This window comes from Lacisediminihabitans profunda (genome assembly GCF_008040105.1).
Taxonomy (GTDB): domain Bacteria; phylum Actinomycetota; class Actinomycetes; order Actinomycetales; family Microbacteriaceae; genus Lacisediminihabitans; species Lacisediminihabitans profunda.
On sequence record NZ_VRMG01000015.1, the window covers coordinates 57672 to 114136 of the forward strand.

Annotated in this window: 54 protein-coding genes and 1 riboswitch (2 of these 55 cut by a window edge); of the genes, 26 read left to right on the forward strand and 28 right to left on the reverse strand. The window is 68.4% G+C overall.

Annotated features, from left to right (window positions below; genetic code table 11):
• Positions 1-1035 carry the 5' portion of a 5-(carboxyamino)imidazole ribonucleotide synthase gene (locus tag FVP33_RS17440; RefSeq protein ID WP_147784971.1) on the reverse strand. 120 nt of this gene lie to the left of the window's left edge, so the window shows 1035 of its 1155 coding nt (coding positions 1-1035); its start codon is at positions 1033-1035; its stop codon lies off the left edge, out of view.
• Between the two features lie 76 nt (positions 1036-1111).
• On the opposite strand from FVP33_RS17440, the gene FVP33_RS17445 reads away from it, so the two are divergent.
• Positions 1112-1636 (forward strand): GtrA family protein, encoded by a 525-nt coding sequence (locus FVP33_RS17445; protein ID WP_147784972.1) that lies wholly within the window; start codon positions 1112-1114, stop codon positions 1634-1636.
• On the opposite strand, the gene FVP33_RS17450 is transcribed toward FVP33_RS17445, so the two are convergent.
• Positions 1633-2169 (reverse strand): PH domain-containing protein, encoded by a 537-nt coding sequence (locus FVP33_RS17450; RefSeq protein ID WP_147784973.1) that lies wholly within the window; start codon positions 2167-2169, stop codon positions 1633-1635. The two genes, FVP33_RS17445 and FVP33_RS17450, sit on opposite strands and share 4 nt — an antisense overlap.
• Before the next feature lie 3 nt (positions 2170-2172).
• Complete coding sequence (locus FVP33_RS17455; protein ID WP_147784974.1) at positions 2173-2982, reverse strand: biotin--[acetyl-CoA-carboxylase] ligase; 810 nt, start codon at positions 2980-2982, stop codon at positions 2173-2175.
• A gap of 108 nt (positions 2983-3090) precedes the next feature.
• Between FVP33_RS17455 and FVP33_RS17460 the strand changes: the two genes are divergently transcribed.
• A complete protein-coding gene (locus FVP33_RS17460; protein WP_187270803.1) occupies positions 3091-4662 on the forward strand; it encodes an acyl-CoA carboxylase subunit beta in 1572 nt (523 codons plus the stop codon).
• Positions 4659-4895, forward strand: coding sequence for an acyl-CoA carboxylase subunit epsilon (locus tag FVP33_RS17465; protein ID WP_147784976.1), 237 nt, complete (start codon positions 4659-4661; stop codon positions 4893-4895). Before FVP33_RS17460 ends, FVP33_RS17465 begins: the two co-directional genes overlap by 4 nt.
• 607 nt (positions 4896-5502) lie before the next feature.
• Here the strand turns inward: FVP33_RS17465 and FVP33_RS17470 are convergent.
• From FVP33_RS17470 to FVP33_RS17485, 4 genes are all read right to left on the reverse strand, one after another.
• Positions 5503-6558, reverse strand: coding sequence for a hypothetical protein (locus FVP33_RS17470; protein WP_147784977.1), 1056 nt, complete (start codon positions 6556-6558; stop codon positions 5503-5505).
• On the reverse strand, positions 6555-7727 hold the full coding sequence (locus FVP33_RS17475; protein ID WP_147784978.1) for a sensor histidine kinase: 1173 nt from the start codon (positions 7725-7727) through the stop codon (positions 6555-6557). The genes FVP33_RS17470 and FVP33_RS17475 overlap by 4 nt, the downstream gene beginning before the upstream one ends.
• Before the next feature lie 88 nt (positions 7728-7815).
• Complete coding sequence (locus FVP33_RS17480; RefSeq protein WP_147784979.1) at positions 7816-8517, reverse strand: response regulator transcription factor; 702 nt, start codon at positions 8515-8517, stop codon at positions 7816-7818.
• Between the two features lie 149 nt (positions 8518-8666).
• Positions 8667-9911 (reverse strand): class I SAM-dependent RNA methyltransferase, encoded by a 1245-nt coding sequence (locus tag FVP33_RS17485; protein ID WP_147784980.1) that lies wholly within the window; start codon positions 9909-9911, stop codon positions 8667-8669.
• A 65-nt stretch (positions 9912-9976) separates the two neighbouring features.
• Here FVP33_RS17485 and FVP33_RS17490 point away from each other — a divergent pair, with 65 nt between their 5' ends.
• Both FVP33_RS17490 and FVP33_RS17495 read left to right on the forward strand, forming a co-directional pair.
• Entirely contained in the window at positions 9977-10603 is a 627-nt protein-coding gene (locus tag FVP33_RS17490; RefSeq protein ID WP_147785108.1) for a Maf family protein, read from the forward strand.
• A 117-nt stretch (positions 10604-10720) separates the two neighbouring features.
• Positions 10721-12478 carry an acetyl/propionyl/methylcrotonyl-CoA carboxylase subunit alpha gene (locus tag FVP33_RS17495; RefSeq protein WP_147784981.1) on the forward strand — a complete coding sequence of 586 codons (1758 nt, stop codon included), beginning with the start codon at positions 10721-10723 and terminating at the stop codon, positions 12476-12478.
• Positions 12479-12506: 28 nt separating this feature from the next.
• Here the strand turns inward: FVP33_RS17495 and FVP33_RS17500 are convergent, their stop codons facing one another.
• The 4 genes from FVP33_RS17500 to FVP33_RS17515 are packed head-to-tail and all read right to left on the reverse strand — an operon-like array spanning position 12507 to position 17098.
• Positions 12507-13748, reverse strand: a complete 1242-nt coding sequence (locus FVP33_RS17500) for a kynureninase (RefSeq protein WP_147784982.1) — start codon at positions 13746-13748, stop codon at positions 12507-12509.
• Entirely contained in the window at positions 13745-14779 is a 1035-nt protein-coding gene (locus tag FVP33_RS17505; RefSeq protein ID WP_187270788.1) for an amidohydrolase family protein, read from the reverse strand. The genes FVP33_RS17500 and FVP33_RS17505 overlap by 4 nt, the downstream gene beginning before the upstream one ends.
• Positions 14776-15630 (reverse strand): tryptophan 2,3-dioxygenase, encoded by an 855-nt coding sequence (gene kynA / locus FVP33_RS17510; protein ID WP_147784984.1) that lies wholly within the window; start codon positions 15628-15630, stop codon positions 14776-14778. The genes FVP33_RS17505 and kynA overlap by 4 nt, the downstream gene beginning before the upstream one ends.
• A 31-nt stretch (positions 15631-15661) precedes the next feature.
• The gene (locus FVP33_RS17515; protein ID WP_147784985.1) at positions 15662-17098 is read right to left on the reverse strand and encodes an NAD(P)H-quinone dehydrogenase; all 1437 of its coding nucleotides are present in this window, start codon (positions 17096-17098) and stop codon (positions 15662-15664) included.
• A 71-nt stretch (positions 17099-17169) separates the two neighbouring features.
• Here FVP33_RS17515 and FVP33_RS17520 point away from each other — a divergent pair, with 71 nt between their 5' ends.
• Complete coding sequence (locus tag FVP33_RS17520; RefSeq protein ID WP_147784986.1) at positions 17170-18003, forward strand: purine-nucleoside phosphorylase; 834 nt, start codon at positions 17170-17172, stop codon at positions 18001-18003.
• A complete protein-coding gene (locus tag FVP33_RS17525; RefSeq protein ID WP_147784987.1) occupies positions 18000-19664 on the forward strand; it encodes a phospho-sugar mutase in 1665 nt (554 codons plus the stop codon). Before FVP33_RS17520 ends, FVP33_RS17525 begins: the two co-directional genes overlap by 4 nt.
• A gap of 373 nt (positions 19665-20037) precedes the next feature.
• Here FVP33_RS17525 and FVP33_RS17530 read toward each other — a convergent pair whose 3' ends face one another.
• Genes FVP33_RS17530 through FVP33_RS17540 form a run of 3 tightly spaced genes read right to left on the reverse strand, consistent with a single transcriptional unit; the run spans position 20038 to position 21874 of the window.
• Positions 20038-20310, reverse strand: a complete 273-nt coding sequence (locus tag FVP33_RS17530; RefSeq protein WP_147784988.1) for a PTS sugar transporter subunit IIB — start codon at positions 20308-20310, stop codon at positions 20038-20040.
• The gene (locus tag FVP33_RS17535) at positions 20307-20753 is read right to left on the reverse strand and encodes a PTS sugar transporter subunit IIA (RefSeq protein ID WP_147784989.1); all 447 of its coding nucleotides are present in this window, start codon (positions 20751-20753) and stop codon (positions 20307-20309) included. The genes FVP33_RS17530 and FVP33_RS17535 overlap by 4 nt, the downstream gene beginning before the upstream one ends.
• A 2-nt stretch (positions 20754-20755) precedes the next feature.
• A complete protein-coding gene (locus tag FVP33_RS17540) occupies positions 20756-21874 on the reverse strand; it encodes an adenosine deaminase (protein ID WP_147784990.1) in 1119 nt (372 codons plus the stop codon).
• A gap of 42 nt (positions 21875-21916) precedes the next feature.
• Here FVP33_RS17540 and uriH point away from each other — a divergent pair, with 42 nt between their 5' ends.
• Entirely contained in the window at positions 21917-22861 is a 945-nt protein-coding gene (gene uriH, locus FVP33_RS17545; RefSeq protein ID WP_147784991.1) for a uridine-preferring nucleoside hydrolase UriH, read from the forward strand.
• Positions 22862-22876: 15 nt separating this feature from the next.
• On the opposite strand, the gene FVP33_RS17550 is transcribed toward uriH, so the two are convergent.
• From FVP33_RS17550 to FVP33_RS17585, 8 genes are all read right to left on the reverse strand, one after another.
• The gene (locus tag FVP33_RS17550) at positions 22877-23167 is read right to left on the reverse strand and encodes a hypothetical protein (RefSeq protein WP_147784992.1); all 291 of its coding nucleotides are present in this window, start codon (positions 23165-23167) and stop codon (positions 22877-22879) included.
• Complete coding sequence (locus FVP33_RS17555) at positions 23167-24465, reverse strand: thymidine phosphorylase (RefSeq protein WP_147784993.1); 1299 nt, start codon at positions 24463-24465, stop codon at positions 23167-23169. Before FVP33_RS17555 ends, FVP33_RS17550 begins: the two co-directional genes overlap by 1 nt.
• Before the next feature lie 2 nt (positions 24466-24467).
• Entirely contained in the window at positions 24468-24878 is a 411-nt protein-coding gene (locus FVP33_RS17560) for a cytidine deaminase (protein ID WP_147784994.1), read from the reverse strand.
• Positions 24875-26176 carry an ABC transporter permease gene (locus tag FVP33_RS17565; protein ID WP_187270789.1) on the reverse strand — a complete coding sequence of 434 codons (1302 nt, stop codon included), beginning with the start codon at positions 26174-26176 and terminating at the stop codon, positions 24875-24877. Before FVP33_RS17565 ends, FVP33_RS17560 begins: the two co-directional genes overlap by 4 nt.
• Positions 26173-27474, reverse strand: coding sequence for an ABC transporter permease (locus FVP33_RS17570; protein WP_147784995.1), 1302 nt, complete (start codon positions 27472-27474; stop codon positions 26173-26175). Before FVP33_RS17570 ends, FVP33_RS17565 begins: the two co-directional genes overlap by 4 nt.
• Entirely contained in the window at positions 27471-28991 is a 1521-nt protein-coding gene (locus FVP33_RS17575) for an ABC transporter ATP-binding protein (RefSeq protein WP_147784996.1), read from the reverse strand. The genes FVP33_RS17570 and FVP33_RS17575 overlap by 4 nt, the downstream gene beginning before the upstream one ends.
• Positions 28992-29110: 119 nt before the next feature.
• Positions 29111-30217, reverse strand: coding sequence for a BMP family lipoprotein (locus FVP33_RS17580; RefSeq protein ID WP_147784997.1), 1107 nt, complete (start codon positions 30215-30217; stop codon positions 29111-29113).
• A gap of 187 nt (positions 30218-30404) precedes the next feature.
• The gene (locus FVP33_RS17585) at positions 30405-31526 is read right to left on the reverse strand and encodes a mannose-1-phosphate guanylyltransferase (RefSeq protein ID WP_147784998.1); all 1122 of its coding nucleotides are present in this window, start codon (positions 31524-31526) and stop codon (positions 30405-30407) included.
• 162 nt (positions 31527-31688) lie between these two features.
• On the opposite strand from FVP33_RS17585, the gene sdhC reads away from it, so the two are divergent.
• From sdhC to FVP33_RS17605, 4 genes are read left to right on the forward strand one after another with little or no spacing between them, the layout of a single operon-like run.
• Positions 31689-32141 carry a succinate dehydrogenase, cytochrome b556 subunit gene (gene sdhC, locus FVP33_RS17590; RefSeq protein WP_147784999.1) on the forward strand — a complete coding sequence of 151 codons (453 nt, stop codon included), beginning with the start codon at positions 31689-31691 and terminating at the stop codon, positions 32139-32141.
• A gap of 2 nt (positions 32142-32143) precedes the next feature.
• The gene (gene sdhD / locus FVP33_RS17595) at positions 32144-32593 is read left to right on the forward strand and encodes a succinate dehydrogenase, hydrophobic membrane anchor protein (RefSeq protein WP_147785000.1); all 450 of its coding nucleotides are present in this window, start codon (positions 32144-32146) and stop codon (positions 32591-32593) included.
• Positions 32594-32605: 12 nt separating this feature from the next.
• Positions 32606-34426 carry a succinate dehydrogenase flavoprotein subunit gene (gene sdhA / locus FVP33_RS17600; RefSeq protein WP_147785001.1) on the forward strand — a complete coding sequence of 607 codons (1821 nt, stop codon included), beginning with the start codon at positions 32606-32608 and terminating at the stop codon, positions 34424-34426.
• Positions 34426-35181, forward strand: coding sequence for a succinate dehydrogenase iron-sulfur subunit (locus FVP33_RS17605; RefSeq protein WP_147785002.1), 756 nt, complete (start codon positions 34426-34428; stop codon positions 35179-35181). The genes sdhA and FVP33_RS17605 overlap by 1 nt, the downstream gene beginning before the upstream one ends.
• A 916-nt stretch (positions 35182-36097) precedes the next feature.
• Here the strand turns inward: FVP33_RS17605 and ptsP are convergent.
• Positions 36098-37738 (reverse strand): phosphoenolpyruvate--protein phosphotransferase, encoded by a 1641-nt coding sequence (gene ptsP, locus FVP33_RS17610; protein ID WP_147785003.1) that lies wholly within the window; start codon positions 37736-37738, stop codon positions 36098-36100.
• A 64-nt stretch (positions 37739-37802) separates the two neighbouring features.
• Here ptsP and FVP33_RS17615 point away from each other — a divergent pair, with 64 nt between their 5' ends.
• From FVP33_RS17615 to FVP33_RS17635, 5 genes are all read left to right on the forward strand, one after another.
• On the forward strand, positions 37803-38810 hold the full coding sequence (locus FVP33_RS17615) for a YihY/virulence factor BrkB family protein (RefSeq protein ID WP_187270790.1): 1008 nt from the start codon (positions 37803-37805) through the stop codon (positions 38808-38810).
• Between the two features lie 10 nt (positions 38811-38820).
• Positions 38821-39669, forward strand: a complete 849-nt coding sequence (locus tag FVP33_RS17620; protein ID WP_147785005.1) for an exodeoxyribonuclease III — start codon at positions 38821-38823, stop codon at positions 39667-39669.
• 200 nt (positions 39670-39869) lie between these two features.
• On the forward strand, positions 39870-40877 hold the full coding sequence (gene trpS, locus FVP33_RS17625; RefSeq protein WP_147785006.1) for a tryptophan--tRNA ligase: 1008 nt from the start codon (positions 39870-39872) through the stop codon (positions 40875-40877).
• A gap of 2 nt (positions 40878-40879) precedes the next feature.
• Positions 40880-41440, forward strand: a complete 561-nt coding sequence (locus tag FVP33_RS17630) for a GNAT family N-acetyltransferase (RefSeq protein WP_187270791.1) — start codon at positions 40880-40882, stop codon at positions 41438-41440.
• Complete coding sequence (locus FVP33_RS17635) at positions 41437-42153, forward strand: HAD family hydrolase (protein WP_147785008.1); 717 nt, start codon at positions 41437-41439, stop codon at positions 42151-42153. The genes FVP33_RS17630 and FVP33_RS17635 overlap by 4 nt, the downstream gene beginning before the upstream one ends.
• A gap of 412 nt (positions 42154-42565) precedes the next feature.
• Here FVP33_RS17635 and FVP33_RS17640 read toward each other — a convergent pair whose 3' ends face one another.
• Together FVP33_RS17640 and FVP33_RS17645 are read right to left on the reverse strand one after the other, a co-directional pair.
• Positions 42566-43456, reverse strand: a complete 891-nt coding sequence (locus FVP33_RS17640; RefSeq protein WP_147785009.1) for a hypothetical protein — start codon at positions 43454-43456, stop codon at positions 42566-42568.
• A gap of 335 nt (positions 43457-43791) precedes the next feature.
• The gene (locus FVP33_RS17645; protein WP_147785010.1) at positions 43792-45519 is read right to left on the reverse strand and encodes a glycerol-3-phosphate dehydrogenase/oxidase; all 1728 of its coding nucleotides are present in this window, start codon (positions 45517-45519) and stop codon (positions 43792-43794) included.
• Between the two features lie 92 nt (positions 45520-45611).
• Here FVP33_RS17645 and FVP33_RS17650 point away from each other — a divergent pair, with 92 nt between their 5' ends.
• The 8 genes from FVP33_RS17650 (at position 45612) to FVP33_RS17680 (ending at position 52752) form a co-directional block, all read left to right on the forward strand.
• Entirely contained in the window at positions 45612-46595 is a 984-nt protein-coding gene (locus FVP33_RS17650; protein ID WP_147785011.1) for a sugar-binding transcriptional regulator, read from the forward strand.
• Positions 46596-46681: 86 nt separating this feature from the next.
• A riboswitch (FMN riboswitch) is annotated at positions 46682-46849 on the forward strand.
• 105 nt (positions 46850-46954) lie between these two features.
• Positions 46955-48016 (forward strand): bifunctional diaminohydroxyphosphoribosylaminopyrimidine deaminase/5-amino-6-(5-phosphoribosylamino)uracil reductase RibD, encoded by a 1062-nt coding sequence (gene ribD, locus FVP33_RS17655; protein WP_246142405.1) that lies wholly within the window; start codon positions 46955-46957, stop codon positions 48014-48016.
• A 2-nt stretch (positions 48017-48018) separates the two neighbouring features.
• Positions 48019-48639, forward strand: a complete 621-nt coding sequence (locus tag FVP33_RS17660) for a riboflavin synthase (RefSeq protein ID WP_147785012.1) — start codon at positions 48019-48021, stop codon at positions 48637-48639.
• Positions 48636-49940, forward strand: a complete 1305-nt coding sequence (ribA, locus tag FVP33_RS17665; protein WP_147785013.1) for a GTP cyclohydrolase II — start codon at positions 48636-48638, stop codon at positions 49938-49940. The genes FVP33_RS17660 and ribA overlap by 4 nt, the downstream gene beginning before the upstream one ends.
• The gene (gene ribH, locus FVP33_RS17670; protein ID WP_147785014.1) at positions 49937-50407 is read left to right on the forward strand and encodes a 6,7-dimethyl-8-ribityllumazine synthase; all 471 of its coding nucleotides are present in this window, start codon (positions 49937-49939) and stop codon (positions 50405-50407) included. Before ribA ends, ribH begins: the two co-directional genes overlap by 4 nt.
• Positions 50408-50427: 20 nt before the next feature.
• Positions 50428-50571, forward strand: a complete 144-nt coding sequence (locus tag FVP33_RS19610) for a hypothetical protein (protein ID WP_187270792.1) — start codon at positions 50428-50430, stop codon at positions 50569-50571.
• Entirely contained in the window at positions 50552-50998 is a 447-nt protein-coding gene (locus tag FVP33_RS17675) for a hypothetical protein (RefSeq protein ID WP_147785015.1), read from the forward strand. The genes FVP33_RS19610 and FVP33_RS17675 overlap by 20 nt, the downstream gene beginning before the upstream one ends.
• Positions 50999-51477: 479 nt before the next feature.
• The gene (locus tag FVP33_RS17680; RefSeq protein ID WP_246142406.1) at positions 51478-52752 is read left to right on the forward strand and encodes an MFS transporter; all 1275 of its coding nucleotides are present in this window, start codon (positions 51478-51480) and stop codon (positions 52750-52752) included.
• A gap of 45 nt (positions 52753-52797) precedes the next feature.
• On the opposite strand, the gene FVP33_RS17685 is transcribed toward FVP33_RS17680, so the two are convergent.
• From FVP33_RS17685 to FVP33_RS17695, 3 genes are read right to left on the reverse strand one after another with little or no spacing between them, the layout of a single operon-like run.
• Positions 52798-53637: an ABC transporter permease gene (locus FVP33_RS17685; RefSeq protein WP_147785016.1), complete on the reverse strand. Its 840-nt coding sequence runs from the start codon at positions 53635-53637 to the stop codon at positions 52798-52800.
• Positions 53634-54485 (reverse strand): ABC transporter permease, encoded by an 852-nt coding sequence (locus FVP33_RS17690; RefSeq protein WP_147785017.1) that lies wholly within the window; start codon positions 54483-54485, stop codon positions 53634-53636. The genes FVP33_RS17685 and FVP33_RS17690 overlap by 4 nt, the downstream gene beginning before the upstream one ends.
• Entirely contained in the window at positions 54482-55408 is a 927-nt protein-coding gene (locus FVP33_RS17695) for an ABC transporter ATP-binding protein (protein WP_147785018.1), read from the reverse strand. The genes FVP33_RS17690 and FVP33_RS17695 overlap by 4 nt, the downstream gene beginning before the upstream one ends.
• Positions 55409-55707: 299 nt before the next feature.
• On the opposite strand from FVP33_RS17695, the gene FVP33_RS17700 reads away from it, so the two are divergent.
• On the forward strand, positions 55708-56465 hold the beginning of the coding sequence (locus FVP33_RS17700; protein ID WP_147785019.1) for an ABC transporter ATP-binding protein. The gene runs 1084 nt beyond the window's last position; the window shows 758 of its 1842 coding nt (coding positions 1-758); the start codon lies at positions 55708-55710; its stop codon lies off the right edge, out of view.

Below are 56465 nucleotides of genomic sequence, written 5' to 3' on the forward strand. Positions count from 1 at the left end.
GCCGTAGTTGTGCACCTTCACCGTCGGCTGGTCGCCCAGGGCGGCCGGGTATCGGTCGGCGAGCGAGCCCTCGGCCGGCCCGCCGAGGATGTTCACCATCACGGACCACTGGTCGCGCGTTCCGGTGGCCCCGAGCGGCAGGTCGAGGACGGCGCGCAGGTGCTGCTCGAACTGGCTCGTCGTCGACCCGTCGATGCTCCAGTGGCCCGTGTTGTGCGGGCGCATGGCGAGCTCGTTGACCAGCAGCCGCTCGTCCATCGTCTCGAACAGCTCCACCGCGAGCACTCCGGTCACGCCGAGTTCCTCGGCGACGGTGGTGGCGATCTCGCAGGCGACATCGGCGAGCTTCCCGGCCGATCGTGGGGCCGGGGCGATCACCTCTGCGCACACTCCGTCGCGCTGGATGCTCTCCACCACCGGCCAGTTCACGATCTCGCCGGATGGGCGCCTGGCCACCAGCTGCGCGAGCTCCCGACGAAAGTCCACGAGTTCCTCGGCCAGCAGCGGGTCGCCGACCGCGAGCCAGTCGGCGATGTCGGTCGACGAGGAGACGACGCGCACGCCCTTGCCGTCGTAGCCGCCGCGCGCCGTCTTCACGACCGCCCGGCCGCCGTTCGCCTGGAGAAACAGGTCGAGTTGCTCAGCCGTTTCGATTCGCGCCCACTCGGGCACAGGCACCCCGAGCTCGGACAGCCGCTCCCGCATCAGCAGCTTGTCCTGGGCGTAGACCAGCGCATCCGGACTCGGATGAACTCGCACTCCGCGTTCGACGAGCTCGCGCAGGATCTCGGTCGGCACGTGCTCGTGGTCGAAGGTGACCACGTCCACCCCCTCCGCGAAACGCAGGACATCCTCGCGCTCGCGGTAGTCCCCGATGGTGGTCGCGGCGAGCGCGGCAGAATCTCCTGAGTTTTCGGCGAGAACATGGAGTTCGATGCCGAGATTCACCGCGGCCGGGATCATCATCCTGGCGAGCTGTCCGCCTCCGATTACGCCTACTCGCACGGGACTGTCTCCATCCTGTCTCGGGTGCATCGCCCTGCTCTCACACGGAGCCGGGCTACTATGCTCAGTGTCTCATTCTCCCCCATGGCCAGTTAGGGTCTGCGTGATGTCTCGGCTGCAGAGCTTGATCAGTTACCTGTACGAACGCATCATCCGCTACGCCTTGAAATTCGGCGTGGTTGGATTGGCCGGCTTCTTCATTGACGTCGGCATCTTCAACGCGCTCAGGCTCGGGGCATTCGGAGCGGACCATTTCTTTCAGCAGCCGCTCGGGGCGAAGATCGTCTCCGTGACCATCGCGACGATCGTCACGTGGTTCGGGAATCGATACTGGACGTTTCGAGAGCATCGCCGCGAGAACTTTGTGCTGGAGCTCATCGAATTCGGGGCCATCGCCGTGGTCGGAATGGGCATTAGCCTGCTGTGTCTCTACATCTCGCACTACGTCTTGGGGTTCAACACTCTCCTCGCCGACAACATCTCCTCCAATGTGATCGGACTGTTTGTAGCCACTGCCTTCAGGTTCCTCATGTATCGGTATTGGGTGTACGGTCCACACCGCAGCGACGGACTCGCGGCCCGCAACCGGCGCGACGCCGAGGGCGCCGACCGGACGACGACTCCCGTCTAGCGCGTGCCCCAGGCCGTCGTCTCGTCCGACGCCCTCGACGCCTCGGCCTGTCGGCGAGCGGCGATCGGGTTCAGGCTGCGTTCCATCAGGTCGTGCAGCGCACTTTGCACGAGGTCGGCGCCCGGCACGTCGCGCAGCAGCACCGGATGCTCGAGGCCGGCGTTGATGAAGACGTCGCCGCTGCCGAACATGCTCTGCAGGGAATTCTGCCGAACGGTCACGTCGTAGCCGCGGCTGTGCAGCAGTTCCTGCCGCACCCGCACGAAGAATCCGGTGCGGATGATGATGCGTCGAGTGGTGATGATGTAGCGCTTGCCCAGCCAGGCCAGGAGCGGCAGGAGCCAGAGCAGCACGATCACGAGGGTGCCGCCGGCGAGAACCGCCACGTTCTGCCACTGTTCGGAGAAGTCTCCGTTGAAGTACGCCATCGCACCGACGGTGGCGATCAGGACGAGGCTCGGCCAGAACAGCACGCGACCGTGCGGCCTCAGCCGGGCGACTACCCGTTCGCTGTCCTGCTCGTCGCTTGCCATGTCCTATTCATACCGCAGATGTGTCACGTCCCCGGCGGCGACAGCCACTACGCGGCCATCCGTCGACCGGGTGACGACGAGCCTGCCGGTGCGATCGATCTCGGTGGCCGTTCCGACGAGAACGTCTCCTCCCGGCAACTGCACCTTCACCTGCTGGCCGAGCGTGCTGCAGAGTTCGCCGACCGCCTCCGCCACACCGCTCGCCCCGGGGTCGGCCCCGAGCCGGAGGAACTCGGCGTAGAGGGGCGTGAGCTCACCGAGGAAACCCGCGAGCGCGGCATCCGCGAGTTCCGGCAGGGCGGCGGATGCCCCGAGAAGCGAGAGGGACGTCGAGGTGGGAGTGGGCAGCTCGTGCTCCTCGAAGGCGAGGTTGAGCCCGGCGCCGATCACGACGGCATCCTGGCTCGGGAGCAGTTCGGCGAGCAGCCCGGACACCTTGCGGCCGTCGACCTGCACGTCGTTCGGCCACTTGAGCGTCACGGAGTGGTCGGGCACGAGCGCGGCGACCGCCCTGGTCATCGCCACCCCGGCGATGAGCGGCAACCAGCCGAAGTTCTCCAGGCCGAGCGGCTCCCCGGCGGGCAGACGGGGTCGCAGCAGCACCGAGATCGCGATCGCACGCCCGGGCGGCGCGACCCAGACCCGGCCGAGCCTGCCGCGGCCCTCGGTCTGGTTCAGCGTCACCAGCGCGGAGAGGTCGGGCCACTCGTCGCCGTGCGTCGACGCCCGCCGCACGAGCTCGGTGTTCGTCGAGCCGCACTCGTCGAGAATCTCGAGTCGTGCCGCGAGCCGTCTGCTGCGAGGAAAGTCCATGCTCCAAGGGTACGGCCGACCATGCTTTGGCCGGTGTTTTGTAGATGATCACCAGCGGTTGCGTCCGATCGTGAACGCTAAAGTGAACGGGTGACTGCAGACAACGACATGTATACGACGGCGGGCAAGCTCGCCGACCTCAAGGTGCGCTACCACGAGGCCGTGACGGCGAGCGGTGAGGCGGCGATCGAGAAGCAGCACTCCAAGGGCAAGAAGACTGCCCGCGAGCGCATCGAACAGCTGCTCGACCACGGGTCGTTCGTGGAGCTGGACGAATTCGTCCGTCACCGCACCCACGCGTTCGGCATGGAGAAGAAGCGTCCGTACGGTGACGCAGTCGTCACCGGCACCGGCACCATCCACGGTCGCCAGGTCGCCGTCTACAGCCAGGACTTCACCATCTTCGGCGGATCGCTCGGCGAGGTCGCCGGCGAGAAGATCATCAAGGTCATGGATCTCGCCCTCAAGACGGGCGTGCCGATCATCGGAATGCTCGACTCGGGAGGCGCGCGCATCCAGGAGGGTGTCGTCGCGCTCGGCAAGTACGGCGAGATCTTCCGCCGCAACACTGCCGCGTCCGGCGTCATCCCGCAGATCTCGATCATCATGGGCCCGGCAGCCGGCGGCGCCGTCTACTCCCCCGCCCTCACCGACTTCGTGATCATGGTCGACAAGACCAGCCAGATGTTCGTCACGGGCCCGGACGTGATCAAGACGGTCACTGGCGAGGACGTGGGAATGGAGGAGCTCGGCGGCGCACTCACCCACAACAAGGTCTCCGGTGTCGCCCACTGGCTCGCCGCCGACGAGGATGACGCCCTCGACTATGCCCGCACCCTGCTGGGCTTCCTGCCCGACAACAATCTGGCCGAGCATCCGGTCTATGAGAGCAGCGTCGAACTCGAGACGACCGACGAGGACCGTCGCCTCAACGTCCTCATCCCGGACAGCCCCAACCAGCCGTACGACGTCGTCACAGTGATCGAGCACATCGTCGACAACGCCGACTTTCTCGAGGTGCAGCCGCTCTTCGCACCCAACATCGTGATCGGATTCGGCCGGGTCGAGGGACGATCGGTCGGCATCATCGCCAACCAGCCGTCGACGATGGCCGGCACGCTGAACATCGATGCCGGGGAGAAGGCGGCGAGGTTCGTGCGGTTCTGCGATGCGTTCTCGATCCCGATCCTCACTCTGGTCGACACCCCCGGGTACCTGCCGGGCACCGATCAGGAGTGGACCGGCGTCATCCGCCGCGGGGCGAAACTGCTCTACGCGTACGCCGAGGCGACGGTGCCCCTCGTCACGGTCATCGTGCGCAAGGCCTACGGCGGCGCCTACATCGTGATGGGGTCGAAGCAGCTCGGAGCCGACCTCAACTACGCCTGGCCCACCGCGGAGATCGCGGTGATGGGCGGCCAGGGGGCCGTGCAGATCCTCTACCGCAGCGAGATCAAGGCCGCGGAGACCGCCGGCGAGGATGTCGCCGCCGTGCGCACCAAGCTGGCCAACGAATACACCTACAACGTCGCGAGCCCCTTCCTGGCGGCCGAGCGCGGTGAGCTCGACGGCGTGATCGAGCCGGCGGCAACCCGGGTCGTCGTGACGAAGGCCCTCAGGGCCCTCAGGACCAAGCGCGCGAGCCTCCCGCCCAAGAAGCACGGGAACATCCCCCTGTGAGCGGCAGCGAGGCGCAGGAGGCCGCGGAGGCGATCACCGTGCTCGGCGGGGATCCGACCCCGCTCGAGCTGGCCGCGGTCACCGCGGTCATCACGGCGATGCTGGATGAGGCGCAGGACGATGACGACTCACGCCTCGCTCGGGGCGGACAGAGCGCGTGGCAGCGGAGCCAGCGACAGCTGCGCGGCACGCTCGTGCCCGGATACGGCGCCTGGCGGAGCTTTTCCGGCTAGGTTTCTGGCCTAATCACCCCCGAACGAGTGCCAATTCTGCGGTATCCAAAGCGCGGAGGCTTCGATTCGACGAATTCCGCATCCCCACCTGCGGATACCGCCGGTATTGGGACACGTGACGGAGGAAAAGTTCCCTCTTTTGCCAAACGTACCCCGGCATCCGCACTTGTGGCCCGGGAATTCCCGGTATTTTCGGCCCTCGAACGGGTGACAGGGTACAAAATTGTCCCCCGGAAGTCCCCCTAAGTGACGACTTTGCGGTACGGTCTGTGCATTGCAGTATTGACAGTGCTAGGTGTTTCTCCTTGGAGTGACACCACCATTCATTAGCCAACTAGGGTAAGCGGGCTAATGATTTGGGGGCGGGTCAGGGCGATATTCGGGTTATCGCCCTGACCCGGGGCTTCGAAACGGGATCGGCCTTCGGGCCGGTCCCGTTTTCGCGTCCGGCCGCTGCCACGTCCTGTCTCTGCCCGAGACGCGTTTCTCCGGAGGTTTCGGCGCACCGGGCGACAAGTCCGCCGGAGTTGCCCGCATCCGCGGGCTACTCCACCGAGGTCCGCGCGAAACCTCCGGAGAAACGCGTGGCAGAAACGGCGAGGGGTGCCTACAGGGTGCTCGCGTGCTCCCGCGCGGCGACGCGGGGAATCTCCAGCCAGAGGTCGACCTCGTCTTCCTCGTCGTCGACGCCGTGGCTGCCGAGCGCGCTCGCGTGGCCGTCGTCGCTGGAGGAGAGCCCGACCACCGTCACGGCGATGTCCGAGCCCTCGGGCACCGTGCGGGCGATGAGCTTGCCGGTCTGGGTGTCGCGGATGGCCTCGGCCAGGCGATTGAGCACCCTCTCGAGCTCGTCGTCGTCGAGATCGTCGATGCCGCCCTCGTCGAGCAGGGTGACCGTGGTGCCCTTGCGCCTGGCCACCATCACCTGTTCGCGCACCCGGTCGTTGAGCAGCTTCCGGCCGCGGATCTCGTCGCGGATGGCGCCCTCCAGGTACAGGCACTCCCGCCGTTGCGCCTCGGTGAGCTCCCCGCCCACGGAGACGATCCTCTGCAGCATCGGCAGGGACATCCGGCTGGTCTGGCCGAGACGGAACTGGCGCTCGGACACGTGTGCCTCCTGCGCCGCCCGCCACTCGACGGCCTCGCGTTCGGCCAGCGCGTACTGGCGGGTGTCCCGGCTGGCCTTGGCGAGCGACAGCGACAGCGCGTGGGAGACGGCCACCCAGGCCGTGCTGCCGATGACCCCGTAGGCGAGCAGGCCGCCGACACCGGACCACGCGATGGTCTCCACGATGAGCGCGCCGGTGCCGATCCAGGCGAAGGTGTGCCGACGCCGGGTCGAGGTGATCACCATGAGCGTGCCGATGGCCGCGGTGTGCCAGGCCGCATAGCTGTCGCCGACGACCTTGTTGAGCTGGCTCGTGACGAGCAGGGGAACGACGATGGCGACCACGGCGTTGAACGCGGCGAGCCAGAGCGGCATCCGCGCGGTCCTGGACGGCCAGAGGCTCGCGACGGTGGCGATCGCGTACAGGAGCATGGCCGCCACATACGGCCCCTTCTCCCTGGGCACGTCGATGGACACGCTTGCGAGAAGCAGGTGGTAGGCGGAAAAGATCGCGGCGAGGCCGATGATCAGGTATCGGGGGACGGTGATGTTCACGAGGCGACCTGCTCCCAGCCCGCGTCTGCGAGGGTCGACGCGGTCGAGGGCCTCGGCCACAGGATGCGGATGACGGTGCCCTCCCCGGCGTTCGACTCGATCTCCACCATGCCGCCGGCGTTCGCCACCCGCTCCATGATCGACACCCTGAGGCCGAGCCGCTCACTGGGAACGGTCTCGACCGCGAAGCCGGCTCCCGTGTCACCGACCTCCACGCGGATGCCGCCGGACTCGCCCTCCTCGATGGAGAGCCAGCGCGTCACCTGCGGTCCGTGGCCGGCGTGCTGGAGGCTGTTGACCATCGCCTGCACGGAGGCCGAATAGACGGCCTCTGCCGACTGCACAGAGATGATCCCGGTGCCGACCTTCTGGGCGCGAAGTTCGAAGGGCGCGGAGAGGGTGGAGGTGGCGCCCATGATCCGGTGGGCGAGCTGGTCCATGCTCATGGTGGCGTCGTCATCCGGCGACGTCTCCGCCGCGTCCTTGAGGTGACCGATCGCGTTGCGCGCCATGCGGGTGGCGAGGTCCTTCGCCTCGGGCGTGTATGCCCGCGCCGCGGAAAGCAGGGTGGTGAGCACGCTGTCGTGCACGATCGAGTCGACCTGCACGCGCTCGACCTCCGTCGCGTGCTGCCGCACGGCGTGCGCGTAGCGCTCGAGGGCAGCCACCTGAGCAGCGTCCACCGAGGCCGCGGCCTGTCGGAGGAGGGTGATGAGGATGAGCACGCCGCCGCCGAGGATGATCGCGTATGCCGTGTCGAGGGCGGCGGACTCCCAGCTCTTGCCGCCGCCGGATGGCGTGATCCGCACGATTCCGTAGAGGATCGGCGCGACGAAGAGGTAGACGGTGGCCGCCCAGGTGCTCAGGGCCACGGCAGCCGTGGAGGTCGCCACGGTCACCAGCAGCCACAACCAGGGGCGGTCCGGCTCGACCGTCGTCGGGTTCATCGCGACGAACGGCCAGCTCGCGAGGGCGGCGAGGAAGGCGAAGGCGATGTAGGCGTTCACGGCGCGCACGAACTTGCGGGCGAACGACGCGACAACGGCGGCGAGGATGCCCCCGAAGATCGCCACGATCATCAGCGACGCGAACGCCTGCTGCATGTGCGGCAACTGGTCGAGAACCACCGGCACGGACTGCGCGCCGAACACGAGTCCGATGATCGCCACGGAGCGCGAGACGACGGTTTCGATCTGTCGGCGACTGATCGGATTGTGAGGCTGTCTCCCGAGGGCCTCAGCCGGATCCGGTGCCGACCTAGCGGCCATCGGCATCCGGGTCCAGGCCCGGAAGGATGCCGTCTTCGACGGCCCTGCGAAGCAGATCGACCTTGGTGGGAGCCGGGCGACCGACCTCCACGTACTTCACGCGGATCCGATCGAGATACTCGCGAGCCGTGGAATAGCCGATGCCGAGCTGCTGCGCGGCGAGCTTGAGTGGCAGGCCGGAGGCGTAGAGGTGCAGGATCTCCCGCTCCCGCCGGCCGAGCTGTGCCTTCGCGAAGTCGCGGTCGGCGTCGATGGCCGTCGCCCACTCGAGGTTGTTGAGCACCTCGCCGCGCGCCACGGTCTCCACCGCCGACATCACGGTCTTCGTGGCCGACGACTTGGGAATAACCCCGGCGGCCCCGGCGGCGAGCGCCTCCCGAACGGATGCGACGCGGTCGGCGATGCTGTGGATCAGCACGGCGGATCCGGTTGCCTGCACGCGCTTCACGTTCTCGGTGACCGTCGAACCGTCGCCGAGCGAGAGGTCGAGCACGACCACATCGTTTTCCCGGCCGTTGAGGTTGTCGACGAATTCCTGAACGGATGCCGCAGCGAGAATGAAATCGAATCCGGCGTCGATGCAGGCCGCCTTCAAACCGAGCCTGACGGATTCGTGGTCGTCCACCACCGAGACCCGCACGCCGGTAGGGCGCGCGCTGGCTCGCGGCTCATCGATCGTCGTCTGCTCCATGGCCGATCCTGTCTGCGCAGTTGTTCTGAAACCCAGCTGTTCCTGACCCAATGGTAATGCTCGCGGACTCTCCACAGGCGCTAGAGGCGCGCCATGACGGTAGCGAGTCACGATTCCGCCGGCCGCCGAGAGGCGCCCGCGGCGGGGCATCAGGCGCGGGTCAGGGTGGCGACGGCCTCGACGTGGTGGGTGTTCGGGAACAGGTCGAAGGCGCGAAGGCCGCCGAGCTCGTATCCACCGGCCGCGAAGAGGGCCACGTCGCGGGCGAGCGCGACCGGGTCGCAGGCGACGTAGACGATTTGCGCCGGCCCGAGCGCCACCAGCTCGGCGACGACCTCCTTGCCGGCGCCGGACCGCGGAGGGTCGAGGATCACGGTGCCCCGACGCAGGCTGTCCCGCTCGTGCGCCCCGGCCGTGGCCCCGAGCCCGCGGAGGAACTGCTCGACGCGCGCGGTCACCGCCGCGGCTCCCGTCCACTCCACGAGGTTCTCGGCGGCGTGATCGGTGGCCAGGGAGTCGCTCTCCACGGTCGTGATCCGCACGTGATTGCCGAACCGGTCGCCCACGGCGGCGGCGAGCAGGCCGACCCCGCCGTAGAGGTCGAGATTGGACGCCCTCGGGTCGAAGAGCGACTCGTCGACGGCGTCCTGCACGGCACGCGTCAGGGTCTCCGCGGCGTGCTGGTGCACCTGCCAGAAGCCTCGGGCGTCGAGGCGGAACTCGCGCTCCCCCACCCGCTCCGTGATGCGATGCGCGCGACCCCGGTCGGCGTTCGTCGCGCCTCCGGCCAGCACGAACGGGTTGCCCACCGAGGGCACGACGATGTCCACGTGGGCGGAGCCCGGGAACTTCTCGTCGAGGGGGGCGATCGCGGCAAGCGCCGGGGTGGCGAGAGGCAGGTCGGTCACGGCGATCACGCGGTGGGATCGTGCGGCGTACGGGCCGGGGGTGCCGTCTTCGGCCACCTGCAGTCGCACGCGAGTGCGCCATCCCGTGCCGTTGTGGGGGCCCGGAAGCGCCTCAACGGTCGCCTCCGTGGTCACCCCGGCCATGCGGGAGAGCGAGTCGGCGAGCACCTGCCGCTTCAGCTCGCGCTGATGGGCGATGTCGATGTGGCCGAACTCGGCGCCGCCCGCCCGGTCCTCTGGCGCGCGGTCGATCGACGCGGCGGCCCAGACGTGCGGTCGACGATGCTCGGAGGCGGTGATCACCGAGAGCGTCTCGGCCCGCCAGAACGACTTCTTCGAGTCCTCGGTGATACGGGCGAGCACGCGTTCGCCCGGAATGGCGTCACTCACGAAGATCACCCGGCCCTCGTGGCGGGCGACCGCCACACCGCCGTGAGCTACGTTGGTAACCTCGATCTCGACCGTCTTGCCCTGCATTTCACCCATCCCCCGAGCTTGCCACAGAGCGGCCCGGACATTCCCCGGGAGCGACCTTCGTGACGAAAGCACCAGTGCGTCTCTACCTCGCATCGACCTCGCCGGCGAGACTCGCCACCCTGCGGGCCGCCGGCGTCGAACCGGCCGTGCTCCCTTCCCGAGTGGACGAGGATGCCGTGGTCGCCGCGGCAGGACCCCTCACCCCGAGCGAGATGGTGCTGCTGCTGGCGCGCGCCAAGGCCGAGGCGGTGACCGGTCAGCTCGTGGACGCCGAACCGATCGACGGGTTCATCCTCGGCGGGGACTCGGCGTTCGAACTCGACGGCATCGTCTACGGCAAGCCGCACCGCCCGGAGGTGGCGCGCGAGCGGTGGCTGCTGCAGCGCGGGCGCACCGGTCATCTTCACTCCGGGCACTGGCTCATCGATCACCGCGGCGGCGGCATTCGTGGCGCGGCGGGCGCGGTGGCGACGGCCGGGGTGACCTTCGCGGACGACATCTCCGACCACGAGATCGACGAGTACATCGGTACCGGTGAACCGCTCCAGGTCGCCGGCGCCTTCACGATCGACAGTCTGGGTGCGCCATTCATCACGTCCGTCGACGGCGACCCGCATGCCGTGGTCGGCCTGTCGCTCTCCACCCTGCGGTCGCTGTTCCTCGAGTTCGAGGTTTCCTGGCCGTCGCTGTGGAACCGGTAGCGGCGCTCAATCGCGCGGGGGACCGGGCCGAGTTGTAGAGGATCTCACCGCCCCATCCGGCTTTTTTGTAGCCCACCGCCAAAGGCGTACCCGTCCCGACCAATAGGCTAAAGAACTATGCCCCGCATCACGAAGCTCCTGATCGCTAACCGAGGCGAAATCGCCGTCCGAGTCATCCGGGCGGCAAAGGACGCGGGGATACCCGCGGTCGCCGTCTATGCCGACCAGGATCGCGACGCGAGGCACGTGAAGCTCGCCGACGAGGCGTATGCCCTCGACGGCGCAACGAGCGCCGACACCTACCTGCGCGCCGACAAGATCCTGTCGATCGCCCGGCGATCCGGTGCCGACGCCGTGCATCCCGGCTACGGATTCCTCGCCGAGAATGCGGAGTTCGCGCGTTCCGTGATCGACGCCGGCCTGATCTGGATCGGGCCATCGCCCGACGCCATCGAGAAGCTCGGCGACAAGGTGTCCGCCCGCCACATCGCGGAGAAGGTGGGGGCGCCCCTCGCCCCCGGCACCCTCAACCCGGTGTCTGGCGCCCAGGAGGTGCTGGACTTCGTCGACATCCACGGTCTTCCCGTGGCCATCAAGGCGGCCTTCGGCGGGGGCGGCCGCGGCCTCAAGGTGGCCCGCACGCGCGAGGAGATCCCCGAGCTGTTCGATTCGGCGACCCGCGAGGCGATCGCCGCATTCGGCCGGGGAGAGTGCTTCGTGGAGAAGTACCTCGACCAGCCCCGCCACGTCGAGACCCAGTGCCTCGCGGACGCCTACGGCAAGGTCGTGGTGGTCTCCACCCGCGACTGCTCGCTACAGCGACGCCACCAGAAGCTCGTGGAGGAGGCCCCGGCGCCCTTCCTCACCGACGAACAGAACGCCCTGCTCTACTCGGCATCCAAGGCGATCCTCAAGGAGGTCGGATACCTCGGGGCCGGCACCTGCGAGTTCCTCGTAGCCAAGGACGGCACCATCTCCTTCCTCGAGGTGAACACTCGACTGCAGGTGGAGCATCCGGTGTCCGAGGAGGTCACCGGCATCGACCTGGTCCGCGAACAGTTCCGGCTGGCCGAGGGCGGCGCCCTCGACTACGACGATCCCGTGGCGGAGGGGCACTCCTTCGAATTCCGCATCAACGGCGAGGACGCCGGACGCAACTTCTTCCCGGCTCCCGGCCCCGTTCACGCGCTCCGCTTCCCCGGCGGACCCGGGGTGCGCGTCGACAGCGGAGTGACCACGGGCGACGTGATCAGCGGGGCATTCGACTCGCTTCTCGCCAAGCTCATCGTGACCGGGTCGTCCCGCGAGGACGCGCTCGAGCGTTCCCGTCGCGCCCTCGATGAGTTCGAGATCGCCGGGTTGCCCACCGTGCTGCCCTTCCACCGCAAGATCGTGCGCGACCCCGCCTTCACCACGGCGCCGTTCAGCATCTACACCCGCTGGATCGAGACCGACTTCGTGAACGACATCGAGCCCTGGAGCGGGTCGCTCGCCGATACCCCGGCGGCCGCGCCCCGGCGCAGTGTCGTCGTGGAGGTGGACGGCAAGCGCATCGAGGTGACCCTGCCCGCGCGCCTCGTAGCCGCGTCCGCCGGAAGCGCAGCCCTGGGACCGGCCCCCCGGCGCCGCGGAGGAGCCGGAGCGGTCGTCACCGCCACCGGGGACTCGGTGAAGGCCCCCATGCAGTCCACGATCGTCAAGCTCGCGGTCGCGGAGGGCGACGTCGTCGTCAAGGGCGACCTCATCCTCGTGCTCGAGGCGATGAAGATGGAGCAGCCGATCACCGCGCACAAGGACGGCACCATCGCGAACGTCAACGCCGCGGTGGGCGCAACCGTGTCATCCGGTTACCTGCTGCTCGACATCGCGAGCTGACGCGGGCCGCTGACCGACCACGAGCCGATTAGCCGGCGGCCGGATTCATCGCGTGTCGGATCGCGGCCAGGCCGGCGAGCAGCTCGGCGAAGGTCGTGCTCAGCGGCGACAGCCCGATCCGGATGCCGTCCGGAGCGCGGAAGTCCGGGATCACGCCCCGAGCCCAGAGCTCGGCGGTCACCTCTCGGAAGCCGTCGTGCCGGATCGTCACGTGGCTCCCCCGGCGCTCCGGTTCACGGGGGGTCGCGACGGTGACGCCGAGCGGCGCGAGCCACGCGTCCACGACGTCGAGCGTGAAGTCGGTGAGCAGCAGGGACTTCTCCCGGATGTCGCCGAGGCCCGCCCGCTCGATGAGGTCGAGCATGTCCTGCATGGCGAGCATCCCGACCACCGGCGGGGTGCCGCTGATGAAGCGCCTCATGCCGGCGGCCGGCCGGTACTCCGGTGCCATCGCGAAGACGTCGCTGGCCCCCATCCAGCCCCAGATCGGCTGCTGCAACCCGGCCTGCAGGTCTCGACGCACGTAGGCGAAGGCCGGCGACCCCGGCCCGCCGTTCAGGTACTTGTATGTGCAGCCGACGGCGATGTCCACGCCCCACTCGTCAAGCTCGGTGGGCACGACCCCCGCCGAGTGGCAGAGGTCCCAGAGCACGAGCGCCCCGGCCGAATGCGCCTCCTCAGTGATCGCCTGCGCGTCGGCGAGGTAGCCGGAGCGGTAGGCGACGTGGCTGAGCACCACGAGGGCGGTCGAAGCGGAGACGGCATCGCGCACCTGCTCGACGGTCACGCCCCGCTCCGGGTCCACCGAGATCCAGCGCAGAGTCATTCCGCGTTCGGCGGCCACCCCCTCCAGCACGAACCGGTCGGTGGGAAAGTTGTCGTCGTCGACGACGATCTCGGTGCGTCCGGGGCGGGCGTCCACCGCCGCGCGGATGAGCTTGTAGAGCAGCACCGTCGTCGAGTCGGCGACCACGGTCTGGCCGGGCGCCGCGCCGAGGGTGAGCGAGCCGATCCGGTCACCGAGGGCGAGAGGGAGGTCCATCCACCGTTCGTCCCAGGACCGGATGAGGCGGCTGCCCCATTCACGCTCGAGGAAGGATGCGAACCGGTCGCCGGTGACCCGGAGCGGGCGGCCGAGCGAGTTGCCGTCGAGATAGGCGACGACCTCGTCGCTCGGAACGAATTCCGCGGCGAATCGGCCGAGCGGGTCGGTCTGGTCGAGCTGCGCCGCACGACCGGCGAGGTCGGACGCATCCAGTGATGTGTTCATGAGTAGATCTCCTCCATCGTGACGAGCGAAACGACCGATGCGGTCGACAGCCAGCTCGCGCCCTCCCGGCCCGGCGCGACCTCTCCGGGGATCCAGGTGAAGCGTGCTCCGAAGCTACCGGATGACCGGATGAGCGCGCGGACCAGGTCGCCGGTCGACAGCCCGGCCTCGCCTAGCGCCGCGAGCTCCCGGGCGTTGAGGCCGACCGGGAGGGGGCCGTTGCCGAGGTCGGTGCCGTAGAGCACGCGGCCGCCGAGGGCGGCGAACCGACCGAGGTTGTCGATGGCGGTGTCGTACGCGCGGCCGCGGTCGCCCCAGCCGTGGATGTCGAGGGTGCTCGTCCACGCGCAGCGGGCGGCGGAGGCGGCCACCTCGTCATCGGTGAGTCGCTCCGTCCACGGGGTGTGCGCGAGCGTCTCGACTCCGGCGGCGACGGCCCGCATCGCCTGGCCCGGCCCCTCGGCGTGCGCGACCACGGGGAGGTCGGCCGCGTGCGCGGCGGCGACGACGTCCTCGAGGAGGGCGTCCGACCAGACCGGCCCGGCCTCGCTGTTGAGCGCGATCTTGATCACGCTCGCGCCGAAGCCCACCATCTCCGCCACGGCGGCCGACGCCTCGGCGCCGGTCGACAGCTCACGAACGGCTTCCGGCGGGGCCCAGGATCGATCGCCCGGGTACCCGCCTCGGGCGGTCAGGAAGGCGCCCGCGAACTCTACGTCGACGGCGTCCGGCCCGGTCGATCCGGCCCACCCCGATGCCACGGCCGGGTCCCAGCCGAGGTCGACCACCCGGGAGATTCCGCCGGCCACGAGCCCACTCGCGTCGACCAGGCCGAGGTGCACGTGCGAGTCGACGAAACCGGGCAGGATCGTTCCGGCCAGCCGTGGTCCGGCATGGTGCGCGGAACCGGCGGGCGAAAGGTACTCGAGCGCGCCGTCGCGCACCCGCAGCAGGCTGGGGCCGCGCCATCCGCCCAGCCACACCTCGTCGACCCGAATCGGGTCTGAGGCGGTGGGGGCGTCGGCGTTCACCGGCCGATTTCGGTGCGAACCGCGAACAGCTCCGGAAAGAAAGTGAGGTCGAGGGCGCGCTGGAGGAAGCCGACGCCGCTCGATCCGCCGGTGCCCCTCTTCATGCCGATCGTGCGCTGCACGGTGCGGAGGTGCCGGAAGCGCCAGAACTGGAAGTTGTCCTCGAGGTCGACGAGCTCCTCGCAGGCCTCGTAGATGCGCCAATTCTCGTCGGCCGAGTCGTAGATCGCCGTGAACACCGGCACGAGTTCGGGCGTGAAGGTGTACGCCTTCGTCACGTCCCGCTCGAGCACGCTCGCCGGCACCGGATGCCCCTGCCGGTGCAGGAAGCGCAGGAACTCGTCATAGAGGCTCGGCTCCTCGAGCAGGTCGGCGAGCACCTGCCGGGCGACCGGGTCACTGTCGAACACGGCGAGCACCTTGGCGTTCTTGTTGCCGAGGATGAATTCCACGGCGCGGTACTGGTGCGACTGGAACCCGGATGCGTTGGCGAGGGAGTCGCGGAACTGGGCGTACTCGGTGGGGGTGAGGGTGGCGAGTACCGACCACTGCTGGGTGAGCGTCTCCTGAATGTGCTTGACCCTGGCGATGCGCTTGAGCGCGGTGCCGAGGTCGTCGGCCTTGAGCAGCTCGCGCGCCGACCGCAGCTCGTGCAGCAGGAGCTTGATCCAGAGCTCGCTCGTCTGGTGCTGGATGATGAACAGCATCTCGTCGTGATGCTCCGGGACGCTGAGCGGATGCTGCGCGCCGAGCAGCTCGTCCAGGGCCAGATACGACCCGTAGCTCATCCGCCCGGCGAGGTCGGTGACGATGCCCGGCTCGATCGGCCTCGTGTTGTCCTCGATGCTCACCAGCGCTCCTCCTCCTTGGTTGACGCCGTCTTCAGTTGACGATGTGCATCGCGCGGGCGGCATCCGTGATGGAGTCGGAGAGCGAGGGGTAGACGGCGAACGCGCGGGCCACCTGGTCGACGGTGAGCCGATGCTCGACCGCGATCGCGATCGGCAGGATGAGCTCCGACGCGCGGGGCGCGACGATCACGCCGCCGATCACGGTGCCCGATCCGGTGCGGGCGAACAGCTTGACGAAGCCGTCCTTGATGCCCATCATCTTGGCTCGCGGGTTGGAGGCGAGGGGCAGCTTGTAGATCTCGCCCTGGGCGATTCCGTCTTCGATCTGCTTCTGGGTCCAGCCGACCGTCGCGATCTCCGGCTGGGTGAAGATGTTGGAGGCGACGTTGCGCAGCTCGGTGGGGTTCACGGCATCGCCCATGGCGTGGAAGACGGCCGTGCGACCCTGCATCGATGCCACGGAGGCGAGGGGCAGGAAGTCGGAGCAGTCGCCGGCGGCGTAGATGGACGGCATCGACGTGCGTGCGACCCGGTTGACGCGGATGTGGCCGGAGTCAGTGAGCTGCACGCCCGCCTCGGTGAGGCCGATCCCCGCCGTGTTCGGCACCGAGCCGACGGCCATCAGGCAGTGGCTGCCCTCCACGGTGCGACCGTCGCTCAGGGTGGCGATCACGCCGTCCTTGGTGCGCTTGATCGAATCGGCGCGCGACTTGGAGAGGACCGTCATTCCGTTGCGCTTGAAGACGTCCTCGAGCACGCGGGCGGCATCCGCGTCCTCGCCCGGGAGAACCTGGTCGCGGCTGGAGATGAGGGTGACCTTCGAGCCGAGGGCGGTGAAGGCGGAGGCGAACTCGGCCCCGGTGACACCCGAACCGACGACGATGAGGTGCTCGGGCGTCTCCTGGAGCGTGTAGAGCTGGGTCCAGGTGAAGATGCGTTCGCCGTCCGGCTTCGCGCTGGGGAGGATGCGCGGGCTCGCACCCACGGAGACGACGATGGTGTCGGCCTGGATCTCGTCGAAGTCGGTGCTCGTCTTGCCCTTGCCCGTCGACACGATCACCGTGTTGGGGCCGTCGAGGCGACCATCGCCCTGGATCACCCGAACGCCGGCCTTGATCAGCTGGGACTTCATGTCCTCCGACTGCTGGCGGGCGAGGCGCAGCAGCCGCTGGTTGACGGCGGCGAGGTTGACCGTGACCTCGGGCCGCACCGGTCGGCCGGACTCTCCGCGGGTGAAGAACTGCACTCCCAGGTCGGCGGCCTCGCCGATCGCATTCGCGGCCTCGGCCGTGGCGATCAGCGTCTTCGACGGCACGACGTCGGTGAGCACGGCTGAGCCGCCCACCCCGACGCGCTCGATGACCGTGACCTCGGCGCCCATCTGGGCCCCGGTGAGCGCCGCTTCGTAACCACCCGGTCCGCCACCAACGACGGCGATGCGCTGCTTGCGCTCGAACTCATAGGACATGGGCCTATTCTCGCGTGTTGCGGGAAGCCAGCCAAACCGTGCGCGACAAGGCGGACCAATAGAGTGGGATCATGGCGACGACGCACCCGAATCTTCTCGACGACCCCGCAAACGACCCGTTCTCGATCGCGGCCATGGCCGCATTCGAAATAGCCGAGCGCACGGGGGTCAAGCAGCACGACATCGCGCTCACCCTCGGCAGCGGCTGGGGCAAGGCGGCCGACCTGATCGGCGAGACCACGGCCACGATCCCTGCCCACGAGGTCACCGGATTCAGCAAGCCCGCGCTCGAGGGGCACGTCGGCAGCCTGCGCTCCGTGCTGCTCCCCAGCGGCAAGCGCGCGCTGGTGATCGGCGCCAGGACGCACTACTACGAGGGTCACGGCGTGCGCCGCGTGGTGCACAGCGTGCGCACAGCGGCCGCGGCCGGCGCGAAGGTCATGATCCTCACCAACGGCGCGGGCGGCATCCGGGAGACCTGGACGCCAGGCACCCCCGTGCTGATCAGCGACCACATCAACCTCACCGCGGCCTCGCCCCTCGAGGGCGCCACCTTCATCGACCTCACCGACCTCTACTCCGCGCGGTTGCGGGCCGTCGCGCGGGGCGTCGAGCCGTCGCTCGACGAGGGGATCTATACGCAGTTTCGCGGACCGCACTACGAGACCCCGGCGGAGGTGCAGATGGCGAAGGCCATCGGCGGCCACATCGTCGGCATGTCGACCGCGCTCGAGGCGATCGCCGCGCGGCAGTCCGGCATGGAGATCCTCGGGCTCTCGCTCATCACGAATCTCGCCGCCGGCATCCAGAAGACTCCGCTGAGCCACGAAGAAGTGCTCGACGCCGGTCGGTCGGCCGAGCCGGTGATCAGCGCCCTGCTCGCACGCATCGTGGCCGAGCTGTGACCAGGGACGTCCTCGAGGCCGCCAGGGCCTGGCTCGGGCAGGATCCGGATGCGGAAACCCGCGAGGAGCTCTCCGCCCTGATCGCCGTGGCCTCGACCGGTGACGCCGGCGCCACCGCCGAACTGCACGATCGTTTCGACACCAGGCTCGAGTTCGGCACGGCCGGGCTCCGCGGCCGGATCGAGGCCGGCTCCAACCGGATGAATCGCGTGCTTGTCGCCCAGGCGGCCGCCGGTCTCGCCGCCTTCCTGGTGTCCCGCGAGGAGCACCCGAGCGTCGTGATCGGCTACGACGGCCGCAAGAACTCCCGGGTGTTCGCGATGGACACCGCGGAGCTGATGGCCGGCGCCGGCGTTCGGGCCATCCTGCTTCCCCGGCTCCTCCCCACCCCCGTACTCGCCTTCGCCGTGCGGCACTTCGGAGTGAGCGCCGGGGTCATGGTCACGGCGAGCCACAACCCGCCGCGGGACAACGGCTACAAGGTCTACCTCGGCGGCGAGGACAACGGCTCCCAGATCGTTCCGCCGTCGGATGCGGCGATCGCCGAACAGATTCTGCGAGTGGCCGCCGAGCGGAACGTGCTCGACCTGCCCCGGTCGACCGACTTCGAGGTGGCGGGCGAGGAGGTGCTCGACGAGTACGTCCGTCGCACCGCCGCGCTCGTCTCCGCTCCAGCGGTGCGTCCCCTCTTCGTCTACACGGCCCTGCACGGCGTCGGCTACGAGACGGCCCACCGGGTGTTCGTGCGGGCCGGGTTCGGCGCTCCGGTGATCGTGACGGAGCAGATCGAGCCAGACGCCGAGTTCCCCACCGTCGCCTTCCCCAATCCGGAGGAGCCCGGCGCGCTCGACCTCGCCTTCGAACTCGCCTCCCGGGTGGGTGCGGAGCTCGTGATCGCCAACGACCCGGATGCCGACCGTCTCGCCGTCGCCATCCCCGACGCCGCCGGAGGCTGGGAGCGTCTGAGCGGGAACGAGGTCGGCGCCCTGCTCGGCTGGCGCGCGGCCGAGCGCATCACCGCGAGCGGACCGGAGGGAGTGCTCGTCACCTCGATCGTGAGTTCCCCCGCTCTGGCGGCCGTGGCGCGGGAGTACCGCCTCGAGTACGTCGACACGCTCACCGGTTTCAAGTGGGTCTCGCGAGTCCCCGGCATCTCCTACGGTTACGAGGAGGCCCTCGGCTACCTCGTCGACCCGGACAAGGTGCGCGACAAGGACGGCATCTCGGCGGCTCTCGACTTCCTGGCCCTCTTCGCCGAGTTGAAGAGCTCTGGCACGAGCTTCGCGCAGCACCGTCGCGACTTCGCCGACCGGTTCGGCGCCTTCGCCTCCGCGCAGGTCTCGATCCGCGTGTCGGATCTCGCCGAGATCCCGCGCATCATGACCCGGCTTCGAGCGAACCCGCCGGAGCGGCTCGGCGCCACCGCCGTGCGCCAGATCGACGACTTCGCCGACGGTTTCGAGCAGTTTCCGCCCGGCGACATCCTGCGCCTCTGGCTGGAGGACGGCTCGCGCGTGATCGTGCGACCGAGCGGCACCGAGCCCAAGGTGAAGGTGTACATCGATGCATCGAGTGTCGCCGGATCTGCGGACGAGCGGATCGCCTTGGCGGCAAGCCGGATCGCCGCGCTCGAGGCCGCCGTGCGTCCGCTCGTTTCCTGAGGGCGCCGCCCTCCCCTCGTTGTCCTCCCCTTGTTGTGCTCCCCTTGTTGTGCAGGACAGGTTGTGCAGGACAAGCCCTCGTTGTGCAGGACAGACCCGATCAAGGCGACCCACTCCGCAGACTCTGGTTGTGCAGGACACTGTGTGCAGGACGCTGCAACCACCGTCCTGCACAACCAGAGTCTGTAGGGCATAACAGCCAGACACCCGGCGCCGTCCTGCACAACCAGAGTCTGTAGCGCATAACAGCCAGACACCCGGCGCCGTCCTGCACAACCAGAGTCCGCACTACGGTCTGCCCGACCGATCGACCGACCGCCTCGGCGATCGCGGCCTGACTCAGCCCGCCCGCCGTGTCGGCGAGCAGGTGAAACTATCCCAGCGCGGCCTCGAGCTTGCGGGAGAGTTCGTCGGTGTCGAAGTAGTTCTCGATCACGATCACGTCCGCGAAGGTCTTGCCGATCGCATCGACGAATTCCGCGGAGGTCAAGATGATCTGGGCATCCGCAGAGTCCGTCAGCAGGCTCCCGAGGTGGGCGGCTGTGACATCCGCCTCGAGTCCGAGCCGCTTGAGCACCCTCTCGGCGTTCACCTTGAGGATTCCGGAACTGCCGATACCTGCACCGCAGATCGCAACTATCTTCACTCTGAACTCCCCATGATTCTCATGACTTCGTCGGCGGTCTTCGCGGCCGCGAGGTCCGCGATGGCGGACGAGTCGTTGAAGACGTTCGCGAGCTCCGCGATCGACTCGAGGTGCGCCGACACCGAACTGATCGCGAGCCCGAGAACCACGCTCACCGGGTCGTTGTGCGGATGCCCGAACGCCACCGGCGTGGCGAGCGTCACGACCGCGAGGCCGTCCGCGAGCACCTCGGGGCCCGGTCGCGCGTGGGCGAGGGCGAGCCCCGGCGCGATCACGACGTACGGTCCGTGCTCGTCGATCATGCGGATCATCTCGTCCGCGTAGCCGGGGCGCGCCGCACCGGAGGCGACGAGCGCTCGCCCGGCCAGGCGCACGGCCTCGCGCCAGTCGGCGGCGTCCGCGCCCAGGATTATTGCCGACTCGGAGAGTGGCGGAAGTGGCATGACTAGGCTCTTTCGAAGCCGTCGGTGATCAGGTCGACGAGCTCCTCGCGGTCCTCGAGAGGCAGGAAGCTCGCGGCGGCCGCATTCAGCTGGAACACCTCGAGGTCGCTCAGGTCGTAGTCGAACGTCTCGGCGAGCAGCGCGAGTTCGCGGCTGAGGCTGGTGCGGCTCATCAGCCGGTTGTCGGTGTTGACGGTGACGCGGAATCCGAGCTGGTAGAGCAAGTCGAACGGGTGGTCGATGAGGTCGTCGCCCCACTGCTCGATCGCCCCGGTCTGGAGGTTGGATGACGGGCTCAGTTCGAGCGCGATCTCCCGGTCCTTGACCCACTGCGACAGGCGCCCGAGTTCGACGTAGGTGTTCTCGTCGTCCTCGCGGTCCACGGTGATGTCTTCGGCCAGGCGCACGCCGTGCCCGAGCCGCAGGGCGCGGCCATCGAACAGGGCACCCCTGATGCTCTCGAGGCCGTCGGCCTCCCCCGCATGAACTGTCGTGGGAAAGAAGTTGCGCGCGAGGTAGTCGAACGCCTCGCGCAGGTTGCCGGCCGGGAAGCCTGCCTCCGCGCCCGCGATGTCGAAGCCCACGACGCCGTTGCCGCGATGGCGCACGGCGAGCTCCGCGATCTCGAGCCCGCGGTCCGCGTGGCGCATCGCGGTCACGAGCTGGCCGATGCGGATGCGCCCTCCGGCGTTGCGCACATCGTCGATGCCCTCCTCGATCCCGGCCTGCACCGCCTCCACGGTCTGGTCGAGGGTGAGGCCGTTGCCGAGATGCTGCTCGGGCGCCCAGCGGATCTCGCCCCAGATCACGCCGTCGGCGCCGAGATCCTGAACGAACTCACGCGCGACCCGGATCAGTCCCTCCTCGGTCTGCATGACACCGGTGGTGATGTCGAAGGTCTTGAGGTACTCGACGAGCGAACCGGAGTCGGACTTCTCGGCGAACCATTCTCCGAGGGCCGCGCCATCCGTCTCCGGCAGGTCCAGGCCGATCGACTCGGCGAGCTCGATGATCGTCTGGGGCCGCAGCCCCCCGTCGAGGTGGTCGTGCAGCGAAACCTTGGGCAGCGCGGTGATGTTCGCGCCACCGGGCAGGAGGAAGTCGTGGGGGGCAGAGGTCATAGTCCAAATCTACCGGCTGGGCTGGCCGCTAACCTTGCCGATATGGCGCTCAAGATGATCCTCGACTGCGACCCCGGCCACGACGATGCGATCGCGCTCATCCTGGCCCACGGCAACCCGACGGTGGAGCTGCTCGCCGTCACCACGGTCCACGGCAACCAGACGATCGACAAGGTGACCCGAAACGCCCTGGCGGTCGCTCGGATCGCCGGGATCACGGGCGTGCCGTTCGCTGCCGGGGCGCACCGACCGCTGGTGCGCGTGGCGGAGACCGCACCATCCATCCATGGCGAGAGCGGCCTGGACGGGCCGGTCCTGCCCGAGCCGACGCTCGTTCCGGACGCCCGTCACGCCGTCGACCTGATCATCGACACGATCATGGCCAACGAGCCGAACACGGTCACCCTCGTGCCGACCGGCGCCCTCACCAACATCGCCCTCGCCGTGCGCAAGGAGCCGCGCATCGCCGAACGCGTGAAGGAGGTCGTGCTCATGGGCGGCGGCTACCACGTGGGCAACTGGAGCGCGGCGGCCGAGTTCAACATCGTGATCGACCCCGAGGCCGCCCACATCGTCTTCAATGAGAAGTGGAAGCTCACGATGGTGGGGCTCGACCTCACGCATCAGGCGATCGCCACCCCGGATGTCGTGGCCGCGATCGCCGCGGTCGGCACCGCCCCGGCGCGCTTCGTGGTGGAGCTGCTCGCCTTCTTCGGGCAGACCTACCGGGAGGCGCAGGGCTTCGAGCACCCGCCGGTGCACGACCCGTGCGCGGTGGCCCTGGTGATCGACCCGACGGTGATGACCGTGGTGCGCGTGCCGCTCGACATCGAACTCACCGGCACGCTCACCCTCGGCATGACGGTCGCCGACTTCCGCTCGCCCGCCCCGGCCGACTGCACGACCTACGCGGCGACCGACCTCGACCACGGCAAATTCTGGGCGCTCATCGTCGACGCGCTCGAGCGCATCGGCGACCCCGAGTAGCCGCCGACGGATGACTCAGCGGCGACGAGCGCGCACCGCGAGCAGCGCGAGCGAGGCGAGGGCCCCGACGCCCAGGAGGCGACGATACGGGTTCACCCCGCGCACGATCTCGTCGACGGCCCACCACGCCAACACCCCGACCGCGAGCTCGGCAGCGGCCGTGCGCACCGGCCCGCGCGGCACGAGCACGCCCACCGCGGTCGTCGCCGCGAAGATCGTGATCGGCAGGTTCGGCGACTGGCCGAGGGTGATCCGCCCGGTCTGACGGTTGCGGAACCACCAGTCGAAGGTCGTGTGCGCCGACATCAGGCCCCGATGCGCTCGGCGATGAGCGGACCGCCCGTGACGATGTCGTCGCCGGCATCGCCGATCCGGTACGCCCCGTCGAGTGCCTCGATGGCCCGGGCGAATCGCTCAGGCTCATCGGTGTTGAGCGTGAACAGCGGCTGGCCCTCGGTCACCAGGTCACCCGGTTTCGCGTGCAGGTCGATGCCCGCCGCGTGCTGGACCGGGTCCTGCTTGCGGGCTCGTCCCGCCCCGAGCCGCCACGCCGCGATGCCGAACGGCAGCGCCTGCTGCTCGACGAGCACGCCCGAGCGCGGCGCCATCACCACGTGCGTCTCGCGCGGGACAGGAAGGGCAGCGCCCGGATCTCCGCCCTGCGCGGTGATCATCGCCCGCCACGTGTCCATCGCGCGGCCGTCGCCGAGGGCCGCCTCGACATCGGCGTCCGGCAGCCCGGCGTGGGCCAGCATCTCCCGAGCGAGCGCCACCGTGAGGGCCCGCACGTCGGACGGTCCGCCACCGGCGAGCACCTCCACCGACTCCCGAACCTCGTTCGCATTGCCGATCGCCAGGCCGAGCGGAACGTTCATGTTGGTGAGCAGCGCGGAGGTCGCGACCCCGGCATCCACGCCGAGCTCCACCATGGTGCGCGCGAGCTCGCGCGACTGCTCGATGTCCTTGAGGAACGCGCCGGAGCCGAACTTCACGTCGAGCACGAGAGCCGACGTACCCTCGGCGATCTTCTTCGACATGATCGAGGAGGCGATGAGCGGGATCGCCTCGACGGTGCCGGTGATGTCGCGCAGCGAGTAGAGCTTGCCGTCGGCCGGGGCGAGTCCGGAGCCGGCGGCACAGATGACGGCGCCCACCTCCTCGAGGATCTCGCGCATCCGGGCAGGGCCGATGTTGGCCTGCCAGCCGGGGATCGACTCGAGTTTGTCGAGCGTGCCACCCGTGTGCCCGAGCCCGCGGCCGGAGAGCTGGGGCACGGCCACGCCGAAGGAGGCGACGAGGGGCGCGAGCGGCAGGGTGATCTTGTCGCCGACACCGCCGGTGGAGTGCTTGTCCGTGGTCTTCTTCGAGAGGCCGGAGAAGTCCATGGTCTCGCCGCTCGCGATCATGGCGAGGGTGAGGTCGCGGATCTCCCTCCGCTCCATGCCGTTGAGGAAGATCGCCATCGTCATGGCCGACATCTGCTCGTCGGCGACGAAACCGCGGGTGTACGCGTCGATGAGCCAGTTGATCTGCTCGGTGCTGAGCACCCCGCGATCCCGCTTGACATGGATGAGGTCGACGACGTCGAATGCTTCGATGGCCACGGTCAGACTCCCGAGTTGTCGTATTCTGCGAGCTGGCGTGGCCCGAACGCGTCCGGGATCACCTGGTCGATTGTGCGTACGCCCGACACCGTCTCGAGCAGCATTCCCGGTGCGGAATGTTCGTAGAGCAGCTGGCGGCAGCGCCCGCAGGGCATGAGGATGTTGCCGTGGCCGTCGACGCAGGTGAAAGCCACGAGGCGGCCGCCGCCGGTCATGTGCAGGCTGGACACGAGGGCGCACTCCGCACAGAGGGTGAGCCCGTACGAGGCGTTCTCCACGTTCGCGCCGGTGATGACCCGGCCGTCGTCCACGATCGCGGCGACCCCGACCGGAAAGTTCGAATAGGGCGCGTAGGCGTGGGTCCTCGCCTCGTTGGCGACCGCGCGCAGTGCGTCCCAGTCGATCTCGCTCATGACTTCACATACGGCTTGCCGGCCGCGGCCGGTCCCCGCACCTGTCCGACGAGACCCGCGACGGCCACGATCGTGACGATATAGGGAAGCATGAGCATGAACTCGCTCGGCACGGGCGAGCCGATGATCGCGAGCACGCTCTGCAGGTTCGTCGCGAACCCGAAGAGCAGGGCCGCGAAGGTCGCCTTGATCGGATCCCAGCGGCCGAAGATCACGGCGGCCAGGGCGATGAAGCCCGCTCCGGCCGTCATCTCCTTGCTGAACCCCCCGATGGATCCCAGGGTGAAATACGCCCCGCCCAGCCCGGCGATCGCTCCGGCGAGCGACACGTTCCAGAACCGCGTGCGGTTGACGTTGATGCCCACGGTGTCCGCCGCCTGCGGGTGCTCGCCGGACGAGCGAAGCCGCAGCCCCCACTTCGTGTGGAACAGCCCGTACCAGACGGCGATCACGGCCACATACATGATGTAGATGATGATGGTCTGCCGGAAGAGCACCGGCCCGATGATCGGAATTCCGCTGAGCACCGGGATCGGAATGCGGGGAAGAATGCCGGGGTTGTTGAGGGTCTCGTTGGCCGGGCTCAACACCGTCGAATAGAGGAAGTTGGTGAGTCCGGTCACGAGCACGTTCAGCACGACACCGACGATCACCTGATCGACGAGGTACTTGATCGAGAACGCCGCGAGAACCGAGGACACGAGGGCGCCGGCCACCATCGCCGCGGCCAGGCCGAGGAACGGCTGCCTGGTGGCCGAGGCGACGAGCGCCGACACGAAGGCGCCGGCGAGCAACTGGCCCTCGATCGCCACGTTGACCACGCCGACCCGTTCGGAGATGACGCCTCCGAGCGCACCGAAGATCAGCGGCACGCTCAGCCCCACCGACCCGACGAGGAGTCCGGTGACCGGCATCGTGTGGCCGGCGGACGCCCAGGAGAGGAATCCGACCATGAAGATGAGGGCGAAGACCACGATGAGCCAGAGATTCACTCGGCGCGCCCGGTAGGCGAGCCAGGTGGCGTAGGCCGCGAGCAGCACCAGCAGGATGGAGAGCACGATTCCCGCGGCCCTGGTCGGCAGCGCGAGCACCGGCAGCTGCACGAAGTCCGTCTCGGACGACAGCCGGAAGCTGCTCGTGCCGTCCCGTCCGAACACGCCGAAGAGCACGATCGAGACCAGCGCGAAGATCCCGAGAGCGATGGGGCTCTTCCAGCTCTTCACGACAGCGGTCGCGAGCACGATCTTCGACGCCGGAGTCGAGGATGGGGTGGCGAGGTTGCCGGACACCGTCGTCACTTGGTCACCACCGCCTTCTTGCCTGAGATCTTCGCCGGCGCGACCCGCGGGGTCACCGTGGGAGCCGGGAGCCTGAACACCGCCCGCACCAGCGGCGGCGCCGCGATGAACAGCACGATGAGGGATTGCACCACGAGCACGATGTCGATGGGCACGTTCTGCGAGGCCTGCATGGTGAAGCCACCGGCCTTGAAGGCCCCGAACAGGATGCCGGCCACGAAGACACCCCATGGTCTCGAACGCCCGAGCAGTGCGACGGTGATCGCATCGAATCCGATTCCGGCATCGATGCCCGATCCGAATCCGGAGGTGATCGACGCCTGCACCTGGTTCGCCCCGGCGAGGCCGACGAGCGCGCCCGAGATGAGCATCGCGTACACGTACATGTTCTTGACGTTGATTCCGGCGGTCAGGGCGGCATGCGGGTTCTCGCCGATGGCGCGGAACTTGAACCCCAGGCTCGATCGGGAGAGCAGGTACCAGACCCAGATGGTGGCGATGATCACGAGGATGAAGCCGAGGGTGAGGTTGTACGACGGCCCGAGAATGTGCGGGAACACGGCCGTCGGCTTCATCGCAGGCGACTTCGGGTTGCTCGAACCCGGCGCCTGCAGGAGACCCGGGGTGCGGAGCATGTAGGCGAGCAGGTAGAACGCCACGTAGTTCAGCATGATCGTGACGATCACCTCGTGGGCCCCGGTGCGCGCCTTGAGCAGGCCCACGATTCCGCCCCAGAGGGCGCCACCCACGATTCCGACGACGAGGGCCACGATGAGGTGAACGCCCCAGGGGAGGTCGAACGAGAACCCGACCCAGCCCGCCGCGGCAGCGGCGATGAGCATCTGCCCCCGGCCCCCGATGTTGAACAGGCCGACCCGGAAGGCGAGGGCGACGCCGAGACCCGCCGCGATGAGCGGGGTGGCGAAGGTCAGCGTCTCGGTGAACGGCTTGATGCCGGCGGCGAAGGTCGGACGACCGAAGTTGTAGATCGAGCCCTGGAAGAGGGCGGTGTACGCCCCACTCACCGCGGTCCAGACGGCATTGACGGTGTCGAGAGGGCGGCCGAAGAAGTAGGCGGATGCCGCATGCACCCCCGGATCGGTGACGGCGATGAGCACCGCACCGGCCACGAGCGCGAGCACCACGGCGAGAACCGAGATGAGCGCGTTGCCGGAGGCGATCTCCCGCAGCACGCCCGAGAAACGCGACGGCTGCTCGGCGGCGGGGGCCGGCTGTTCCCCCTGGACCGTGCCCGGCGTGGGCACCGGGCCCTGCGTGGGAATCTGCGAGTCGCTCACGCGGCCACCTCCGGGGTTGAGGGCAGTTCGCCGGCCATCATGAGGCCCAGAACGCTGCGCGGTGTCGTGCCGGGGACGATGCCGACGATGCCTCCGCGGTACATGACCGCGATGCGGTCGGCGAGCGCGACGACCTCGTCAAGCTCGGTGGAGACGACGAGAACCGGAGTTCCCGCATCCCGGGTGGCGATGATGCGGGTGTGCACAAATTCGATCGAGCCGACATCGAGACCGCGGGTCGGCTGCGCGGCGACGAACAACCGCAGGCTCCTCGACAGTTCGCGGGCCAGCACCACCTTCTGCTGGTTGCCGCCGGAGAGCTTGCCGGCGTGCGTGCCGATGCCCTGCGCGCGGATGTCGAATTCGACGATCGTCTTCTCGGCGAATTCGGCGAGCGTGCCGAGCTGCAGGGTGCCCGCCTTGACGAAGGGCTCGCCGTTCGAGCGATCGAGCATGAGGTTCTCGGCGATGGTGAATTCGGCGATCAGGCCGTCTTCCGACCGGTCCTCCGGCACGAAGCCGACTCCGGCATCCAGAACCGTTCTCACGCTCGCCTTCCGCAGCTCGTTGCCGTCGAGCATGATCGAACCGGTCACCCGCGGCTGGAGCCCCATGATGGCCTCGGTGAGCTCGGTCTGCCCGTTGCCCTGCACTCCCGCGATGGCGAGGATCTCGCCGGCGTGCACCTCGAAGCTCACGTTGTTGACCACGAGCTGCCCGCGGTGATCGATCACCGAGAGGTTCTTCACGACGAGGTCGGCGTTCCCCGGCTTGGCGGGGTCCTTGTGCACGGTGAGTTCCACGGCGCGGCCCACCATGAGCGAGGCGAGTTCGGTGTTCGTCGCGGTGGGGCTGGCCTGGCCGACCACCTTGCCGAGCCTGATCACGGTGATGCGGTCGGCGACCTCGCGCACCTCGCGCAGCTTGTGGGTGATGAACACGATGGAGGTGCCCGCCTCCTTGAGCTGACGCATGATCACCATGAGCTCATCCGTCTCCTGCGGCGTGAGCACGGCCGTCGGCTCGTCGAAGACGAGAACCTTCGCGTCGCGGGACAACGCCTTGATGATCTCGACGCGCTGCTGCACCCCCACCGGGAGGTCGTCGACGAGCGCATCCGGATCGATGTCGAAACCGAATCGGCTCGAGATCGCGCGCACCTGCTCGCGGGCGGCCGCGATGTCCAGCCTCCCGCCGGCCCTGGTCTTCTCGTGCCCGAGCATCACGTTCTCCGCCACGGTGAAGACGGGGATCAGCATGAAATGCTGGTGGACCATGCCGATGCCGGCCGCCATCGCGTCCCCCGGGCCGGAAAAGCGCTGGACGACGTCGTCCAGCAGGATCTCGCCATCGTCGGCCTGATACAGGCCGTACAGAACGTTCATCAGGGTCGACTTGCCCGCCCCGTTTTCGCCGAGCAGGCAGTGGATCTCGCCGGGCTCCACCGTGAGGTCGATGTGGTCGTTTGCGACCAGGGCACCAAACCTCTTGGTGATGCCCCGAAGTTCGAGCTTCATGTTTCCCAATCTATCCGGCTCGTGTCGACGCCTCGCGGTGGAGCGCGCCACCGTGTCCGGTCTCAGAAAATCGGGGGGACCAGCAATGCTGGTCCCCCCGACCGTTGGAACTGTGTGGGTTAGTTGCCGGACAGGTACGACTTGACCGTGATCTTGCCGCTGATGATGTCGGCCTTGATCGAGTCGAGCTCACCCTGCAGCTTCGGGTCGACCTTCGACGCGAAGTCGTGGAACGGGGCGATGCCTACCCCATTGTTCTTGAGGTTGCCCACGTACGGCACGTTGTCGAAGGTGCCCTTGGCCTGCTTGGCGCTGGCCTCCACGACGGCCTGGGTGGCCGTCTTGATGCCCTTCAGCACCGAGGTGAGGTAGAGCTTGTCGTAGGTGGGGAAGGTGTTGAACACGTCGGCGTCAGCACCCAGCAAGGCGATGTCCTTGCCCGAGTCGGTGATGGCCGCTCCCGCGCTCTGGAAGATCGGTCCACCGACCGGGAAGATGACGTCCGCACCCTGGTCGATGAGGTTCTTCGCCGTGCTCTTGGCCGTGTCGTTCGCCGCGAATCCGCCGGTGAACGAGCCCTTCTGCGAGGCGACGTCCCAGCCGACGACCTTCACGCTCTTGCTCTTCTGCTTGTTGTAGTAGTCGACGCCGTCCGCGAAACCGTCCATGAAGATCGTGACGGTGGGGTACTGCATGCCGCCGAAGGTTCCGACGATGCCCGACTTGCTGTAGCTCGCCGAGGCGTAGCCGGCCAGGAAGGCGGCCTGGGCGGTGTCGAACAGGATGGGCTTGATGTTCGGCTCGTCGACCTTGCCGTCGAAGTTCGCGTCCGCCGCGTCGTCGATGATGGCGAACTGGATGTCGGGGTTGGCCTTGGCCGCGGCGAGCGAGGCCGCGGAAAGGTTGAAGCCGACGGTGATGATCAGGTTGCAGTTGGCGGCGACGAGGCTGTCGATGTTCGGAGCGTAGTCGGTGTCGGCGTTCGACTCGACGTGCTTCTCCTTGGCGCCGATGGCCTTCGCCCCGGCCTGCAGCCCTTCGAGTCCCAGCTGGTTGAACGACTTGTCGTCGAATCCGCCCGAGTCGGAGACCATGCAGGGGAGGTATTTCGAGGCCGCGGCCGTGGTCTTCGTGGCGTCGGGTGCTGCTGCGCATCCGGCGAGCACTGCTGCGATTCCGGCCATGGCCAGACCGCTCAGCACGGCCTTTCGTGAGGTGATTCTCAAGGTGTCCTCCAAGGTGCTGCCCCGGCACGGTTGCGGGGGCCGTAGTGCTGTACAGGTTACCGAATGTTACGTGCCGCATCGGGGGGTATTTGTACCCTTTTAGCCAATGGTTACAAAGATGCGATTGTCGCGAAATGTTGCAGAAATAATCACCAGACCCCCCGGCCAAACGGGGGGGGGTAGGGGGCTACAGCACGTCGCTGCGGCCGGACAGCTTGAGCGCGTCGACCACTGCCTTCACACGCTGTGCATTTGCACTCGTCGTGACTAGTAGAGCGTCCGGGGTATCGACGACCACGATGTCGGTGACTCCGATGAGCGAGATGAGGCGCCCGGTCTGGCTGATCACGATGCCGGTGGACGCGTCGGCGAGCACGCGCGCGTTCTCGCCGAGGATCGCCAGATCCGACTTTCGTCCCCCGGAATGCAGCTTCGCGATCGCCGCGAAGTCGCCGACGTCGTCCCAGTCGAACTCGCCGGGGATCACCGCGAGCCGCCCGGCCTTCGCGGCGGGCTCGGCCACCGTGTAGTCGATCGCGATCTTGGGCAGGCCGGGCCAGACGCGATCGACGACCGCCCCGCGGCGCGGGGTGTCCCAGGCCTCGGCGAGCTCGGTGAGACCCGCGAGCAGGTCCGGCTCGGTCTCGCCGAGCTGGGCGAGGAGCACATCGGCGCGGGAGATGAACATGCCGCCGTTCCACAGGTAGTCGCCGCTGGCGACGTAGCCTCGGGCCGTGACGAGGTTGGGCTTCTCCACGAAGGAGTCAACCATCACCGCGCTCGGTGCCGCCGGGATGTCGAGCCTCGGCCCGCAGTGGATGTAGCCGAAGCCGATCGCCGGCTCGGTGGGCGTGATGCCGATGGTCGCGATGTAGCCGGCATCCGCCGCCGCCACCGCCTCGACGACCGCGCGCCGGAAACCGCGGATGTCCGCGATCACGTGGTCGGCGGCGAACGACCCGATGATCACATCCGGCTCCCGTCGAACCAGGATCGCCGCGGCGAGCCCGATCGCCGCCGACGAGTCCTTGGGTTCGCTCTCGAGAACCACATTGGCATCCGTCAGCTGGGGCAGCTGGGCCTCGACCGCGGCGCGGTGCGCGCGGCCCGTGACGACCATGATGCGGTCGGGTCCCGAGAGGGGGGCGAGCCGGTCCCAGGTGGCCCGGAGCAGGGTGCTGCCCGAGCCGGTGAGGTCGTGCAGGAACTTGGGAGCATCGGCGCGAGAGAGCGGCCAGAGCCGCGATCCGATTCCGCCGGCCGGGATCACGCTGTAGAAACGCTCGAGAAGGTCCTTTTGCTCAGCCATGCGCTCAACCCTAGACGCTCCCAGATATCTCGATCTCGAGATATTTAGGCAAGCCTTGGCAGACGACCGATTCGCGCGGGAATAGACTGGAATCCGTTCGCCTCGCGAACAGTCACCCGCCCCGATGCCGGGGCGGACACCACTCGTCAAGGAGGGTTGCTCGTGCCAGAGAAGTCGGCGGGGGCCCTGGCCGCTTCCAGGCCAGAAAAGAAGTATCCACTACCCAAGATCTCGGCGCCTCGCGCTCCCCGGGGAACCCTGTATCGGGGTCGGGAGGGAATGTGGTCGTGGGTGCTGCACCGCATCACCGGCGTCTCGATCTTCTTCTTCCTACTCGTTCACATCCTCGACACCTCGCTCGTGCGAGTGAGCCCCGGGGCCTACAACGCGGTCATCAACTCGTACAAGACGCCCATCATGGGGCTCGGCGAGACCGCGCTCGTCGTCGCGATCGGATTCCACGCCCTCAACGGGTTGCGCGTCATCCTGATCGACTTCTGGAGTCTGGGCGCCAAGCACCAGCGACTCATGTTCTGGATCGTGATCGTGGTCTGGGTGCTGCTGCTCGTTGGTTTCGTGCCCAGACAGTTCATGCACATCTTTGGAGGGGCGTGATCATGAGCGCGACTATCGAAACACCTCGCGCACCCCAGCCGGTGCGCCGTCAACGCCGCTTCAACTTCGAGAAGTGGGGCTGGATCTACATGCGGGCGAGTGGCGTCGTGCTCGTGGTGCTGATCTTCGGCCACCTCTTCGTGAACCTCTTCGCGGGTGAGGGTGTCAAGGCCATCGACTTCGCCTTCGTCGGCGGCAAGCTCTCCCAGCCGTTCTGGCAGATCTGGGACACCCTGCTGCTCTGGCTCGCCCTGATCCACGGCGCGAACGGCATGCGCACCATCGTGAACGACTATGCGAGCAACCGTCTCCTCCGTGTCATTTTCAAGGGCGCGCTCATCGCGTCCGCCGTCGTACTACTCGTGCTGGGAACCCTCGTGATCTACACCTTTGACCCCTGTCCCGCCGGCTCGCCAGCCAACCTCCTGCCGTCCTTCTGCCCGGCCGGCTAGGGGCACTGCGCAATGGGTGAAGACGCGGAAGGCACCTCCTCGATCATCGATGGAGTGCACCACCACCAGTTCGACATCGTGATCGTCGGGGCGGGAGGCGCCGGAATGCGCGCCGCCATCGAGGCGGGTCCGCACGCCCGCACCGCGGTGATCTCCAAGCTCTACCCCACGAGGTCGCACACGGGAGCGGCGCAGGGCGGCATGGCCGCAGCGCTGGCGAACGTGGAGGAAGACAACTGGGAGTGGCACACCTACGACACCGTCAAGGGCGGCGACTACCTCGTCGACCAGGATGCGGCCGAGATCCTCGCGAAGGAGGCCATCGACGCGGTCATCGACCTCGAGAACATGGGCCTGCCCTTCAACCGCACGCCGGAGGGCAAGATCGACCAGCGCCGCTTCGGCGGGCACACGCGTGAGCACGGCAAGGCGCCCGTGCGCCGCGCCTGCTACGCGGCCGACCGCACCGGCCACATGATCCTGCAGACGCTGTTCCAGAACTGCGTGCGTCTCGGCATCAACTTCTTCAACGAGTTCTACGTGCTCGACATGGTGATGACCGAGGTCACCGACTCGTTCGGCGTCACCACGGAGCAGCCCTCCGGCGTCGTCGCGTACGAGCTCGCCACCGGCGACCTGCACGTGTTCCAGGCGAAGGCGATCATCTTCGCGACCGGCGGATTCGGCAAGATCTTCAAGACCACCTCGAACGCACACACCCTCACCGGAGACGGCGTCGGCATCATCTGGCGCAAGGGGCTGCCGCTCGAGGACATGGAGTTCTTCCAGTTCCATCCGACCGGGCTCGCCGGCCTGGGCATCCTCCTCTCCGAGGCGGCACGCGGCGAGGGCGCCATCCTGCGCAACGCCACGGGCGAGCGCTTCATGGAGCGCTACACGCCGACGCTCAAGGACCTCGCCCCCCGCGACATCGTCGCCCGGTCGATGGCCACCGAGATCCGGGAGGGCAGGGGCGCCGGTCCGGACAAGGACTACCTCTACCTCGACATCACGCACCTCGAGCCGGCGGTGATCGACGAGAAGCTGCCCGACATCACGGAATTCGCCCGCACCTACCTCGGCGTCGAGCCGTACACCGAACCGGTGCCGGTGCTGCCGACGGCACACTACGCGATGGGCGGCATCCCGACCACCAACAACGCCGAGGTTCTGCGCAGCAACACCGAGGTCGTTCCCGGCCTCTACGCCGCCGGCGAGTGCGCCTGCGTGAGCGTGCACGGCTCCAACCGCCTCGGCACCAACTCGCTGCTCGACATCAACGTCTTCGGCAAGCGGGCAGGCAAGAACGCGGTCGAGTACGTGAAGACTGCGGAGTTCGTCCCGCTGCCCGACGACCCGGCGGCCGGAGTGCGCAAGATCCTCGACATGGTGCGCAGCGGGGACGGCACCGAGAGGATCGCGGTGATCCGCAAGGAGCTGCAGGACTCGATGGACCGCAACGCGCAGATCTTCCGCACCGACGATTCGCTCAAGGAAGTCACCGAGCTCATCGAGAGGCTGCGGGCGCGCTACAAGAACATCGCGCTGCAGGACAAGGGCAAGCGGTTCAATACCGACCTGCTCGAGGCCGTGGAGCTCGGCTTCCTGCTCGACCTCGCCGAGGTGCTCGTGTACTCGGCGAGGGCCCGCAAGGAGAGCCGCGGCGGCCACATGCGCGAGGACTACCCGGAGCGCGACGACAAGAACTTCCTCGTGCACACGATGGCCTACCTCACCGGTGACCCGGAGTCCGCGGACGCTGGGGAACACATCCGCCTCGACTGGAAGCCCGTCGTGATCACGAATTACCCGCCAATGGAGAGAAAGTACTAATGAGCACAGCGGTCCTGGACAACTCCCCGAGCGTCCCCGAGGTCATCCCGACCTTCACGGCGACCCTCATCATCCGCCGGTTCGACCCCGAAGTGGATGACGAGCCGCGCTGGCAGGACTTCGACGTGGAGATGCGCGGCACCGACCGCATCCTCGACGCCCTCCACAAGATCAAGTGGGAGCAGGACGGATCGCTCACCTTCCGTCGCTCGTGCGCCCACGGCGTGTGCGGCTCGGATGCGATGCGCATCAACGGCCGCAACCGCCTCGCCTGCAAGACCCTGATCAAGGACCTCGACATCTCGAAGCCGATCTATGTCGAGGCGATCAAGGGCCTGCCGCTCGAGAAGGACCTGATCGTGAACATGGATCCCTTCTTCGAGAGCTTCAAGGCGGTGCAGCCGTTCCTCATCGCCTCGTCGAAGCCCGACAAGGAGCGCCTGCAGAGCCCGGTGGAGCGTGCGCGCTTCGACGACACGACCAAGTGCATCCTGTGCGCGGCGTGCACCTCGAGCTGCCCGGTCTTCTGGACCGACGGCCAGTACTTCGGGCCGGCCGCGATCGTGAATGCCCACCGCTTCATTTTCGACTCGCGCGACGAGGGGTCCGAGGTGCGCCTCGACATCCTCAACGACCAGGAGGGCGTGTGGCGCTGCCGCACCACCTTCAACTGCACCGAGGCCTGCCCGCGCGGCATCCAGGTGACGCAGGCCATCGCCGAGGTGAAGGCGGCGGTGCTGCGCGGCAAGCCGTAGGCAGCTCGCTGCCTGCCGTTCCCCGGCTCTGCGGGGCGCACTGGCCCTGAGCGGGTGCTTGTCGTCCCTGCGGGGTGTCATACCTGCGGGGTGCATCCCTGCGGGGTGCCTTCCCCCGGGGTGTCGTCCCAGCGGGGTGTCGTCCCCGCGGGGTGTATTCCCCACGGCGTGCCTTCCCTGCGGCGCGTCTTCCCCGCGGCGTGCATAACTCCTGCAAATCGCGCCGCTCCTCCCGGCCACCCCCAGGAATACGAGCCGGTTTGTGCTGCTCCCCCAAAACTGCCGGAGTTACGCACGCCGAGTCGATGAGCGATCCGGGACTGGCCGGGTTGCGGACCGGGGCTCCGCACCGGGGCTCCGTCCGGGGCTCCGTCCGCCCGCGCACTCGCCACCGCCCGCCCGCGCCCCGTGCACAACTCCTGCAATTCGCGCCGCTCCTCCCGACCACCCCCAGGAATACGGGCCGGTTTGTGCTGCTCCCCCAAAAACTGCCGGAGTTACGCACGCCGAGTCGGTGACCGTTCCGGAGTGGCCGGGTTGCAGACCGGGGCTCCGCACCGGGGCTCCGTCCGCCTGCGCACTCGCCACCGCCCGCCCGCGCCCCGTGCATAACTCCTGCAATTCGTGTCGCCGCGCTCCCGCTGCCGCCGAAGACACGGGGGCGGTTTCGCCCCTGTGGAAGAACTGCCGGAGTTATGAACACGGCTAGGGGGCACGGCAGGAGGCCCGCGCACGCCACCGGGCAGCGCAGTGGAGTCGCAGCGCAGCGCTGAGGGCAAGGGGCCGCGCAGGGCAGCGCAGAGGTCGAGCGGCCGGGCAGCGCAGAGGGCGAGGGGCCGCGCAGTGCAGCGCAGAGGCGGCGCAGAGGGCAGACAGCCGGGCAGCCCAGGCGCTGCCCGACGGGCCGGAGACCGGCTCAGGCGGAGGCGACGGCGCGCGCCTCCGTGGCGGTGCGAGCCGCGAGAGCCCGGCTCGCTCGCTCGCTGGCCTCCGCGAGCGTGACCGTGCGGAGCTCTGCGCGCACGTCGGCGAGCGCCGCCGGCGTCATCGAGAGGCTCGTCACGCCCAGGCCCACGAGCACCACGGCGAGCTGCGGATCCGCCGCCGCCTCGCCACAGACGCCCACCGATTTGCCCGCAGCGGCTCCGGCGTCACCGAGGAGCTTCACCAGGCGCAGCACCGCCGGGTGCCAGGGGTCCTGGAACTGCGCGACGGAGCCGAGCATCCGATCGGCGGCAAGGGTGTACTGGGTGAGGTCGTTGGTTCCGATGCTCACGAAGTCCGCGACGCCGAGCACCTGGTCGGCCAGTACGGCGAGGGACGGCACCTCGGCCATCACCCCCACCGTCGTGAGTCCCAGCTCCCGGCCGAGGGACACGAAGTACTCGGTCTCCTCGGAGTCGGACACCATCGGCGCCATCACCCACAGCTCGGCGTCGGTCTCCGCGGCGGCGAGGGCGAGGGCGGTGAGCTGGTCACGCAGGATCGGCTCACTCGCACGCAGGGCGCGAAGACCCCGCAGGCCCAGGGCCGGATTCTCCTCGTGGGCGTCGTTGAGAAAGCTCAGCGGCTTGTCGGCGCCGGCGTCGAGCGCGCGGACCACCACCTTCCTGCCGGGGAACTGGGCGAGGAGCTGCGCGTAGTGCACGCGCTGCACGTCGACGGACGGCGCGGTCTTCGCGTCCAGGAAGAGGAACTCGGTGCGGAACAGTCCGACGCCCTCCGCGCCGAGTGCGATCGCGGCGGCGGCATCCTTCGGCGACCCGAGATTCGCGAGCAACGGGATGGCCGTGCCGTCGGCGAGCTCCCCCGGAGTGATGGGCGCCGCAACGACGGCGGCTCGCTCGGCGATGGTCGCCCGGGCGCGCTCGAGGTCCGCCTCGCTCGGGGCCACCCGCACGAGGCCGGCGCCGGCATCCACGATCACCTCGGTGCCGTCGGCCAGGTCGAGCGCCCCAGCCACCCCGACGATGGCCGGAATGGACTTCGCTCTCGCCAGAATGGCCGTGTGACTCGTCGGGCCACCATCCCGGGTGACGAGGCCGAGCACCTTGCCGAGGTCGAGCAGGGCCGTGTCGGCCGGGGCGAGATCGTGGGCGACCAGGACGAACGGCCTGTCCGAGCTGGGGACGCCGGGGGCAGGCACCCCGCGCAGGTGGGCGATGATGCGGCGGGAGACGTCGGCGAGGTCGGCGGCGCGCTCCGCCATCAGGCCACCCATGCCGGTGAGGATGTCCTGGAACGCCCCGAACGCCTCGAAGACCGCGCGTTCCCCCGTCTTGCCCGCATCGATGCGGGACTGGATATCGTCGACCAGCGACGGGTCCTGAGCCATCAGCGCCGCCGCCTCGAGCACGTCCTTGGCGGCACCGCCGGCCTTCTCGCCCCGCGATTGCAGCTCGACGGCGACCGCGGCGAGGGCCTCAGACACCGCCGAGAACTCCACGCCGGCGTCGGCCGTGCGCGCCACGTCGGCCGGTTCCGGCAGCGGGTCCGGCATCCTCACAATCGGGCCTACCGCGATTCCCCGTCCCACGCCGATGCCGTGCAAATCCATGGGTGTCCTCCCTCGAGTCTGCTGTGTGCGCCACTCTACCGGGCCGCTGGATAGGCTGGAGCGAGTGGAGAGGGGCCCCATGGTGGCGGGAGCGAAGCGTCTGTACGCGCGCATCCAGAGCCTCATTGTTCGGATGCAGCGCCTGCGCGTGGCACGCGTGTTCGTGCGTTATTCGGAGAAGAACGGCCCGATTCTCGCCGCCGGGCTGAGCCTTGCCGCCCTCTACAGCGTGTTCGCCGGGCTGTACGTGGGATTCACCATCTTCGGCCTGTATCTCAAGGCGGACCCTCAGTTGCGGGATGCCGTGGTGAACACCGTCGCCCTGTCGGTACCCGGACTCATCGACACCGGCGACGGCAGCGGTGGGGCGATCAACATCGACGCTCTCTTCACCTCCAGCTCCCTCACCTGGAGCGGAGCCATCGCCCTCGCGGCGCTCCTCTTCACGACTCTCGGCTGGTTCGGCGCCGCCCGGGCCGCCGTGCGCACGGTGTTCGACCTGCCCCCGGACAAGACCTTCTTCCTGCTGCGGAAGCTCAGGGACCTGGGCCTCGTGGTCGGATTCGGCGCCGTCACCGTCCTGTCGGCCGCGATCTCCGTGTTCAGCACGAGTGCGCTCAGCTTTCTTCTCGACCTCATCGGAATCGACGGGCACTCCGGTTTCGCGGACGCCGCGGCCCGCGTGATCGGACTGACCCTGGTTCTGGTGCTCGACACCATCGTGCTCGCCAGTCTGTTCCGGGTACTCTCCGGCCAGCGACTGCCCGGGCGGCGACTTCTTACCGGATCGGTGCTCGGGGCACTGGCCCTCGGCATCCTCAAGGTGCTCGGTGCCACCATCATCGGCGGCGCCGGACGGAACCCGCTGCTCGCCTCCTTCGCCGTGATCGTCGGCCTGCTGATCTGGTTTGGTCTCGTCTGCCAGGTGCTGCTCATCTCGGCCACCTGGATCGCCGTCGACATGGCCGACCACGGCGAAGACGCGTCGAGCTTCGCCAGAGGTGGCGGAGTCCGGGTGCCGCCGCGTCCCCTCCGGGCCCGGCGGGCTCGGGCTGTCGGTCGCGCTCGCTAAACTTTCAGGTATGCCCACTCCCCTGCGAATCGCCACGGTCAATGTCAACGGTGTGCGAGCGGCCTACCGCAAGGGGATGGGCGAGTGGCTCGACGGCCGAGGGATCGACATCCTCGCCCTGCAGGAGGTGCGCGCAGCCACCGAAGACCTCGAGGGTCTCCTCGGGCCGGAGTGGAACATCCTGCACGACGCGGCAACGGCCAAGGGTCGGGCCGGTGTGGCGCTGGCCAGCCGCGGCAAGGCGGAGATCCACCGCGTGGACCTCGGGGACGAGAAGTTCGACAGTGCCGGTCGCTGGCTCGAGGCGGACTACCGCGTCGGAGACGCCGTCGTCACCGTGGTGAGCACCTACGTGCATTCCGGCGACGCCGAAACCCCCGCGAAGATGATCGAGAAGTACAAGTTCCTCGACGCGATGTCCCGTCGACTTCCCGAGCTCTCGGCGCACACGCCATACGCCGTGGTGGTCGGCGACCTCAACGTCGGGCACCGCGAACTGGACATCAAGAACTGGCGGGGCAACCGCAAGAGCGCGGGATTCCTGCTCAAGGAGCGTGCCTACTTCGACAAGTTCTTCGGACCGGCCGGCAAGAACGTGGCCTGCGTCGACGGCAAGACTCGTCGCGGGCTCGGCTGGGTGGATGTCGGCCGCACCTGGGCCGGCGAGGTCGAGGGCCCGTACACCTGGTGGTCCCAGCGCGGGCAGGCCTTCGACACCGACACCGGCTGGCGACTGGACTATCAGATGGCCTCCCCCGCGCTCGCGGCAACCGTCACCGCCTACTCGGTGGACCGGGCGTCGGCGTGGGACACCCGATGGTCGGACCACGCTCCGGTCGTCGTCGACTATCTGGTCTAGTTCCTCGGCTCGTAAACCGGGGGTCTTCTCGGGGGTCGCGGCGAACGGTTGTGCCGGCTCCGCCCATAGAGGCCCGCCACGCCCCCGCCGCCACAACCATTCGCCGCGACTTCGTCGCTCGTCGGATCCTTCGGCCACTACGGCTTCATCGGGAGCAGCGCGTTTCGCGCGTTCCGCCATCAAACTGAAAGACTGGACTCATGAGTTCTAAGCCCCGCCTGTTCTCCGGTATGCAGCCGTCCGCCGAATCGCTTCACATCGGCAACTACATCGGCGCGCTCCTGCAGTGGAAGGAACTCCAGAACACGCACGACGCGATCTTCAGCATCGTCGACCTGCACGCGATCACCGTCGCCCAGGAGCCCGCCGCCCTGCGCGAGAACACCCGGCGCACCGCGGCGCAGTACATCGCCGCGGGAATCGACCCCGAGGTGTCCACCCTCTTCGTGCAATCGCACGTGGCGGCGCATCCGCAGCTCGCCTGGATCCTCAACACGATCACCGGCTTCGGCGAGGCCAGTCGCATGACCCAGTTCAAGGACAAGGCGGCGAAACAGGGGACGGATGCCGCGTCCGTCGGGCTGTTCGCCTACCCCACTCTCATGGCCGCCGACATACTGCTGTACAACGCGGTCGCTGTGCCCGTCGGCGACGACCAGAAGCAGCACGTGGAGCTCACCCGCGACCTCGCCAACCGCTTCAACACGCGCTTCGGCCCGACCTTCGCGATGCCGGAGCCGCTCATCCTCAAGCAGACCGCCCGCATCTACGACCTGCAGAACCCGACATCCAAGATGAGCAAGTCCGCCGAGTCCCCCGCCGGCGTGGTGTGGCTCCTCGACGAGCCGTCGGTCACAGCGAAGAAGATCAAGTCCGCCGTGACGGATGCCGGGCGCGAGGTTGTCTACGACGTCGCCGAGAAGCCGGGCGTCTCGAACCTGCTGACCGTGTTCTCCGTTCTGTCGGGTCGCCCGATCGAGTCGCTCGAGTCGGAGTACGCCGGTCGCGGCTACGGGGACTTCAAGAAGGACCTCGCCGATGTGGTGGTCGAGACCTTCGCGCCGATCCGCACCCGCGCCCTCGAGCTCCTGGCCGATCCGGCCGAGCTCGACCGGGTCCTCGCCGGCAACGCCGACCGGGCCGCGGAGATCGCCGACGCCACCCTCGCGACGGTGTACGACCGCGTCGGGCTGCTGCCGAGGCGGTGACGGTGCTCACCCCGGTCATCCAGTCCGAACGGCTCTTGCTCGACTCCGTGCTGCCGAGCGATGCGGCCGCGGTCTTCGAGTACTGCCAGGACGCCGACCTGCAACGCTTCGTGCCGGTGCCGACTCCGTACCTCCTCAGCGATGCGGACAAGTACGTCACCGACTACGTCGGTGCCGCCGCGGAGTCCGCCACGGACATCCTTTGGGCCATCCGGGTGGATGGCGTCTTCGCAGGCGTCATCGAACTGCGGCTCGAACCGGTGCATTCGGCCACCGTCGGCTTCTGGCTCGGCACGCCGTGGCGCGGGCAGGGCATCATGTCCGAGGCGCTGCAGACCGTGTCGGAGTACGGCTTCGAGCCCGACGGACTCGGACTCGAGCGACTGCACTGGGAGTCCGTGGTGGACAACATCGGGTCGGCAATCGTGGCACGACGTGCCGGATTCCACTTCGAGGGCACCATGCGGGCATCCCTCGTGCACCGCGGGGAACGGCTGGACTCCTGGCAGGCGAGCCTCCTGCGCGGCGACTCGCGGATCCCGGAAGACGGCTGGCCGCTGTGACGCTTCCCCCCGTGGTGCTCTTCGACCTCGACGACACGCTCTTCGCCCACCGGCGAGCGGTCGGGCTCGGGATCAGAGCGCACCGCAGGGCGATGGGCACGCTTCTCGCCGAGGCCGACGACGACGCCGAACTCGCGCGCTGGCACGACCTCGAGGAGCACCACTACGCTCGCTACCTCGCCGGAGAGCTCGACTACCTCGAGCAGCGCAGGCATCGGGCGCGCGACTTCGTCGAGCCGTACGGGCTCGATCTCTCGAGCGACCACGAGGCCGACCAGTGGTTCGACGACTATCTCGTGCACTACCAGCTCGCTTGGACGCTGCACGATGATGCGCTCCAGTGCCTCGACGAACTCGATTCGCGGGGTGTTCGCATCGGCATCATCACCAACGGCGACCTGCACTTCCAGCTGGCGAAACTCGACCGGATGGGGCTCACGCCCCGGCTCGAACACGTGATCGCCTCGGGCGAACTCGGGTTCGCCAAGCCCGACCGGAGGATCTTCGAGCACGCCTGCGACCTGTTCGGGGTCGAGCCGTCCGACGCGGCCTATGTCGGGGACCGGCTGGAAACGGATGCGATCGGCGCGGCCTCCGCCGGCCTCGCCGGGGTGTGGGTCGACCGCCTGGGACTGGCCACGGCAGAGGACCTCCGTGCGGCGGCGGCATCCGGTGTTCGGGTCATCTCGAGCCTCGACGAGTTGCACCGCTGACGCTTCTCGCGTCTTCTCCCCCGTCCTCCTCCTCGCCCTCCCTCCTCCTCCTCGTCCTCCTCCTCCTCCCTCCCTCCCCAGTTTCATAACTCCTGCAATTTGGCGCCCGACGGGTCCCCACGGTTGGATCTCGACGGTCAGTCGCAGATTCTGCAGGAGTTATGCACGGTGCGGGAGGTGCACGCGAGGTCGCGTCCGCGCGGCCGGAGGCATTGCCGGGAGCACTGCCGGGAGCATTGCCGGGATCCGGCACCCGCGGTCAGGGAGGCGGCATCCCGCGCACAACTCCTGCAACGGCGGCCCGAAGCGCCGAAACCGGTCCGAATTGGGGGCCGGTGGCGCAATCTGCCGGAGTTATGCAACGGACGATGTGCCACGATGACACGCGGCCGGGCCCGAGGTGACGCGAAACCTAGAGGAGCACCACCCGGTGGTGGTTCCACGCCGCGAGCAGATTGAGCACGGCGTCCCGCACCTCATGAGGACTGAACATCGTGCGGCGGTAGACCGGACGGAGGCTCATGTAGCCCTGCCGGGCGAGCTCCAGGTCCCTATCCCGGTCCCTGACGTGCAGTTCCCAACCGTCATGAGCAAGCCGGCTGTCGGCTTCGAGGGCGAGAATCCCCTCGACAATCAGATCCACCCGCCCCACTCGGAGTATTTCCACCTGGAGCTCACATCGCAGCCCTGCGCTAAGCATGATCAATCGCAGCACGCTCTCCTGACCGGCCTCGCTTCGTCCATCCAGCTGTGCGCGGAGCGTTTGACAGCGGAGCGGAGCGTTCGCGAATATCTCCGCAAGATCGGTTTCGTCGATCAACCGCTGATTCAGCGCATTGTCCAGCGACGCGATCGCGTACCAGGGATGTTGGCAGCGCAGGGACTGGGCGAGTGCATCCTTGAGGCCAATCGCGACCTCGCTTCCGCCCGCTGGTTCGAGAAGGGGACTCCAATGAAGTTCAGCCCCATCGCGGTTCTGGCGGCTGAGAGTGGCGAATCGGTTTCGCGGCGCTCTCAGTCGCGAGGCATCCCGCCCGAGATGGAGGTGCGCGAAGGTGGTGTCGAACGCGAACACGCCGTAGTGGCTCAAGGCCGATACACAGCCGAGCCGTCCGCCGATTCGGATGGCCTCCTGGATCGGCCGCGCGGTTGCCGGGAGCGAATAGTGATCTCGGCGAATCCGCACCAGCCGCCTCGAGCTCACCGCCACCGTCAGATCGTGCCCGGTCGCTCCCGCGCTCATCAGCTCGTGTCGACTCGCCACCGTGCGACCGAGAAGCTCGAAAACCTGCTGCCACTCCATCTCCGGGATTCTTGTCGGGACGGCACACCGAAAACGCGTAGACGCGAAATCTGTGGAGGGAGCTCGTGCCTGTGCGCCCGGTGCGCGGGTACCAGTCTCCCGTTCACAACTCCTGCAGGGCGGGTGCGCCAGCAGCCACCGCACCCGGAATCACGAGAGCAGAGAGCGGCAGGGTCACGAATTGCAGGAGTTGTGAAACGGGGCGCGGGGATGTCGACGGCATGAAGTCCGTGCCCGTCGGGGCCAGCGGGTTGAGTACTCGACCTCGTGCCCCGTTCACAACTCCTGCAATGCGCGGGACGGAGGCACCCCAGGCCGCCACCGGGCGAGCCGTCCTAGTTGACGAGCGAGGGATTCGGGGCGAGCTCGATCCCGTGAAGCGTAGACAGGGTGCGCCGAACGTGGGCCGCCTCGGCGAGTCGCTCGTCCGCGTCCCAGCCGAGCCGGGCGCCGACGATGGCCGCGAGTTCGTCCACAATCTGCGCCGTGACCGTGCCGAGGAACGCGATGTCGGTGCGTCGCAGCAGCACGTCGTCGAGGTGCACGACGGACTCGTGGTCGACCAGGTAGTCGATCTCGGCGGTCGAGTACAGCGGGGTGCTGTCGAGGGCGCGGTCGTCCGAGCGCGAGATGGCATCGATGACCGCGGCGGCCCGCGTGCCGTAGCGCTCGAGCAGCTGCAGAACGCGCTGGCGCGGGAGGCCCGCGGAGTTGTCTGCGACCCACGCGTCGCGGTCGGCATCCGTGGTCGGGAATCCCTTGCCGCCGCCGATCGCGAGCGAGACCGTCGACGCCGAGCGTCGGTGGCCGAGGATCTCGAGCACCTCGTTGGTCAGGTGTTCGCCGAGGGCGCGGAAGGTCGTCCACTTGCCGCCGACGAGACTCAGCAGCGCGGAGCCGCCGAGCGTCGACTTCTCGATGCGGTAGTCCCTCGAGACGAAGCCGGGGGTCTCGTCGTCGTGGCGAGGAAGCGGACGGATGCCCGCAAAGCTGAAGACGATCTGCGAGCGGTCGACGGCGATGTCCGGGAACACGTGCGAGACGAGCCTGAAGAAGTAGTCGACGTCGTCCTCGGTCGTGAACATAGGGTCGCGGGGGTCCGCATCCGTGTCGGTGGTGCCGACGAGCACCCGGCCCTTGATCGGGTAGATGAGCACGATGCGCCCGTCCTCGTTCTCGAAGAAGAGCTCGCGGCCCTGCGTCGCGTCGAACAGTTGCGGGTTGTCGAGCACAATGTGCGAGCCCTTGGTGCTGCCCATGAACCGGGTCGGTTGCCCGAGGGCCTCGTTGGTGAGGTCGGTCCACGGCCCGGAGGTGTTGACGACGACATCCGCCGACAGCACGAACTCCTCGCCGCTCACCCGATCGCGCACGAGCACCCCGCCGTCGACGGTCCCCACCGCTTCCAGGTAGTTGGCGCTGCGGGCGTTGTCCCCCACCGCGTTGCCGTCGAGCACCACGTCGAGGCCGAGCCGCTCGGGGTTGACCATCGCGGCGTCGTAGTAGGTGGCGGTGTACTTGAGGCTCTTGTTGAGTCCGGGCAGTGCGGCGAGCGACTTCGTCCGGCCGAGGAACTGGTGGCGGGGCACGCTGCCGCCGTCACGAGAGAAGGCGTCGTAGAGCACGAGCCCCACCTTGATCAGGAGCGCGCCGCGCTCCTTGGGCGTGCCCTGTCGGTGAGTGAGGAAGCGCAGCGGGGCGGACGCGATGCCCGAGAACATGGAGAAGATCGGGATGGTGGTGCGCAACGGCTTCACGTAGTGCGCCGCGGTCTTCAGCAGCCGGTTGCGCTCCTGCACGCCCTCACGCACGAGCCGGAACTCGCCGTTCTCGAGGTAGCGAATGCCGCCGTGGATCATGTGCGACGACGCGGCGGACGCCCCGGAGATGTAGTCCCCGCGTTCGATCAGGGTGACATCCACGCCCTGCAGGGCGAGCTCCCTGAACGTGGCGACCCCGTTGATGCCTCCGCCGATCACCAGAACCTGCGACCGGGGATGCGCGGCGAGCGCGGCGACATCGCGTCGGGCCGGGCGGCTGGCGTTGGTGAGGTTGTCACTCATGGCTTCTTCGCTTTCTGCAGTGGGACGCTTCGGTCTTCACCTATCGTGCAGCGGCGTGCAAGACTGTTCAAGCCAAATGAACGGATGTGCAGATGACGCAGGATTCCGGGTCCCTGCCCGCGAGGACCACCGACCGGGTGGCGGACGCCCTCCGCGCCGCCCACCTCTACTACATCCAGGACCTCACGATGGAGGCCATCGCCAGCGAGCTGCGCATCTCGCGCTCGTCGGTGTCGCGGCTGATCAGTTTCGCCCGGGAATCCGGGCTCGTGGAGATCCGCATCCACTCCCCACTCGACCAGGTGTCCCAGCTGCAGAACCAGCTGCACGATCGGTTCGGGCTCACCGCCCACATCGTGCCGACGAGCGACGCGGCGACTGAGGTGGATCGGCTCGAGCGGGTGGCCCTCTCGGCTGCACGAATTCTCACCGACTTCGTCGACTCCACCATGACCCTCGGGGTGGCCTGGGGATCGACGATCGCCTCCGTCAGCCGGCACCTCACACGCAAGCCCGTGAGAAACGTGCAGGTCGTTCAGCTCAACGGCGCGGGCAACGCCCACACCACGGGACTGGTCTACGCGAGCGAGATCATCGGCCGGTTCGGCGCTGCCTTCGGGGCGATGGTGCAGCAGTTTCCCGTGCCGGCCTTCTTCGACGACCCGGCAACCAAGGAGGCGCTCTGGCGCGAGCGCAGCACCGCCCGCGTGCTCGCCGTGCAGAAACGGATGGACATCGCGCTCTTCGGCATCGGCTCGCCGAACGCGGACGTGCCGAGCCATGTCTACGCGGGCGGGTACCTCGATCGGGCGGACTACGACGCGCTCTCCCGCTCCGGGGTCGTCGGCGACATCGCCACCGTGTTCTTCCGCGGCGACGGGAGCTTCGACGACATCCCCCTCAACGCCCGTTCGAGCGGACCGGGACTCGACTCGCTCAGGGCCACGCCGCGGCGAATCGGCGTGGTCTCCGGCCAGGCCAAGCTGCCGGCCATCCGCGGGGCCGTGGCCACCGGCGTGATCACCGACCTGGTGATCGACGAGGTCACCGCGGCCCAGCTCGCCGACATGGCCTGACCGGCCGCCTGGGCCGACACATTCCGTAGCGCGCCCGGCGGGAATACCGTGCGCCCAGAGGCGTTGACTACACTCGTAAGAGTAAGAACGTGCTCCGGGGTCGGTGAAAGTCCGAACCGGCGGTGATAGTCCGCGACCCGCGGTTTCCGGTCTGTGTCAAAACAGGCGGGAGGCAGCGGTTGATTCGGTGAAATTCCGAGACCGACGGTAATGAGATCGCGAGATCTCTCAGTCCGGATGGAAGGAAGCGCGCGCACGGGTTCGAGCCGTCTTTGGGCGGACCGGTGCGGGTCGATGTGTCGACCACAAATCCCGGGGCCCGTCTCGACGCCACACCAGTGGCAGGGACAGAGGACCGGATGACCGAGGCAGCGATCGAGCAGGCCATGCGCCACGCCGTCTCGCTGTCCGCGCACGGACCGGCCTTCGGCGTGAACCCGCGGGTCGGCTGCGCGATCTACGCCGCCGCGGCCGATGGCTCGCTGGGCGAGCTGATCGCCGAGGGGTGGCACCGCGGCGCCGGTACCCCGCACGCGGAGGTCGACGCGCTCTCCAAGCTCTCCCCCGAGCAGTCGCGCGGCGCGACCGCCGTGGTCACCCTCGAGCCCTGCAACCACTTCGGGCACACGGGACCCTGCAGCGAGGCACTCATCGCGGCAGGGATCGGCCGGGTGGTCTACGCCGTGTCCGACCCCGGCCAGCACTCCGGTGGAGGCGCCGAGCGGCTGCGCCAGGCCGGCGTCACGGTGGAGGCCGGCATCCTCGTCGACGAGGTCGAGGAGGCGATGCGCGTCTGGCTCACCGCCGAGCGCCTGCGCCGTCCATTCGTCACGCTGAAGTGGGCCTCCAGTCTCGATGGCCGATCCGCCGCCGACGACGGCACCAGCCAGTGGATCACCGGCACCGCGGCCCGCCAGCGGGTACACGAGCAGCGCGAGCGCTCGGATGCGATCCTGGTTGGCACCGGCACGGTTCTCGCCGACGACCCGTCGCTCACCGCCCGCGGCGATGCCGGAGAGCTCATGCCCCACCAGCCCATCCCGGTCGTGGTGGGGCAGACGGCGATTCCCGCCGGCGCCAGGGTGCTCCACCATCCGCAACCCGCGATCGTGACCGCCAGCCGCGACCTGCCCGGCATCCTCGGCGACCTCTTCGACCGCGGCATCCGCCATGCCTTCGTCGAGGGCGGCCCCACCCTCGCGAGTGCATTCATCGCGTCCGGTCTCGTTGACGAGTACCTCGTCTACCTCGCCCCCGTGCTGCTCGGCGGGGACGGGCTCGCGACCGGCGACATCGGTGTGCACAGGATCGGCGAGGCCCGACGCCTCCGCATCGACTCGGTCGAGCGGCTCGGCGACGACCTGCTCGTCGTCGCCCGCCCCGTGAGCGCAGCACATCCCCCCACCGGAAAGAAGAAGTGACCATGTTCACTGGAATCATCGAAGAGCTCGGCGAGGTCGTCGACTGGACCCGAACCGGGGATGCGGCGCGCCTCACCGTGCGCGGGCCGCTCGCGGTATCCGACGCGGCCCACGGTGACTCCATCTCGGTGAGCGGCGTCTGCCTCACCGTGGTCGACAAGGGCGACGACTGGTTCACCGCCGACGTGATGTCGGAGACGATTGCCATGAGCACCCTCGCGACCGTGGCCCCCGGCGCCCGCGTCAACCTCGAGCGCGCGGCCCGACTGGGCGACCGGCTCGGCGGCCACATCGTGCAGGGGCACATCGACGGCACCAGCGAGCTGCTCAGCATCACCGAGGGCAGCGCCTGGCGGGTGCTGCGCTTCAGCCTTCACCCCGAGCTGGCCGCTCTCGTCGCACGCAAGGGCTCGATCGCCGTGGACGGCGTCTCGCTCACGGTGAGCGACGTCGGTGACGCCTGGTTCGAGGTCTCACTGATCCCGGAGACTCTCACGGCGACGACCCTCGGACTCACGTCCGTCGGCGACTCCGTCAACATCGAAACCGACATCCTCGCGCGCCAGGTCGAGCGAATGCTCGACGTCACCAACAGCGTCACCAACAGAAGGAGCGGGTCATGAGCCTCGCCACAATCCCCCAGGCCCTCGACGCGCTGCGCGCCGGCCGCCCGGTCATCGTCGTGGACAACGAGAGCCGCGAGAACGAGGGAGACGTCGTGATCGCGGCGGAGCTCGCCAGCCAGGAGTGGATCGCCTGGATGGTACGCGTCTCGTCCGGCTTCATCTGCGCCCCGATGACCAACGAGATCGCCGACCGCCTCGAGCTGCCGATGATGGTGGTGAACAACGAGGACCCGCGCGGCACCAACTACACGGTGTCGGTGGATGCCGCGGACCGCCTGAGCACCGGGATCAGCGCCGCCGACCGCGCCCACACCCTGCGCGTTCTCGCCAGCCTCGACTCCACCCCGGCGAGCCTGCACCGGCCCGGCCACATCCTCCCGCTGCGCGCGGTCGACGGGGGCGTGCGCGAGCGCGACGGCCACACCGAGGCCTCCGTTGACCTCCTCAAACTCGCGGGGCTGATGCCCGTGGCGGCGATCTCCGAGATCGTGGCCGACGACGGCGAGATGATGCGCCTGCCGGGGCTCATCCAGCTCGGCGAGCGCGAGGGGGTTCTGGTCGTCACCATCGAGGCGCTCATCGCCCACCTCCAGGAGACCCACTGCGACACGAAGGTGCCGACGGCGGTGCCCATCCCCGAGACGTCCCGGGTGATCTTCGAGGTGGAGACCACCGTCCCGACGACGCACGGCGAGTTCCGCTTCCGCGCGTATCGCGACCGCATGACCGGGGCCGACCACCTCGCGATCATCTCCGGGAACCCGACGAACGGGGCGCTACTCCGGGTGCACTCCGAGTGCCTCACCGGCGAGGTGTTCGGTTCGCTCAAGTGCGAGTGCGGGCCCCAGCTCGACTCGGCGCTCGAGCAGATCCAGTCGGAGGGCGGAGTGGTCATCTACATGCGGGGGCACGAGGGCCGCGGCATCGGGCTCATCAACAAGCTCAAGGCCTACCGCCTGCAGGAGGAGGGCCTCGACACCCTCGACGCCAACATCGCCCTCGGCTTCCCGGCGGACGGCCGGGACTACAGCGCCGCGGTCGCCATTCTCGAGGACCTCGGCGTCTCCGAGGTACGCGCGATCACCAACAACCCAGAGAAGCTGCGCCAGTTGCGCGAGCGCGGCATCACCGTGACCGAGCAGGTGCCGCTGGTCGTCGGCGTCGGCAGCTTCAACGAGAGCTATCTCGAGGCCAAGCGCGACCGCATGGGCCACATCCTCCCCAACAACACCGAACTCGAGGGCGCGGCGCGAGCCCACAAGCGTCTGCTCGAAACCCCGAAAGGACACATCGCATGAGCGGCGACGGAGCACCAGAGATCAGCACTGACGGCACCGGGCTCAAGGTCACCATCGTGGCCGGCCGGTGGCACGAGGTGATCACCGACGGCCTGCTCGCGGGAGCCAGACGGGTGCTCGCGGCCTCCGGGGCCGAGGTGACCGAGGTACGGGTGCCCGGCAGCTTCGAGCTGCCGGTGGTGAGCAAGGCGGCACTCGACAACGGAGCGGATGCCGTGGTCGCGCTCGGCGTGATCATCCGGGGCGGAACACCGCACTTCGAGTACGTGTCCGACGCCGCCACGAGCGGCCTCACCCAGGTGACCGTGCTCACCGGCAAGCCCGTCGGCTTCGGCGTGCTCACCCTCGACGACGAGCAGCAGGGTCTCGACCGGGCCGGCCTCGAGGGGTCGAAGGAAGACAAGGGGGCCGAGGCCGCGGAGGCCGCCCTCGCGACGGCCGCCCTCATCCGCGACCTGAGAGGCTGATCGCTCGGTAGAGTGGTTTCGTGATCAATCAATTCAAGCTCGCGATCGCCGTGGCCCTCGTGATCGCGATCGCCGCAGCGGTGGGCTTCGTGTACTTCGTCTTCGTGAACCCCAGCGCTATCGAGAGCATCGGGCGCGCGACCTTTGTCGGCACGATCCTTTAAGCTCGGCGACCCGCCCCGCACAATCGTCTGGATCTCCGCCGTCATCGCGGTGGGGCTCGCGGTGTTCTTTGCCGTGCAGCTCTTCTCCCGGCCGGTCTCCCTCGCGCCGATCGAGAGGATCGAGTTCAGCCAGTACCAGGCGGTGCCGAACTTCTCCGACACCGTTCACGTCGTCTCCGACAAGAAACGGATCGACGAGTTCCGCGCGCTCGTGCGGCACTACTCGATCGATGTGCGCAACTTCGACGAGTCGCTCAACGACGATTGCACCGGCGGTCTGGCCACCAGCATCACCCTGCACTTCACCGATTCCACCTCGAAGAAGCTGCAGATCTACGACTGCGGCAAGCCGGTGGCCGGCGGCACCTTCGTGTCGGATGCCACGGCCCTCTTTGTGGCCTGGCGCGCCGCCGACAACGCGCCCTGAGCTCCCGCGCGGTCAGGCGCGTTGGGCACGGCGGGGTACCCGTTAGTGTGCGGCGGCGACCTCCCGTTTCCGGCGGCGGGGAAACAGCCTCGTGGCGGGGGACACGCCTCCCTCCGCGACGCGGTTTTCCCGCCGCGATGGGCGGCATCCCCCGCCGCGACGCGATTCCTCCCGCCGGACGCGAAGCGACCGAGACCGGATGCCGGGTCCGCGGCCGATCAACTCCCGCCGCGAGACATCTACTCCCGCCGCCACAGTCGCATGCTCCCTGAACGAGCGGCGGGCCAGACCCGCCACCGCGGCTGCGGCGCGAAAACGGCGTCCCCCTAAACGGGAGCTTCCGCCCGGTGCCGCGCACCGATACTCTGGCGGCACCCGCTTTACCCGATGGGGCTTCGGCGGGCGGTCTTCGGGGGCTTCTGCGCGACCAGCCACGACTCCGTCCGCGCGCATCGCCAACAGAGCCTAGGAGCAGTTGCGTGACCGCACCGACCACCCTTCCCGCCGCCTTCACGCCCTTCGCCGAGCCGGAGCGGCTGGTGCCCGGCCGCTGGATCGCCCTCTTCGCCACGGCCTGGCTCGGCATCTGGATGGCGCAGCTCACCCCCATCCAGCTTCTGCTTCCCCAGCAGATCAGCGACCTTCTCGGCAAGACCGGCTGGATGCAGAGCGTGCTGGCCTTCGGCATCATCTCGGGCATCGCCGGGGCGTGCGCCCTCATCACCTACCCGCTCACCGGTGCCCTCTCCGACCGAACGACATCCCAGCTGGGGCGTCGGAGGCCGTGGATCATCGCCGGCACCGTCGTGTTCGCGGTCTCGCTTCTGATCCTCGGACTGCAGTCGACCCTCATCGGCGTCGGCGTCTTCTGGTCGCTGTCCCTCGTCGGCTTCTGCATGGTGACGGCCGCGATCACCGCGACCATCTCCGACCAGGTGCCGGTCAACCAGCGCGGGTTCGTCTCCGGCTGGGTCTCCGCGCCCCAGGCCATCGGCACGGTGCTCGGCCTCGCCCTCGTGCTGGCGCTGAGCCTCAGCCTGCTGGTCGGCTACGCGGTCGTCGCCGCGGTGCTGATCCTGCTCGTCATCCCCTTCGTGCTGTTCGTGCCGGACGAGGTGCTGCCGCGGATTCTCCGCGCCCCGTTCACGATGGCGAGCCTGGTGAAGGGCTTCTGGATCAGCCCCGTGCGATTCCCCGACTTCGGCTGGACGCTGCTCAGCCGCATCCTGGTGAACCTCGGCAATGCACTCGGCACCACCCTCTTGCTCTACTTCCTCATGTTCGGGCTCGGCCGCCGCGACACCGCGCAGGTCGACCTGCTCGTCCTCACCCTGATCTACCTGGTGTTCTTCACCGCCTCGGCGCTCGGGTTCGGCAAGCTCAGCGACCGGATCGGCCAGCGCAAGATCTTCGTCTACATCGCCGCCTACCTCCAGGCCTTCGCCGCGATGCTGCTCGCCCTGGTGCCTGCGCTGCCGGTGGCGATGGTGGCCGCCGGCCTCCTGGGCCTCGGCTACGGATGCTTCATGGCGGTCGACCAGGCTCTCGCCACGCAGGTGCTGCCGGACTCGCACACCCGGGGGAAGGACCTCGGCATCATGAACATCGCGACGGCGGTGCCGCAGGCCGTCGCCCCGCTTCTCGGGGCGTTCATCGTCGCGTCGCTCGGCGGGTTTCAGGCGCTCTTCATCTCGGCGGCCATCACGGCCACCGTCGGCGGGCTCGCGATCCTGCCGATCAGGAGCGTGCGCTAACCGGTCGCGTCGCCCACCACGTGAGACGGTGTCTGCGGCGGCCGTTCAGTCGAGGAACAGCGCGCGCAACCGCCGGGTGGTGAAGACCAGCCCGATGGCGATCATCACGACGTAATACAGCACGTGCCAAAGCATGGCCACGCTGAGGGCGCCGGTGGTGAGACCGCGCACGAGCTCCACTCCGTGCCAGAGCGGCAGCGCCTGGATCACCCACTGGATCGCCGTCGGGTAGACGCTCAGCGGGTAGAAGGTCGCCGAGAAGAGGAACATCGGCAGCATGACGAAGGTGATCCAGTCCATCTGCTGGAAGGTCTTCAGGTAGCTGGTGATCGCCATGCCCAGGCTCGCGAACCCGAACGCGATGAGGAGAACGGCCGGCAGGGCGAGGAACGCCGTCCAGGCGAGGTTGAGCCCGAGCACCTGCATCACGATCATGAAGCCACCGGCGTAGAGGGCGCCACGCAGCAGAGCGAGCAGGATCTCGCCGAGCGCGACGTCCAACGGGCCGAGCGAGGTGGTGAGCATCCCCTCGTAGAGCTTGGCGTACTGCATCTTGAAGAAGACGTTCCAGGTGGAGTCGTAGATCGCGCCGTTCATCGCGGAGACGGCGAGCAGGGCCGGGGCGATGAACGCCGCGTACGGCACCTGCTGGCCGGTGCTCGTGGCGACGTTCCCCACGAGGGCGCCGAGCCCCAGTCCCATCGAGAGCAGGTAGAACACCGGCTCGAAGAACCCGCTGAGCACGATGAGGTAGTTGGTGCTCCTGGTGGCGAGCAGCCCGCGGGCCACCACCGAGCGCGCGTTGCCCGCGTAGAGCGCGCCGATGCCGCCGGAGCGCGGCTTGGCGAGCGGACGGGTCGGGGCGAGGGCGCGCGTGGAGGTCACTTGTTGAGCCTCCTCGTGACGACCCGCTGGGTCGTGGTCCAGCCCCAGACGCAGAGGGCGGCCGGGTAAAGCACGTGCAGCGCGCTGAGCCAGGCCGGCTCGACGGCCCCGTAGCTCAGCACGCGGCCGAGTTGCGTCCCGTGCCAGAGCGGGGAGATCCAGCCGATCCACTGCAGGAAGATCGGCATCTGGCTGAGCGGGAAGAAGGTGCCGGAGAAGAGGAACATCGGCGTTATGCCGAAGCGCATGATCATGGCCATCTGGCCCTTGTCGTCTACGATCCGCGACGTATACGCGGCGATCACGAGGCCGACGGACAGCCCGGTGAAGGTCGCCACCAGGATGGTGAGGGCGCCCCACGGGGACGGCACGGCGCCGAAGAGCAGCATCACGAGGAAATAGATCACGCAGGTGGGGATGATGCGAACCAGCACCGAGATGAACACCCCGTTCACGATCTGGTTGCCCGTGATCGGGGCCGCGTTCATGCCGAAGAAGATGGGGTTCCACTTGAACCCCATCATGATCGGATAGGTGCACTCCTCTGCCGCGACAGTCACGGCCGCGGTCGCGAGCAGGGCCGGCGCGACGAACGCCAGATAGCTCACGCCGTTGAAGCCGTTCGGCCCGAGGTTCTTGTCGATCAGGCTGGCGAGGCCGACGCCCAGGGCGAAGAGGTAGACCAGCGGATTGCCGACGCTCGTCACGAGCAGCGTCTTGAGGTACGAACGCATTCCCCGGATGCGGTGCTCGGCAACATACCAGGAGCCGTACCGGCGCGGCTTGACTCCCCCGGCGAGCGCGCGACCGGCCGCCTCCGCCGCGAAGGGCTCGGTGACCGCGGTCATTCGATCAGGCTCCGTCCGGTGAGGCGGAGGAACACATCCTCGAGGCTCGAGCGGCGCACGAGACTCGTGATCGGCTCGAGCCCCATCTCAGCGATGAGCGCGAGTTCCGCGTCGCCGTCCTCGCTGTAGATGAGGATGCGGTCGGGCAGCACCTCGAGCCGTTCGCCGACCCCGGCGAGACGGCGGGCCACGTCGGCGTTGCGGTCGGAGCCGAAGCGCACCTCCACGACCTCCCGGGTGGAGTACTGCTTGATCAGGTCGGCCGGGGCCCCCTCCGCCATGATCCGGCCCTTGTCCACCACCACGAGCCGGTCGCAGAGTTGCTCGGCCTCGTCCATGTAGTGCGTGGTGAGCACGAGGGTGGTGCCCTGCTCCTTGAGCCGGAACAGCCGATCCCAGAGAATGTGCCGCGCCTGCGGGTCGAGTCCCGTCGTGGGTTCGTCGAGCAGCAGGATGCGCGGATCGTTCATCAGCGAGCGCGCGATGGTGAGGCGTCGCTTCATGCCGCCGGAGAGGTCGTCGACCTTCGCCTTCGCACGGTCCGTCAGCTGCGCGAACTCGAGCAGCTCATCCGCCTTCCTGCCGCACTGCGCGTGGCTCAGGCCGAAGTAGCGGCCGTAGACGATGAGGTTGTCACGCACCCTCAGCTCCATGTCGAGGTTGTCCTGCTGCGGCACGACGCCGAGCTGCGAGCGCACCTCTGGGCCGTGTTCGTTCGGGTCGAGCCCGAGGATCGACAGGTCGCCGCTCGTGCGCGTGGACACCGCGCCCACCATGCGCATCGTCGTCGACTTGCCGGCGCCGTTCGGTCCGAGCAGTCCGAACGATTCGCCGGGCGCGACCTCGAAGGAGATGCCGTCGACGGCGGCAAATTCCTTGTACTTCTTCGTGAGCGACTTCGCTGTGATCACTGGAGGAGACATCGTTCTCCACCCTAGCCACTGCCGCCGTCACCGCCACCCGTGGCCCGGCCCCTGCTGGACCCTCCCTACGGTTGACGGGCGTCAGACCTCCTCCGCCCCCTCGGCTCGGAAGCCGGGGACGAGAATCCGCTCAAGGCGCTTCATGCCGTGAGCGAAATGCGCATCGAACTGGATCGTCACGAAGCTACGCTCGTGCTCAGGGCCCGCTCTCTCGGCATGGGCTGGCAGGGCGTCGCCAGGGCGAATTTACACCGCTCGGAGTACCGATCCGGCTGCGCGCCACGAAAGACTAAGGAATCATGAGCTCAACGACGCAGACCCGACGATCCCCCTTCGGCCGAGGGAAGAAGGACGACGGTCCGCGCGCCCGCTTCAGCGAGCTGCTCCCCTACCTGCTCGAGCACAAGCGCATCCTCGGCGTCGTGATCGGCCTGAGCCTGCTGAGCGCGGCGGCCTCGCTCGCCCAGCCGCTGCTCGTGAGCCAGGTGATCTCGGTCGTGCAGAAGGGGCAGAATCTCGGCACCCTGGTCTGGCTTCTGGTGGGCCTCGTCGTGCTCTCCGGCCTCCTCAGCGGCTTCCAGCACTACCTCCTCCAGCGCACGGGCACCAGCGTCGTGCTCTCCGCTCGGCGCCAGCTCGTGCGTCGAATGCTCCGCCTCCCGATCAGCGAATTCGATACCCGCCGCACGGGAGACCTCGTCTCCCGCGTCGGCTCGGACACGACCCTCCTGTACGCCGTGATCACCCAGGGTCTCGTGGATGCCGTCGGCGGCGCGCTCGTCTTCGTGGGAGCCCTCATCGCGATGCTCGTCATCGACCCGGTGCTGCTCGGCCTCACCGTGCTCGTGATCGCCGCCTCCGTGATCACCGTCGTCTCCCTCAGCGGCCGGGTGCGCGTCGCGAGCCGCAAGCAGCAGGAGAAGGTCGGCGACCTCGCCGCCTCCGTGGAGCGCGCCATCAGCGCGGTGCGCACCGTTCGCGCCTCCAACGCCACCGAGCGGGAGATCGCGGCGATCGAGAAGGACGCGGAGGGCGCCTGGCGCATGGGCATCAGCGT

Bases quoted from the DNA above. Each gene is read 5' to 3' on its own strand.
- FVP33_RS17520 (WP_147784986.1), top strand. From the start codon at position 17,170: ATGGCGACGACGCACCCGAATCTTCTCGACGACCCCGCAAACGACCCG.
- FVP33_RS17575 (WP_147784996.1), bottom strand. From the start codon at position 28,991: ATGAAGCTCGAACTTCGGGGCATCACCAAGAGGTTTGGTGCCCTGGTC.
- FVP33_RS17660 (WP_147785012.1), top strand. From the start codon at position 48,019: ATGTTCACTGGAATCATCGAAGAGCTCGGCGAGGTCGTCGACTGGACC.
- ribA (WP_147785013.1), top strand. From the start codon at position 48,636: ATGAGCCTCGCCACAATCCCCCAGGCCCTCGACGCGCTGCGCGCCGGC.
- ribH (WP_147785014.1), top strand. From the start codon at position 49,937: ATGAGCGGCGACGGAGCACCAGAGATCAGCACTGACGGCACCGGGCTC.
- FVP33_RS17690 (WP_147785017.1), bottom strand. From the start codon at position 54,485: ATGACCGCGGTCACCGAGCCCTTCGCGGCGGAGGCGGCCGGTCGCGCG.
- FVP33_RS17540 (WP_147784990.1), bottom strand. From the start codon at position 21,874: ATGACCTCTGCCCCCCACGACTTCCTCCTGCCCGGTGGCGCGAACATC.
- uriH (WP_147784991.1), top strand. From the start codon at position 21,917: ATGGCGCTCAAGATGATCCTCGACTGCGACCCCGGCCACGACGATGCG.
- FVP33_RS17500 (WP_147784982.1), bottom strand. From the start codon at position 13,748: ATGAACACATCACTGGATGCGTCCGACCTCGCCGGTCGTGCGGCGCAG.
- FVP33_RS17495 (WP_147784981.1), top strand. From the start codon at position 10,721: ATGCCCCGCATCACGAAGCTCCTGATCGCTAACCGAGGCGAAATCGCC.
- ribD (WP_246142405.1), top strand. From the start codon at position 46,955: ATGACCGAGGCAGCGATCGAGCAGGCCATGCGCCACGCCGTCTCGCTG.
- ptsP (WP_147785003.1), bottom strand. From the start codon at position 37,738: ATGGATTTGCACGGCATCGGCGTGGGACGGGGAATCGCGGTAGGCCCG.
- FVP33_RS17535 (WP_147784989.1), bottom strand. From the start codon at position 20,753: ATGCCACTTCCGCCACTCTCCGAGTCGGCAATAATCCTGGGCGCGGAC.
- FVP33_RS17605 (WP_147785002.1), top strand. From the start codon at position 34,426: ATGAGCACAGCGGTCCTGGACAACTCCCCGAGCGTCCCCGAGGTCATC.
- FVP33_RS17460 (WP_187270803.1), top strand. From the start codon at position 3,091: ATGTATACGACGGCGGGCAAGCTCGCCGACCTCAAGGTGCGCTACCAC.
- sdhD (WP_147785000.1), top strand. From the start codon at position 32,144: ATGAGCGCGACTATCGAAACACCTCGCGCACCCCAGCCGGTGCGCCGT.
- FVP33_RS17695 (WP_147785018.1), bottom strand. From the start codon at position 55,408: ATGTCTCCTCCAGTGATCACAGCGAAGTCGCTCACGAAGAAGTACAAG.
- FVP33_RS17650 (WP_147785011.1), top strand. From the start codon at position 45,612: ATGACGCAGGATTCCGGGTCCCTGCCCGCGAGGACCACCGACCGGGTG.
- FVP33_RS17585 (WP_147784998.1), bottom strand. From the start codon at position 31,526: ATGGCTGAGCAAAAGGACCTTCTCGAGCGTTTCTACAGCGTGATCCCG.
- FVP33_RS17560 (WP_147784994.1), bottom strand. From the start codon at position 24,878: ATGAGCGAGATCGACTGGGACGCACTGCGCGCGGTCGCCAACGAGGCG.
- trpS (WP_147785006.1), top strand. From the start codon at position 39,870: ATGAGTTCTAAGCCCCGCCTGTTCTCCGGTATGCAGCCGTCCGCCGAA.
- FVP33_RS17640 (WP_147785009.1), bottom strand. From the start codon at position 43,456: ATGGAGTGGCAGCAGGTTTTCGAGCTTCTCGGTCGCACGGTGGCGAGT.
- FVP33_RS17515 (WP_147784985.1), bottom strand. From the start codon at position 17,098: ATGTCCTATGAGTTCGAGCGCAAGCAGCGCATCGCCGTCGTTGGTGGC.
- FVP33_RS17480 (WP_147784979.1), bottom strand. From the start codon at position 8,517: ATGGAGCAGACGACGATCGATGAGCCGCGAGCCAGCGCGCGCCCTACC.
- FVP33_RS17645 (WP_147785010.1), bottom strand. From the start codon at position 45,519: ATGAGTGACAACCTCACCAACGCCAGCCGCCCGGCCCGACGCGATGTC.
- FVP33_RS17455 (WP_147784974.1), bottom strand. From the start codon at position 2,982: ATGGACTTTCCTCGCAGCAGACGGCTCGCGGCACGACTCGAGATTCTC.
- FVP33_RS17485 (WP_147784980.1), bottom strand. From the start codon at position 9,911: ATGGGTGAAATGCAGGGCAAGACGGTCGAGATCGAGGTTACCAACGTA.
- FVP33_RS17445 (WP_147784972.1), top strand. From the start codon at position 1,112: ATGTCTCGGCTGCAGAGCTTGATCAGTTACCTGTACGAACGCATCATC.
- FVP33_RS17450 (WP_147784973.1), bottom strand. From the start codon at position 2,169: ATGGCAAGCGACGAGCAGGACAGCGAACGGGTAGTCGCCCGGCTGAGG.
- FVP33_RS17620 (WP_147785005.1), top strand. From the start codon at position 38,821: ATGCCCACTCCCCTGCGAATCGCCACGGTCAATGTCAACGGTGTGCGA.
- sdhA (WP_147785001.1), top strand. From the start codon at position 32,606: ATGGGTGAAGACGCGGAAGGCACCTCCTCGATCATCGATGGAGTGCAC.
- FVP33_RS17550 (WP_147784992.1), bottom strand. From the start codon at position 23,167: ATGTCGGCGCACACGACCTTCGACTGGTGGTTCCGCAACCGTCAGACC.